Origin of the sequence: Dactylosporangium darangshiense, assembly GCF_039537565.1 — a bacterium.
GTDB lineage: Bacteria > Actinomycetota > Actinomycetes > Mycobacteriales > Micromonosporaceae > Dactylosporangium > Dactylosporangium darangshiense.
Map to the genome: position 1 here is coordinate 219,420 of NZ_BAABAT010000010.1, position 55,570 is coordinate 274,989.

Sequence of the window (55,570 nt, forward strand, 5' to 3'; positions counted from 1 at the left end):
GGTACCTACGCCGGCGTCGGCAACGGCATCACCGCCGGCCGAGGTCCGGTCCTGGTCACCTCCCTCGACCGGCTCCCCGCTGCGGATGGTGGTGCTACGGCACGGCGAGACGCCGTACACGGCCGAGAAGCGGTACTCGGGCCGCGGCGACATCTCGCTCTCTGAGCTCGGCCAAGAGCAGGCCGCCCGCGCCGCCGCCCGGGCCCGCCAGGTGGCGCCGAAGCTGGCGGCCGTCGTCAGCTCCCCGCTGAAGCGCTGCCTGGAGACCGCCGCCGCGCTCGGCGACCTGCCCATCCACGTCGAGGACGACCTGATCGAGTGCGACTTCGGCGAGTGGGAGGGCCTCACCTACGCCGAGGTCCGCGCCCGCTACGCCGCCGAGCAGGATCGCTGGCTCGCCTCCACTGCCGTGGCCCCGCCCGGCGGCGAGTCCTTCCAGCAGGTCGCGATGCGGGTGCGCCGGGCGGTGCGCCGGCTGCAGGAGCGCTACGAGGGCCAGGAGATCGCGGTCGTGAGCCACGTGACCCCGATCAAGCTCCTGCTGCGCGACGCGCTGGCCGCGAGCGACTCGTTCCTCTTCCGCCTCTACCTCGACCCCGCCGGCCTGTCGGTGATCGACTCCTGGCCCGACGGCGGCGTAGCGGTGCGCTCGGTCAACGAGACGGCCCATCTCTCCTAGAGGAACGCCCGGTAGAACAGCACCAGCCCCACGGCGGTGCCGAACACGACGATGAGGGCCTTGAGGACGGCGCTCGGCAGCCTTCGGGCGAGCCGGGCGCCCACGTACCCGCCCACGAGCGCCGCCGGCGCCACGACCGCCACATCGGCCCAGTCGACCGGCCCGAACAGCGCGAACGCGAGCACCGTGACGAGCCCGCCGAGCGCCGAAACGACGTTCTTCAGCGCGCTGATGCGGGCCATGGACTGGTCCAGCACCAGCCCGATCGCCGCGACGAGCATCACGCCGAGCGCGGCGCCGAAGTACCCGCCGTAGAGCGACCCGAGGAACACCATCCCGTGCAGCCCGAACGCCTGCCGGCGCCCGGACATCTCCCGCGGATGCCCGACGAGCCGCCGCAGCCGGTCCTGGAACGCGAGCACCGCCGTCGCCCCCAGCACCAGGAACGGCACCACCACGTCGAACGCCTTGGCGGGTGTGAGCAGCAGCAGCGCGCACCCGAGCCCCGCCGCCACCACCGCGGTCGGCGCAAGGCTCACCAGCAGCCGCCGCGACCCGTCCCGCGCCAGGTCGGCCAGGTCGGTCCGGCTGCCGTACACGGAGGCGGCGTACCCCGGGAACACCGAGGTCGAGTTGGTGACGTTGGCCGCCACCGGCGGCAGCCCGGTCGCGATCAGCGCCGGAAACGTGATGAGCGAGCCACCCCCCGCGATCGCGTTGACGGTCCCTGCCGCCAGCCCGGCGACGGAGAGCAGTGCGATGTCGGCGAGGTTCATGGTCTGACTACCATAGTCAGCGCGACGGACGAGTCGACCGGGCGGCCGCGTCGGCACTCCCTACCGGGGGTTGCCGCCGAGGAACGTCCGGGCTCCACAGGGCAGGGTGGTTGTTAACGGCAACCCGGGGCGACCCGCGGGACAGTGCCACAGAAAGCAGACCGCCCAGGCCGGACCGGGAAACCGGCCCGGCCGGGTAAGGGTGAAACGGTGGGGTAAGAGCCCACCAGCGCTCCGGGTGACCGGGGCGGCTAGGTAAACCCCACCCGGAGCAAGGTCAAAAAGGGCCGGCGCCCACGGGCCCGGCCTGCGCAGGCGTTCGAGGGCGGCCCGCCCGAGCCTGCGGGTAGACCGCTAGAGCCTGCCGGCAACGTCAGGCCGAGATGGATGGCCGCCCCTCACCACGGTGAGGACAGAACCCGGCGTACAGGTCGACTCGTCCGTCTGTACTTCCGCGCCTGGCGGCGCAGGCGGGGGTTCCCACCCCCACCCCCATGCGCCGCTGCCGCGCCGGACGCGCCCGATCGACCCGCGTCTGTCTGCCTGCTCAAAGCTGCGCCTGCGGGATGCGTTCCAGGCTGCCCGTGCGCGTTATGTTTCCGCGTTGATGAAAACCGGCCTCCAGCAGTGCTAAAACGCATGGCACCTGGCCGCCGCCGGCGTGGAGGAAGACGTGACGGGCGGGCTTCGGGATTGGCGGGGTTCGCTCTGCCGTAGACGTGTGTGACGTTTGGGCTCGGGTGGGCGTGTGAGTGGTGTGACAACGATTCCTGTAGTCGGGGGCGTGGCCCCGCCGAGCGCGGTCGGGGGAGCGATGCCGGACTTTGCCGAGTGCTACGGCGCGCAGTTTCCGGTCATCGCCCGGCAGCTCGCCGTGTACCTCGGCAGCGTCGAAGAGGCGCAGGAGGCGACCCAGGAGGCGTTCACGCGGGCGTGGACGCGATGGGGGCGGATCGCCCGCTACGACGAACCCGGCGCCTGGGTGCGCCGCGTCGCGTGGAACCTGGCGACCAGCCGGATCCGGCGGATGCGGACCGCGCTGCGGTACCGGCAGAGCCAGCGGATCGAGCTCGTCGACGGGCCGGGGCCGGAGTGGGTGGCCTTGGAGCGGGCGCTCAAGACGCTGCCCGACAGGCAGCGGCAGGCGGTGGTGCTCTATTACCTCGCCGGGCTGCCCGTCGCCGAGATTGCCGAGCTGTGCCGGGCGCGGGACGGTGCCGTGCGCAACTGGCTGTACCGCGGGCGGATCGCGCTGGCCAAGCACCTGAGCGAGGAGGAGGACGGACATGTCTGAGCTCGACGACGACCGGCTCCGCGGGGCACTGTCAAACCTCGGCGACCGTGCCGGGCGGCAGATCCGGCCGCCGGGGGAGGCGGCCGCGGCGGCCGCCGGGCGGCGGCGCAGACGGCGGCAGGTGGGCATCGCCGGTATGGGTGCGCTCGCGCTCGTGCTGGCCACGGGCTGGGTGGCGTGGGGAGCGCCGCCGGGCCGCGAGGTGGCGGCTCCGTCCTGTGCGCCGGCCGAAGCGTCGGCGTTCCTGCCGATAAATGCGGACGACGCGCTGCGGGCGCACATCGGCGACGTGCTGCAGCGCTCGGCCGAGGTCGAGTCGTTCCGGTTCGCGAGCCGCGAGGAGCAGTGGGAGCGGTTCAAGGTGGGGTTCAGCGACGCGCCCGATCTCGTCGCGTCGACCCGGGCCGACGACCTGGCGGAGGCGTGGAAATTCACGCTGCGGTGCGCCTCGGACTTCCCGGCGGTGCGGGAGCGGCTCCAGGGGGTGCCGCCGGTGCCGGGGCTCGACGTGTACTGCACCTGCGACCCGAGCTGGCACGCCACACCGACTCCGACCGGCGGCGCGAGCTCGACACCGCCGCGCTGAGGGATACGGGACGCGCGCGGGCAGCCGTTCCCGGGCGTGCAACGGGGGCGGCGATCGGGCCGGGCGCCATCTACGGCCGCGCGGCCCGATCGCCGTGAAGCGGATGCAGGGCTCAAGCGCGCTTTAATTGCGGCTTTGGCGCCTTGACCGGTCTCGATGCGTGGCCGCAGCATTTCGCCCGTGCGCAGGAGTCTCGTCGTCATGCTCGCCGCGGTGGTCGCGGCCGTCGTCGTCGCGCCGTTCGCGGCGGCCGGGGCCTCGGAGCTGGATGTGGTACGCGCCGTCGCCGGCGACGGGCAGCCGCAGCCCGGCCACATCGACATGACGGGTGCGACGCCCGCGCCGCCGCCGGGCGGTGCGCTCGCGCTCGGCTCCTCGCAGGTCCCGGGGCTGTACTACTGCCACAACTACCGCATCTGGAGCTACGCCTCCGGCCGGTACGTGGCCGAGGAGCAGGACTACGGCGGCGACCAGCACAACATGCTGCGCGCCCGGACGGCGGCGGACCAGGCCGGCAGCTGGGAGGTGTTCTCGCTGTGCTCCGGCGACGGCGGGCACACGGTGTACCTCACCGCGCCGTCGGGCTACCTCGTCACCGCCGAGTACAACTACGCCGGCGGCGCGCGCGGCATGCTGCGCGGGCGCGGCGAGTGGGTCGACGTGTGGGAGACCTTCGACGTGTGGACCGACAGCGGAAGGTACTTCCTGCGCAACCCCTCCAAGGGCGCCTACGTCACCTGCCGCGTGGACTACAAGGGCGCCTCCTACCGCATGATGAAGGCGACCGGTACCGCCGCCGGCAGCTGGGAGGCGCTGCGGTTCGACCCGGTGTGAAGGCTCAGAGCGTGATGTCGCGGCCGGCCAGCTCGTCCACCTCCCGCCACGCCTGCACACGCGTCGGGCGGACCCGGAAGTACAGGTAGTCGCGCAGCGTCCGCGGGTCGAAGCCGGTCTTCTCGGCGAAGGCGTCGCCCTCGGCGGCGGTCAGGTCGTCCGGCTCCAGTACCGTCACCGCGCCGTGGATGAGCACCACGTCGCGGGTCGGTCCGACGCCGATGCGCGCCTCCCGCGAGGCGACGAGGTTGCGCGCGGTCGGCGTGCGGGCCGCCGTCGAGAACAGCAGCGTGTCGCCGTCCCACAGGAACGACAGCGGCACCAGGTAGGGCCTGCCGTCCGGCGTGGCGGTCGCGACCCACGCGTCCACGTCGTCGGACAGGCGGCGCAGCGTGTCGGTGACGCGCTGGTCGTGCGGGCGGGGTGCCATGGGTGTCGCATCCTCCTCGGTGGGTTCATGCTGGCTCGGTCGGGTTCATGCTGGATGGCGTACGGCTGTCAGCCTCGCAGGACGGAGATCGGGCGATGATCGTGGGAGTCAACGTCGGCACGACGAGCGACCCGGTGGGCGACGCCCAGCGGGCGGAACGGCTGGGGTTCGACTTCGTGTCGGCGTCGGATCATCCCAGCGGTACCGCATCCAGCTTCGAGGTCTGGACGATGCTGGCCTGGATCGCGGCGAGCACGAGCACCATCCGGGTCGCCACGCGCGTGCTCGGCGTGCCCTACCGCTCGCCCGCGATGGTCGCCAAGATGGCCGAGACCTTCGACCGGCTCAGCGGCGGCCGGCTCATCCTGGGCCTCGGCGGCGGGTACTCCGACGAAGAGTTCCGCGCCTTCGGCCTCGGCGTGCCCACCGCCCGCGAGAAGGTCGACGGCCTGCGCGAGGCGATCCAAATCATCCGCGGGCTGTGGAGCGAGCCGGCGCTGACCTTCGACGGGCGCATCCACCGCACCGAGGCCGCACCGATGGAGCCCAAGCCCGCGCACCGCATCCCGATCTGGCTCGGCACCTACGGGCCGCGGGCGCTGCGGGTCACCGGGGAGCTGGCCGACGGCTGGATTCCTTCGCTGGGGTACGCCCCGCCGGACGAGCTGCAGCGGATGCGCGCCGTCGTCACCGGGATCAACCCCGCCGTCACCTGCGCGCTGAACGTGCACCGGGCGGGCCTGGTGGACGGCCCGCCCGAGGCGGTCGCCGAGCAGCTGCTGGGGTTTGCGGGCTTCACGGCGTACAACCTGATGCTGAACGACCCGGAGGACGTCGAGTGGTTCGGGACCTCCGTGCTACCCCTGCTGCGCCAGGCGGGCTAGGTCGGCGAAGTACGCCGGGTAGGTCTTCGCCACGCAACGCGGGTTGCGGATCTGCACGCCCGGCGCACGCAGGCCCAGCAGCGCCATGCTCATCGCCATGCGGTGGTCGTCGTACGTCTCGAAGACCGTCGGCGCCGGGGTGCCGGGGTTGACGGTGAAGCCGTCCTCGTCCTCGACGGCGTCGATGCCGGCGCGGCGCAGCTCGGTCACGACCGCGGCGACGCGGTCGGTCTCCTTGCGCCGGATGAAGCCGATGCCCGTGACCCGGGTCGGGGAGTCGGCGAAGACGGCCACCGCGGCGAGGGTCTGCGCGGTGTCGGAGATGTCGGCCATGTCGACGTCGATGCCGTGCAGGGCGCCGGTGCCCGTCACCGTGATGCGCTCGGCGGTCCGCTCGACCCGCGCGCCCATCCGCTCGAGCAGGTCGGCGAAGCGCACGTCGCCCTGCAGGCTGCGGGTGCCGAGCCCCTCGACGGTGACCCGGCCGCCGGTGATGGCGGCCGCGGCGAGCGGGTAGGAGGCGGCGCTCGCGTCGGGCTCGATGTCGTAGGCGGTCGGGCGGTAGGCGCCCGGCGGCACCGTCAGCCCCTCGACCGTCGCGCCGAACGCGGCCATGACCGCCGCCGTCGCCTCGACGTAGGGCACCGACACGAGCGGGGAGGTGAGCTCCACCGTCAGCCCCTCGGCCATCAGCGGCCCGGCCATGAGCAGGCCCGAGAGGAACTGGCTGGAGATGTGCCCCGGCAGCGCCACCTTGCCGCCGGCCACGGGGCCGGTGACGGCGACCGGCAGGAACCCGGGCTGGTCCAGGTCCTCCACCGTCGCGCCGAGGTCGCGCAGCGCGTCCACGAGCGGCGCGAACGGCCGGGCGCGCAGCTGCGTGCTGCCGTCCACGATGCCGCGGGCCGGGCGCAGCGCCGCCGCCGGCAGCACGAAGCGGCCCGTGGTGCCCGACTGGCGCGCGTCGACGTGCACCTCGCCGGTCGCGGCGAGCGGGTCGATGCCGTCGACGAGGACCGTGAGCGCCGCCTCGTCCGCGGTGACGGTCGCGCCCAGCGCCGCCACCGCGCCGAGCATCGCGCGGGTGTCGTCGGCGAACAGCATCCCCGTCAGCGTGCTGCGCCCGGGCGCGAGCGCGGCGCAGATGAGCGCGCGGTTGGTGATGCTCTTCGAGCCGGGCGGGCGCAACGAAACGTCGGGCGGCGAGGCCAGCGGCGTGACGGCGAGGACGTCCGGCAGGTCATCGGCAAGTAGGCTCACCGGCCGATTGTCCCGCAGGCCGTCAGGGTTTCATTTGGTACCCCAGGTCGACCGCCTCCAGCGCGCCCGCGACGCCCGTCAGGCGCTCGTGTGCGGCCGCCGACAGCCACAGCGTGCGGGGTGCGGCGGCCTCGGCGAGGCGTTGCGCGACGTCCGCGTCGGGCTCCTCGCCGACGTGCAGGCCGAACTTCACGAAGGTCAGCGCGCGCGGGCGCAGGTACGCCGAGGCGTCCCGGATCGCCGCCTCCGCGGTGTCGTACACCAGCACGATGCGCCGGTCGGGGGTGTGCGCGACCCGCCCGCCGGACAGGTGCCGGGCCACGTCGGCGGGGTCGGCGGAGCCGGCGATGCACAGCAGGGCGGCCGGAGAACTCATGACGCCTCCACGAGGGGTGAGGGTTTCATGTTCGCTTAAAGGTTCCGGACCCCGCCGCGGCGGGGTTGTCCACCGTGGACGATGCCTTGTTCGCCCCCGAACGAGGGCCGGAGGGTCGACCGGACGACTCGAATCTGTTTCCTCCGTTCGGCTCACCCTCGGGTGATACCGACCACAGCAGCGGAGGTGAACTCCCGGTTCGATGTGGGAATTGCCGGCCTCGTCATGATCGGCAATCCGTTGTACCGCAACGGATTCACGCCCGGCTTGCCCGGGCCCGCGGCGGCGTATTGCCCGCCCGAGCGTGTCGGCGACCGGTGTCGGCCGGTTGCGTCTACTGTGGAATCTCAACCAGCTATTTGCCGGTTTCGGTGGCGCGTGTTTCATTTGCGGTGCACAGTGATGTCATGAGCAGCAGCGGTGCTGAGCGGTACTACTGGTGCCTTTCTCACCACAGGGTCGAGTCCGAGGCAGACATGTGCCCGGGAAAGGATCGCCTCGGCCCCTATGATTCGGCGTCAGAAGCCGAACAGGCCCTCGCCAAAGTCCAGGAACGCAACGAGGCGTGGGACGCAGAAGACGAACGGTGGGAAGGCAAGCACTAGCAAGACGCCGGCGCACGGGGCGACCGCGAACCGCCCGGGCCATCCGGCCACAGAACCCGTCCAACCGCACAACCCAACCGCGAACATCCCGCAGGATGCGGGAGAACTCCTCCAGGAGGACCACGATGGCCGCAGCTAAGAAGGCCACCACGAGATCGGCCGCAGCGCGCGCGGCCGCGACGACTGCGGCGGCCACGGCCCCCGCGACGACCGACCCGGCCCCCGCCAGGGCCCGGAAGACGGTCGCGGCAGGCTCCCCCCGCCGCACGACGACCGCGGCGGTGACCCCCGCCGCGACGTCCACCGAGACCAAGGCCGCCACCCCCGCCAAGAAGGCGGCGACCAGGACGGCTTCGAAGACGGCTGCCAAGTCCGCCACCCCGGCGGCTTCGCGGACGGCTTCCAAGACCGCGACGCCCGCCGCTGCGCGGACGGCCGCCAAGACGGCGACGCCCGCGGCTTCGCGGACGGCCGCCAAGACGGCGACGCCGGCCGCGAAGAAGACGGCCGCGGCCACCAAGGCGGCGGCACCGGCGGCCAAGAAGACCGCGGCGGCGTCCAAGGCGGCCACCCCGGCCGCCAAGAGCACCGCGGCTTCGAAGGCGGCCGCCCCGGCCGCGAAGAGCACCGCGGCGAAGAAGACCACCGCCACGGCGGCCAAGAAGGCCGCGGTCACCAAGGCGGCGACTCCGGCGAAGAAGACCGCGGTCAAGAAGACGACGGCTGCGGCGGCCTCGAAGGCGGCGACCCCGGCGAAGAGGACCGCGGTCACCAAGGCGGCACCCGCCGCCAAGAAGACGGCGGCTTCGAAGGCGACGGCGCCGGCCAAGGCGGCGGCCGCGAAGAAGACGGCGGCGGCCAAGGCGGCACCGGCCAAGACGGCGGCGAAGGCGGCCCCGGCCAAGACGGCCGCGAAGGCCACCCCGGCCAAGTCGGCGGCGACCAAGGCCACCGCGGCGAAGACCACGGCGGCCAAGTCGACGGCGGCGAAGGCCACCGCGACGAAGGCGACCGCGACCAAGGCGGCCGCGAAGTCGACGGCGAAGGCGGCCCCGGCGAAGACCGCCGCCAAGGCCACCGCCGCCAAGTCCACCGCGGCGAAGTCGGCGGCGGCCAAGGCGACGCCTGCCACCAAGGCGACGGCGACGAAGGCCACCGCCACGAAGGCCACCGCCACGAAGGCCGCAGCTACGAAAGCCACAGCGACGAAGGCCGCGGCCGCGAAGTCGGCGGCGAAGGCGGCTCCCGCGAAGTCGGCGGCGAAGGCCACCCCGGCCAAGACGGCCAAGGCCACCCCTGCCAAGACGGCCAAGGCGACCGCGACCAAGGCGACCGCCGCGAAGTCGACGGCGGCCAAGGCGGCGGCGAAGTCCACCGCGACGAAGGCCACGGCCACCAAGGCGACCGCCACCAAGGCGGCGGCGAAGGCCACCCCGGCCAAGACGGCCAAGGCGACGCCGGCCAAGGCGGGCGCGGCCAAGGCGACGGCGGCGAAGTCCACGGCGACCAAGGCGGCGGCGAAGTCGGCCCCGGCCAAGGCGGCGGCGACCAAGTCGACGGCGACCAAGGCGGCGGCGAAGTCGGCCCCGGCCAAGTCCACCGCGACCAAGGCCACCGCGACCAAGGCGGCGGCGACCAAGGCCACCGCGACCAAGGCCACCGCGACCAAGGCGGCGGCGAAGTCCACCGCGGCGAAGGCGACCGCGACCAAGGCGACGGCGAAGGCCACCCCGGCGAAGACCGCGGCGGCCACCAAGCCGACCGCGACCAAGGCGGCGGCGGCCCAGAAGGCGGCGACCCCGGCGAAGACGGCGGCCAAGACGACCACCGCGCGCAAGGCACCCGCCCGCAAGGCCACCACGGCCCCCGCCGCGCCGGCGGAGTCCTCCGAGTCGCTGAACCCGGCCGCCGAGCCGGTGACGCCCCCTGCGGTCGTCGCCGAGGGCGGTCTGGACGCCGGCGGCGCTGTGGAGAACACCCCGCAGTCCGCCGAGTCTGGTGAGTCGGCGGAGGCGATCCCGGGCCGCGAGAACGGCAATTACCCGGAGGAGGCGGCCAGCATGACCGTCGAGGACTGGGCGAGCCTCGCCCGCCCGTGACGCCCCACCCGTAACAACGGCACGCACGACGGCCGGTTCGCCCCCTCGCAGGGCGGACCGGCCGTTCGCATGTGTGGCAGCGCAGCCGAGCGCCCCGCTGGCCGGCCGGCCGTTCGCGCGCCGGGAGGGCCGACCGGCCGTCCGCGCGCCGCGAGGCGGGGTGGGGCCCGCTATCCGCGCATCGCGGAGAGCAGACCGGCTGTCCGCGCGCTGTGAGGCGGGGCGGGGTGGGGCCCGCCGTCCGCACGCTGCGAGGCGGGGCGGGGGCCGCCGTCCGTGCATCGCGAGGGCGGACCGGCCGTCCGCGCGGTGCGACGGCGGACGGGGCGTTCGCGTGCGGCGCGGACGGGGCTTCGCGCGTGTAGGAGGCGAGGGATGGCCGTTCGCCGGAGGGCGAGGGTGAGGCGGGCTGGTAAGACTGAGCCGTGACCGCACGCCGTGTACTCGCCCCGCGCATCGACTTCAGTGCCCTCCGGCGCGAGCTCGACCTGCCCGAAGGGTTCTCCGCCGAGGCCGAGCGGGAGGCCGGGCAGGCCGCCGCGCTCCGGTTCGACGGGCGGCCGGACCGGACCGACCTCGAGTTCGTCACCATCGACCCGCCCACCTCCAAGGATCTCGACCAGGCGCTGCTGCTGGTGCGGCGCGACGGCGGGTACCGCGTGCATTACGCCATCGCCGACGTCGCCGCGTTCGTCGAGCCGGGCGGTGCGCTCGAGCGCGAAACGTGGCAGCGCGGGCAGACCGTGTACCTGCCGGACGGGAAGGTGCCGCTGCACCCGCCGGTGCTGAGCGAGGGCGCGGCCAGCCTGCTGCCGGACCAGGTGCGCCCGGCGGTGCTGTGGACGATCGACCTCGACGCGGACGGCTCGACCGTCGCCGTGGACGTCGCGCGGGCGCTGGTGCGCAGCCGGGCGAAGCTCAACTACGAGGGCGTGCAGGCCGACGCCGACGGCGGGAAGCTGCACCCGTCCGTGGCGCTGCTGCCCGAGATCGGAAAGCTGCTCGTCGGGCTCGGGCTCGCGCGCGGGGCGGTGAACCTGCCGATGCCGGAGCAGGAGATCGAGCCGGACGGGGACGGGTGGCGGCTGACGCTGCGCGCGCCGGTCGCCGTCGAGGAGTACAACGCGCAGATCTCGCTGCTCACCGGGATGGCGGCGGCGCGCATCATGCTCGACGGCGGTGTCGGGCTGCTGCGCACGATGCCCCCGGCGCCGCGCGAGACCGTCGAGGCGCTGCGCGTGGCTGCGGGGGCTCTGGGGGTACCGTGGCCGGAAAATGCCACTCCCGGGCAGGTCATTGCCGCGATCGACCCCGGGCAGCCACGGGCCGCGGCCTTCCTCGACCAGGCGGCCGAGATGATGCGCGGTGCCGGCTACACGGCCTTCGACGGCGCGCCGCCCGAGCAGCCGCTGCACGCCGCCGTCGCCGCGCCCTACGCGCACGTGACGGCCCCGCTGCGCCGCTTGGCCGACCGTTACGTCACCGAGGTGTGCCTGGCCCTGCACGGCGGCGCTGAGGTGCCCCGGTGGGCTCGTGACGCGCTGCCGAAGCTGCCCGAGGTGATGTCCCGCACCGACCGCGTCGCCGGCTCGGCCGACCGGGCCGCGGTGGACCTCGTCGAGGCGGTGCTGCTGCAGGGGCGCGTCGGCGAGACGTTCGAGGCCGCCGTGCTCGACGTCGACCCGGCACGCCACCGCGCGGACATCGCGATCGACGACCCGCCCGTGCGGGCCCGCTGCGAGGGATCCGACCTGCCGCTGGGGGAGCGGACCACGGTGCGGCTCACCGAAGCTGACCCGGCCAAGCGAAAGGTGGTCTTCCAAGGGGTACAACAGAAGGCATGACCTACGACCAGAGCGCCCTGCCCGACGTGTCGGGCCTGTCCGTCGGCATCATCGGCGGCACCGGGCCCCAGGGCCGCGGCCTCGCGTACCGTTTCGCCCGCGCCGGCCAGCGGGTCCTCGTCGGATCCCGCTCGACCGAGCGCGGCGAGCACGCGGCGCAGGAGCTGCGCGAGATGCCCGGCGTCGGGCCGGACGTCGTCGCCGGCGGGGACAACGCGTTCGCCGCCGGGGCCGACATCGTCATCGTCGCGGTGCCGTGGGAGGGCCACGCGGCGATCGTCTCGGAGCTGGCGCCGCTGCTGAACGACGGCAAGATCGTGGTGGACTGCGTCAACCCGCTCGGGTTCGACAAGCAGGGGCCGTATCCGCTGCGCGTCGAGGACGGCAGCGCCGCCGAGCAGGCCGCGACCCTGCTGCCCGAGGCCCGGGTGTGCGCGGCGTTCCACCACGTCAGCGCCGTGCTGCTCGCCGACCCGGCGGTCGACGCCGTCGACCTGGACGTGCTCGTGCTCGGCGACGACCGCGACGCCTGCCTGCAGGTGCAGGCCCTCGCCGCGCGGATCAGCGGCATGCGGGGCGTCTTCGCCGGGCGGCTGCGCAACGCGGGGCAGATCGAGGCGTTCACGGCCAACCTGATCGCCATCAACAAGCGGTACAAGGCGCACGCCGGCATCCGGGTGACCGACCTGTGAGCCACGCCTTCGACCCCTGGTCGCCCGAGTTCGTGGCGGCGCCCTACCCGACCTACGCGCGGCTGCGCGAGGAGTCGCCGGTGCTGTGGTTCGAGCCCAGCCGGCAGTACCTCATCAGCCGCCACGAGGACGTCAACGCGCTGCTGCGGGACCGCCGGCTCGGCCGCAGCTACCTGCACGTGGCCACGCACGAGGAGATGGGACGCTCGGCCCCGCCCGACTACCAGGAGCCGTTCTGGACCCTCAACGACAACGGCATGCTCGACCGCGAGCCGCCCGACCACACGCGGCTGCGGCGGCTCGTGTCGCAGGCGTTCACACCGCGGCGGGTCGAGGCGCTGCGCCCGGTCGTGCAGCGCCTCGCCGACGAGCTCGTCGACGCGTTCGTAGCCGAGGGCGGCGGCGACCTGATCGCAAACGTCGCCGAGCCGCTGCCGGTGACCGTCATCGCCGAGCTGCTGGGCATCCCCGAGGCCGACCGGCACGCGTTGCGGCCCTGGTCGGCGGCGATCTGCGGGATGTACGAGCTGAACCCGTCCCGCGAGACGGCCGAGGCTGCGGTGCGGGCGTCGGAGGAGTTCTCGGAGTACCTGCGTGCCCTCGCCCGCCGCCGCAAGGACGACCCGCGCGACGACCTCGTCAGCGCGCTCGCCGCGGTCGAGGGGCTCAGCGAGGACGAGCTCATCGGCACCTGCGTGCTGCTGCTCAACGCCGGCCACGAGGCGACGGTCAACGTCACCGGCAACGGGTGGCGCGCCCTGCTGCTGCACCCCGAGCAGCATCTCGCGTTACAAGAAAAGCCCGAGCTCATCGGTACCGCGGTGGAGGAGCTCATGCGCTTCGACACCCCGCTGCAGATGTTCGAGCGGTGGGTCCTCGAAGACATCGAGGTCCGCGGGGTGACGATCCCGCGGGGCAGCGAGGTGGCCCTGCTGTTCGGCTCGGCCAACCACGACCCGGCCGCGTTCGCCGACCCGGAGCGCTTCGACGTGACCCGCCGGGACAACCCGCACATCTCCTTCGGCGCCGGCATCCATTACTGCCTCGGCGCACCGCTCGCCCGCATCGAGCTGGCGGCATCCTTCGGTGCGCTGCTGGCCAAGGCGCCCGGGCTGCGGTTGTCGAGCGAGCCGGTGTACAAGCCCGGGTACGTCATCCGCGGCCTCAAGAGCCTGGATGTGTCCGTCGCGTAACTAACGGGCGCCGCCTTCCCGCGCTGACGGCCGGCGTTTTCTCTCCACGATCATAAAAACCGGCCCTTGGGAGGGTCGAAAACGCATGATCGTGGAAAGAAAACGCCGGTCGGCGGCCTGGAATGCGCCCTGCAGGTGCTACCGCTCTCCGCAGGTGCGCAGCAGGCTCCGCAGTGTCGCTATGGGCTGCTTGCGTGGATTTATCGCCTGTCAGGTATAAATCCGACAAGTCGTGGCGCGCCAGCGCCCGACTTGTCGCAAAAGCCCGACGATAAGGGCCGACCAGCCCCGCCGGCCAGCCCCGACGAGTCTGCGTGGAAGGGCCGAGAAGTTCTGCGTGGAAGGGCCGGGGAGGTTGGCGGGCCCGGCTCCGGCGGGCAGAGCGCGTCGGAGCCGGGGGAGAGCGGCGAGTGTCAGTCGAAGGTGTGTTCCTGGGCCGGGAAGACGCCCGAGCGGACCTCGTCCGCGTACGCGCGCGTCGCCTCGGACAGGGCGCCGGCCAGGTCCGCGTAGCGCTTCACGAAGCGCGGCGTCCGGCCCGTGCGCAGGCCGGCCATGTCCTGCCAGACCAGCACCTGGGCGTCGGTGTCGGCGCCCGCGCCGATGCCGATCGTCGGGATGTGCAGCTCGTGCGTGATGCGCTTGGCCACCTCGCCGGGGACCATCTCCAGGACGACCGCGAAGGCGCCGGCCTCGGCGACCGCGTGTGCGTCCTCGACCACGTCCTCGGCGGCGTCGCCGCGGCCCTGGACGCGGTAGCCGCCCAGGGCGTGCTCGCTCTGCGGTGTGAAGCCGATGTGCGCCATGACGGGGATGCCGGCGCTGGTCAGGGCCGCGATCTGCGGGGCCACGCGGCGGCCGCCCTCGAGCTTGACGGCGTGGCAGCCGCCCTCCTTCATGAAGCGGACCGCGGTGCGCAGCGCCTGCGCGGGGCCCTCCTCGTAGGAGCCGAACGGCAGGTCGCCGACGACCAGGGCGCGGCGCGTCGAGCGGACCACGGCGCGCACGAGGGGCAGGAGCTCGTCCTCGCTGACGGAGACCGTGGACTCGTAGCCGTAGACGTTGTTCGCGGCCGAGTCGCCCACCAGCAGGACAGGGATGCCGGCCTCGTCGAAGATGCCGGCGGTGTACTGGTCGTACGAGGTGAGCATCGGCCACCGCTCGCCGCGTTCCTTGGCGGCGATGAGGTCCCTGGTGCGAACCCGGCGGTTGACGGCGCCGCCGTACAGGGACGGGATCTCGGACATCAGCGTCCTCCTGTTCACTCCTCGAGGCCCCATGCGGGGTCCCCGGGCTATCCCCCGATGGTCGCACCGGCGGCGCCGGATGCGCCCGGTCGGATGCGGTTTTTCACAGTGCTGAACCAACGCGCGTGCGGAAGCGGTTGGTGATGGGCACACGGCCGGCGCGGCGAGCGGAGATGCGCGTGCCGGGCGGGCTCTGGCGGCGTTTGTACTCCGCCGCGTCCACCATCCGCAGCGTGCGCTCGACGACCTCGGGGTCGTGCCCGGCCGCGACGAGCTCGTCGCGGCCCAGCCCGCCGTCGACGTAGCCGGCGATGATGTCGTCGAGGACCTCGTAGTCGGGCAGGGCGTCGGTGTCGAGCTGGCCGGGGTGCAGGTCGGCGCTGGGCGGCTTGGTGATCGAGCGCTCGGGGATCGGCGCCGGGTCGCCGCGGCGGTCGGCCTCCTCGTTGCGCCAGCGGGCGAGGCGGCGCACCAGGGTCTTCGGCACGTCCTTGAGCGGGTTGAAGCCGCCGGCCGAGTCGCCGTACAGCGTCGAGTACCCCACCGCCAGCTCGCTCTTGTTGCCGGTCGTGAGCACCAGGTGCCGCTCCTGGTTGGACAGCGCCATGAGGACCACACTGCGCACCCGCGCCTGCAGGTTCTCCACCGCCGCGCCGCCGAGCGCCAGGTTGGCCAGGAACCCGTCCACCATGGGCTGGATGGGCTCGACCCGGAAGTCCAGGCCGGTGCGCCGGGCCAGCTCGCGCGCGTCCTCGCGGGAGTCGTCGGAGGAGTACTGACCGGGCATCGACACGCCGACGACCGACGCCGGGCCGAGCGCGTCGCAGGCGATCGCGGCGGCGACCGACGAGTCGATGCCGCCCGACAGGCCCAGGGCCACGCTGTGGAAGCCGTTCTTGCGCGCGTAGTCGCGCAGGCCCAGCACCAGCGCCTGCCACACCTCGGCCTCGACGGCGACCCGCGCGGCGATCTCCGGCGCCGGGACCGGCCGCGCGGGCTCGGCCAGGGGGACGGCCAGGACCAGGTGCCCGGCCGGCGGCTCGGCCGCGGCCGGGGGCAGGTCCAGGTCGAGGACCAGCAGCTTCTCCACGAACTGGGGCGCTCGGGCGACCAGGGCGCCGTCGGGGCGTACCACCAGGGAATCGCCGTCGAAGACCAGCTCGTCCTGGCCGCCGACCAGGTTCACGCAGGCCACGACCGCGCCGGCCGCCGCCGCCCGTGCGGCCAGCCGGGCCAGCCGCGAGTCGTCCGCGTCCTGCTCGTAGGCGAGCCCGCCCGCGTGCACCACCAGCCCGGCGGGCCGGGGCGCGGCCTCGTCGCCGGTGGTGAGCGCGATGTCGATGCCGCCGACGCGGACCACGCCGCCCTCGGGCTCGGCGTGGCACTCGCCGCGGTGCAGCACGGCCACCGCCGGGCGCGGGCCGCGGTCGTCGGCGTCGAGGTACCCCGTGAGCACCACCACCTCGCCGAGCCCATGCGCCGCCAGACGGGCGGCCAGGTCCTCGGCCGCGCGCCGCGACGCGGCGACGAAGGACCCCCGTAATGCGAGGTCCTCGACGGGGTGGCCGGTGAGCATGAGCTCCGGGAACGCCACCACGTGGGCGCCCTCGCCGGCCGCGCGATCCGTCCAGGCGATGACCAGGGACGCGTTGCCGTCCAGGTCCCCGACCGTCGGGTCGGCCTGGGCGAGCGCGAGTCGCAGCCTCGGCATGCCTTCAGTGTCTCCCAGCTGGGAGGGAGGCGCCCGATGACCGTTCACTCCCGTGCGGGTGGAGATACCTCGGTCCGGTAACTTGTGTGTAACACCATCGGGCGAGACTTGCCCGAATTGGCCGTAGACACTGCAGCTCGTGGGGGCATAACCGTGGACCGTCAGCAGGAGTTCGTGCTCCGGACGCTCGAAGAGCGCGACATCCGCTTTGTGCGGCTGTGGTTTACCGACGTGCTGGGCACGCTCAAGAGCGTCTCGGTCGCGCCGGCCGAGCTCGAGGCGGCGTTCGAGGAGGGCATCGGCTTCGACGGCTCCGCCATCGAGGGCTTCGCCCGGGTCTACGAGTCGGACATGGTGGCCATGCCCGACCCGACGACCTTCCAGGTGTTCCCGTTCGAGGGCGGCATGTCCGGCGAGAGCGCCCGCATGTTCTGCGACATCACCCTGCCCGACGGCTCGCCGTCCTGGGCCGACCCGCGCCACGTGCTGCGCCGGGCCCTGTCGAAGGCGGCCGAGAAGGGCTTCACCTTCTACACCCACCCCGAGATCGAGTTCTTCCTGCTCGAGAGCCTCGGCGAGAACGGCTCCGCCCCGTTGCCGGTGGACACCGGCGGTTACTTCGACCACACCACGCACGCCGTCGCCCGCGACTTCCGCCGCCAGGCGGTCCTCGCCCTGGAGCGGATCGGCATCTCGGTCGAGTTCAGTCACCACGAGGTCGCGCCCGGGCAGCAGGAGATCGACCTGCGCTACGCCGACGCGCTCACCACGGCCGACAACATCATGACGTTCCGGCACGTCATCAAGGAGGTCGCGCTGTCGCACGGCGTGCACGCGACCTTCATGCCGAAGCCGTTCACCGAGCAGCCGGGCAGCGGCATGCACACGCACCTGTCGCTGTTCGAGGGCGAGCGCAACGCGTTCCACGACGCGAGCGACCCGATGAAGCTGTCGAAGGTCGGCCAGGCGTTCATCGCCGGCCTGCTGGTGCACGCCCGGGAGTACACCGCGATCACCAACCAGTGGGTGAACTCCTACAAGCGGCTCTTCCCGCAGACGCTGCCCAACCGGATCACCGAGTCCCCGGCGTACGTGTGCTGGGGCCACCGCAACCGCTCCGCCCTGGTGCGCGTGCCGGCCTATGGCAAGCCCAACTCGGCGCGCGTCGAGGTCCGCTCGCTCGACTCGGCCAGCAACCCTTACCTCGCCTACGCGGTCATGCTCGGCGCCGGCCTGCGCGGCATCGAGCAGGGCTACGAGCTGCCGCCGGGCGCCGAGGACGACGTGTGGGCGCTGACCGACGGCGAGCGCCGCGCGGCCGGCTACGAGTCGCTGCCGGAGAACCTCGCCGAGGCGATCGACGTCATGTCGGGCTCCGAGCTCGTCGCCGAGGTCCTCGGCGAGCACGTCTTCGACTTCTTCCTGAAGAACAAGCGGACGGAGTGGGAGGAGTACCGCCGGGTGGTGACCCCGTTCGAGCGGGAGCGCTACCTCGGCATGATGTGACGGCTCACCCGTAGCGCTCGGTCTTGATGCTCCTGGCGTCATGGCCGAGCGCCACCATGATGTCCGCCACGGTCTCCACGAAGCCGGTCGGCCCGCAGATGTACACGCTGGGCTCGAAGTCCTTCGACCACGCGTGCGTGTTGACGTCCGCGACGCCGACCCGGCTGCCGCGCACGCGGGTGTAGACGTACTGCACGTCGAGCCCGCCGTCGTCGCGCGCCCTCCGGCGCAGCTCATCCGCATAGATCACGTCTTCGGGCGTTCTGACCGAATAGATCAGCTTGAACGGCGTCTTCGCGCCGCTCTCCGCCCGCGCCCGGATCATGGCCATCAGCGGCACCACGCCGGACCCGCCGGCGATCAGCTGCACGGGCGCCGGGTCGGTGTCCCGCCACACGAACCAGCCGCCGATCGGCCCGCGAACCTCGATGGATTGCGAAATGTCGTAAACATCGGTCAGATACGGCGAAACCTCACCGTCGTCGACGCGCTGCACGGTGATCTCGACGCCCGACGCGGACGCGATCGAGTAGCTGCGCTGCGCCGTGTAGCCGTCGGGTGCTGTCAACCGCAGGTCGACGTGCTGGCCGGGCAGATGCCCCGGCCAGTCGGGAACGTCGAGCACCAGCGTCCGCGCGCTGGCGGTTTCCTGTCGTGCCGAGACGAGCGTGGCCTTACGCCAGCTCAGTCGCCCTCCGCTTCGCTCCGGGCGCCCGAGCCTAGAAGCTGTGTTCATTGCTGATCGGCCCCTCCGCTTCGCTCCGGACCGCTCAGTCGCCCTGGTACCGCTGCTCGCGCCATGGGTCTCCGTAGTTGTGGTAGCCGGCCTCCTCCCAGAAGCCCGGCTCGTCCTCGAGCATCATCCGCAGGCCGTGGATCCACTTCGCGGACTTCCAGAGGTACAGGTGCGGGACCAGCAGGCGCGCCGGTCCGCCGTGCTCGGCCTCGAGCGCCTCGCCCTCGTACCGGTACGCCACCCACGCCTGTCCGTCGAGCAGGTCCTCGAGGGGGAGGTTGGTGGTGTAGCCGTCGTAGGAGTGTGCCATGACATAGTCGGCGGCCGTCTCGACGTCCTCCATGAGCGTGTCGATCGGCACCCCCCGCCAGCCGGTGTGCAGTTTCGACCACTTCGTCACGCAGTGGATGTCGACGGTGACGTCCTCGTACGGCAGGGCGGTGAACTCGCCCCACGTCCACTTCTTCTCCTCGCCCGTCTCGGTGGTGATGACGAACTCCCACCGTTCGGTGCGCACCCGCGGCGTCGGGCCGGCCGACAGCACCGGGAAGTCGTGCGCGAGGTACTGGCCGGGCGGAAGGTCCGGCTGCTGCTTGCGGCGAAGACCGCCGAATCCCGGCGTCAGAGTGCTCATGCGCCCATCCTGCACCGTGCCGGCCGCCCGTGGCTTCGCTCAGTCGACTGGTGAGACGCGGCTTACCAGCGTCCCGGCGCCGGCGTCGAGCACCGCGGGCGCGCCGACCACCACCGTCTCCTGCCCCTCGCCGTGCCCGATCGGCAGCCCGGCCAGCACCGGCACGCCCAGCCCGCCGAGCCGCTCGGCCAGCACGTCCTCGGCGGAGCCCGTGCCGTCGCACTCGGTGAACTGCCCGAGCGCGATGCCGCGCACGCCGGCCAGCGCACCCGCGCGCAGCAGCTGCGTCAGCATCCGATCGATGCGGTACGGCGCCTCGCCCACGTCCTCCAGCAGCAGCACGGCGCCGTCGAGGCCGGGCATGTCCGCGGTGCCGATCGTGCTCACCAGCATCGCCAGGTTGCCGCCCAGCAGCACGCCCTCGGCCCGCCCGCCGCCCGGCGCCGGGGTGCCGTGCACGGTCAGCGGGCCGCCGGTCATCAGCGCGCGGCGCAACGACTCCGCCGAGGCCGCCGGCGTGCGCGCGTCCAGCCAGGCGCCGCCCGGGCCGTGCACCGAGGGCCAGCGCCCGTGCCGCCACGCCGCCAGCTGCAGCGCGGTGATGTCGGAGAAGCCCACGATCGGCTTCGGCTCGCCGAATCGCACGCCGTCCACGATCCGCTGCACGCCGTAGCCGCCGCGCGTGCAGATCACCGCGCGGACCCGCGGATCGGCGAGGGCCGCGTTCAGGTCGTCGAGGCGGGCATCATCGGTACCCCCGAAATATCCGCGGCGGTCCAGGACGTGCGGCGCCGGTTCGGCGCGCAGGCCCCAGCTCTCGAGCAGCTCCACGCCGCGGGCGACGCGCTCCGGCGCGGCGGGGCCGGACGGGGACACGAGCCGGACGACGTCGCCGGGTTCCAGAGCGCGCACGGTCGTTATTGTCGGTGCGTGACGATCGAAGGCCCCGGCCGGGGCAACCTGGCGCTCGTGGTGGAGAACGACCCGTCGGACGGGCCGGGCCGGCTGGGGGACTGGCTCATCGCCGGCGGGCTGCGGCTTGAGGTGTGCCGACCGCACGCCGGCGACGCGCTGCCGGCCGACCTCGACGCCTACGCGGCGGTGGTCGTGCTCGGCGGCGAGCAGGACGCCTTCGCCGACGCCGAGGGCCGGCGGGGCGCGCCCTGGTTCGACGAGCTCGACGGGCTGCTGCGCAAGGCGACCCGGCACAAGGTGCCGACCCTGGCGATCTGCCTCGGCGCGCAGCTGCTCGCGCAGGCGCACGGCGGCACCGTCGAGCGCAGCGCCGCCGGGCCCGAGATCGGCGTGCGGCTCGTCGCCCGCCGCGACGCCGCTGACAACGACCCCATCTTCGCCGCGGTGCCGTTCGCGCCCGACGTGTTCCAGTGGCACCTCGACGAGATCGTCGAGCTGCCCGTGAACACCACGCTGCTGGCGGCCTCGACGAACTACCCCGTCCAGGCGTACCGCATCGGCGGTTCCGCGTGGGGCCTGCAGTTCCACATCGAGTGCGACCTCGAGATGCTCGCGCAGTGGGCGATGGACGGCGTCGACACGCTGGGCGACCTCGGCATCGACGCCGTCGAGATGCTCGAGCGCGCCGACGCGGTGATGGGCGACGTCGAGGAGATCTGGAAGCCCTTCGCCGAGCGGTTCGCGGCCGTGGCGCTGCGCGGGCTACCGCAGGGCGGCGAGGGCGGGCTGCGCTCCCTGCCGCTGATCAGGCCGAGTTGATGGCCGCAGGTCACCTCGCTCGTTTCGGCTTCACCGACAACGAGCGCACCGAGGCGGTCGCCGGCCCCGACGGGCTCGGCCTGTGGGACCCCGTCAACCGCCGTCCCGCCGACGACGAGGCCGCGGCCGTGCTCGACACGCTGTACTTCGCCGCCGACCCCGACCTGGCCCTGTTCGAGCTGCACCGGCTCGTCGAGGCGGCGGGGCCGGAGGTGGCCGCGGCCGTGCGCGAGGACAAGGCCCTGCGCCGCCGCCTCATCGGCGTCCTCGGCGTCTCGGCGACCCTCGGCGACCTGCTCGTGGCCAACCCCGACGAGTGGCGCGAGCTGGTCGGCGAGCAGAACAGCCGCCCGGCGGGCTACACCACGCGCGAGGTGTCCTCGGTGCCTTCCCTGCGCAGTGGGTACCGCAGGGAGCTGCTGCGCATCGTGGCCGCCGACCTCACCGGCGCCGCCGACGTCGAGGTCACCATGCGCCGGCTGACCGAACTGGCCGACGCGACCCTGCAGGCGGCCCTCGCGATCGCCATCGCCGAGCAGGGCTCCGACACGTGCCGGCTCGCCGTGATCGCCATGGGCAAGTGCGGCGGCCGCGAGCTCAACTACGTCAGCGACGTCGACGTCGTCTTCGTCGCCGAGCCCGACGGCGGCGCCGACGTCGAGACCGCCATGCGCGCGGGCAGCGCGCTGGCCGCCCGCATGATGGAGATCTGCGGCTTCGTCGCCTGGCCCGTCGACGCGCAGCTGCGCCCCGAGGGCAGCCGCGGCGCGCTGGTGCGCACCGTCGCGTCGCACCTGGCGTACTACCGGAAGTGGGCCAAGACCTGGGAGTTCCAGGCGCTGCTCAAGGCCCGCCCGGCCGCCGGCGACCTCGAGCTCGGCCGGGAGTGGCTCGCCGAGCTGCAGCCGCTGATCTGGTCCGCCGCCGAGCGCCCCGAGGCCGTCGACGAGGTCCGCGGCATGCGCCGGCGCATCATCGAGGCCATCCCGCGCGCCGAGGTCGACCGCGAGATCAAGCGGGGACCGGGCGGCCTGCGGGACATCGAGTTCGCGGTACAGCTGCTGCAGCTCGTGCACGGCCGCGCCGACGAGTCGCTGCGCACCCCGACCACCCTCGCCGGCCTGCGCGCGCTCATCGAGGGCGGCTACGTCGGCCTGGCCGACGGCGAGGCGCTGCTGCGCGCCTACCGGTTCCTGCGCGTCGTCGAGCACCGTCTGCAGCTGCAGCGCCTGCGCCGCACCCACACGGTGCCGGACGACCCGACCGGCCTGCGCTGGCTCGCGCACGCCCTCGGCTACCGCCCCAACGCCGCACGGGACGCCGTCGAGTCGTTCCGAGCCGAATGGGTACGCCACGCCGGCGAGGTCCGCCGCCTGCACGCGAAGCTGTTCTACCGCCCGCTGCTGGAGGCCGTCGCCCGGGTGCCCACCGAGCAGCTGCGCCTCACCCCCGACGCCGCCCGCGCCCGCCTCGACCTGCTCGGCTTCGCCGACCCCGCCGGCGCGCTGCGGCACATCGAGGCCCTCACTGGCGGCGTGTCGCGCACCGCGGCGATCCAGCGCCAGCTGCTGCCGGCCCTGCTCAGCGAGTTCGCGGACGCGCCGGAGCCCGACCGCGGCCTGCTGGCCTACCGGCAGGTGTCGGAGAAGGTCGGCAACACCCCGTGGTACCTGCGCCTGCTGCGCGACGAGGGTCCGGTCGCCCTGCGCCTGGCACGGCTGCTCGCCCTGTCGCGGTACGTCACCGAGCTGCTCGTACACGACCCGGAGGCCCTGCGCCTGCTCGCCGACGACGCCGAGCTCGTCCCGCGCAGCGCCGAGGTGCTCACCGAGGGCTTCGCCGCCGCCGCCGCCCGCCACGACGACCCCGAGACCGCCATCAACGCGGTCCGCGCCCTGCGCCGCCGCGAGCTCTTCCGCATCGCCTGCGCCGACCTGCTCGGCCTGCTCGACGTCACCACGGTCGGCGACGCCCTCTCCGCCGTCATCGACGCCACCCTGCGCGCCACCCTGGGCGTGACGGCCGGCGCGGAACCCCCGCTGGAGTTCGCCATCATCGGCATGGGCCGCCTGGGCGGCGCCGAGACCAGCTACCCGTCCGACGCCGACGTCCTGTTCGTCTACGAGGCCGCGCCCGGCATGGCCGACGACGCCGCGAGCGGCGTCGCCCTGACCATCGCCGAGGAGCTGCGCCGCCTGCTCGCCCGCCCCGCACACGACCCGCCCCTGGGCGTCGACGCCGACCTGCGCCCGGAGGGCCGCCAGGGCCCGCTCGTGCGCAGCCTGGGCGCCTACCAGCAGTACTACGCCCGCTGGTCGAAGGTCTGGGAGGCGCAGGCGCTGCTGCGCGCCCGCGTCGTGGCCGGCTCCGAGTCCCTCGGCGCCCGCTTTCTCGCCCTGGCCGACAGCACCCGCTACCCGGTGGGCGGCCTCACCCGCGAGCAGATCCACGAGATCCGCCGCCTGAAGGCCCGCGTGGACAGCGAGCGCCTCCCGCGCGGCGCCGACCCCGCCACCCACACCAAGCTCGGCCGCGGCGGCCTCGCGGACGTCGAGTGGACCGTCCAGCTGCTCCAGCTGCAGCACGGCCACGCCGTCCCTTCGCTGCGCACCCCGCGCACGCTGGAGGCACTGGCCGCCGCCACCGCCGCCGGCCTGCTCGACCCGGCCGACGCCGTGGCCCTGGAGGCCGGTTGGCGCCAGGCTTCGCGCGTGCGCAACCTGCTCACCCTGGTCCGCGGCCGCGCCAGCGACCAGCTCCCACGCCAGGGCCCCGATCTGGCCGCGCTGGCCACCATCCTGCGCGAGGACGCCGAGCCCCAGGAGTACCTGGACGAGTACCTACGCGTGGCCCGCCGCACCCGCACCACGGTGGAGCGTATCTTCCACGACGCTTGACCTACTTCCTTCTCCTGGGGGGCGAGCATGCGGAGCGGCCCGCCCCCGAAAGGGGACGGGCCGCTGCGGTGGAGCCAGACGTGCGATCGATCACACGTCGTAGTACATGGCGAACTCGTGCGGGGTCGGGCGCAGGCGGACCGGGTCGACCTCGTTGGCGCGCTTGTACGAGATCCAGGTGTCCACCAGGTCCTGGGTGAACACGCCGCCCTCGAGCAGGAAGCCGTGGTCGCCCTCGAGGGTGTTGAGCACCTCGTCGAGCGAGCCGGGGACCTGCTTGACGTTGGCGACCTCCTCCGGCGGAAGGTCGTAGAGGTCCTTGTCGATCGGGGCCGGCGGCTCGATCTTGTTCTTGATGCCGTCCAGGCCGGCCATGAGCATGGCCGAGAACGCCAGGTAGACGTTCGCCGACGGGTCCGGGACGCGGAACTCGACGCGCTTGGCCTTGGCGTTGGTGCCCGTCACCGGGATGCGGGTGCAGGCGGAGCGGTTGCGCTGCGAGTACACCAGGTTGACCGGCGCCTCGTAGCCCGGCACCAGGCGGCGGTACGAGTTGACCGTCGGGTTGGTGAAGGCGAGCAGCGACGGGGCGTGGTGCAGCAGGCCGCCGATGTACCAGCGGGCCGTGTCCGACAGGCCGCCGTAGCCGGCCTCGTCGTAGAACAGGGGCTCGCCGCCCAGCCAGAGCGACTGGTGGGTGTGCATGCCCGAGCCGTTGTCGCCGAAGAGCGGCTTCGGCATGAACGTCGCGGTCTTGCCCGCGGCCCACGCGGTGTTCTTCACGATGTACTTGAACAGCTGGAGCTGGTCGCCCGCGTGCAGCAGCGTCGAGAACTTGTAGTTGATCTCGGCCTGGCCGGCGGTGCCCACCTCGTGGTGCGAGCGCTCGACCACGAAGCCGGCGCCCAGCAGCCGCTGCACGATCTGGTCACGCAGGTCGGCGTAGTGGTCGACCGGCGGGACGGGGAAGTAGCCGCCCTTGTAGGCGGTCTTGTAGCCCCGGTTGCCGCCCGGCTCGTCCTTGCCGGAGTTCCACCAGCCCTCGATCGAGTCGATGTAGTAGTACGCCTGGTTCGCCGACGTCTCGTGGCGGATCGAGTCGAAGATGTAGAACTCCGCCTCGGGGCCGAAGTACGCCGTGTCGGCGATCCCGCTCGACTTGAGGTACGCCTCCGCCTTCTTCGCCACGTTGCGCGGGTCACGCGAGTAGGCCTCGCGGGTGAACGGGTCGTGGATGAAGAAGTTCAGGGCGAGGGTCTTCTCGACGCGGAACGGGTCGATGAAGGCCGACGTCGCGTCGGGGAGCAGCAGCATGTCCGACTCGTGGATCGCCTGGAAGCCACGGATGGAGGAGCCGTCGAAGGCCAGACCCTCGCTGAACACCTTCTCGTCGAACGACTCGACCGGCACGTTGAAGTGCTGCATGACCCCCGGCAGGTCGCAGAAGCGAACGTCGACGAAGCGGACGCCCTCATCCTTTACGTAACGCAACAGCTCTTCAGAATTGGCGAACACTCGTCCTCCAGGTCTCAGGCATGACCAGTCTGGTGATCACTTCAGTGTGAAGGTGTCTGGTTGGTCGCGACCGTAGAACCATGCGATTGCCCCGGCGTGTCTCGATTGTTTCCGCTATGTTTCGCAGGCCTTAGCTCGGCCGATCAGCCGGGTCGGGTCGTTCGATAGTCTGACCCGTCGTGGAACCCGCACCGGCCTCGCTGGCCCGCCGATTCGGCGCGCTCTTGATCGACTGGATATCGTGCCTGCTCATCGCGGGTGTCTTCGCCAAACCTACCGATGAGCCGTGGCTTGCGCCGGGGATCTTCGTCGTGGTGTACACCCTGTTCCTGGGCTTCTTCGGCCAGACGCTCGGCATGCGGCTCATGCGGATCCGCTGTGTGTCTCTGCACACAGGGGGTCCGCTGGGTGTACCGCGGGCACTGCTGCGGTCCCTGATCATGCTTCCGCTGATCACCACGCTGATCATGGACCAGAACCAGCGCGGCCTGCACGATCGAGCGGTCGGCTCGGTCGTGCAGGCCGTGTAAGCGCTGCTCAGCGGCCGCGCATCGCCTTGAACTGCCCCTTCGGGGGCTTCATGTTCTTGGGCAGGGCGCCCTTGGGCATCTGCGGGCGCGCCGAGAGCGCGGTCAGCCGCTTGTCCAGGGAGTTGACGTCCTTGGCCGTGATCGAGCGGGGCAGCCGGATCAGCGTGTTGCGCAGCTTGGCGAGGGGGATCTGCCCCTCCTCGTTGCCGACGATGAAGTCGCGCAGCTCCGCGTTGCCGATCACCTTCACCAGGCGGCGCCGCTCCTGGCCGATGAGCCCCTTGACCCGGCTCAGGTTGCCCTCGCCGATCAGGATCACGCCGGGGCGGCCGATGACCAGGTGAACCATGTCGAACTGCGTCGTGGACGCGATCGCCGGGCTCACCCGCCAGTCGCCGCGCATGTTCTCGATGATCGACGCCGCGGCGCCGGGCTGCCCCTCGGCCTCCTTCATCATGGCCTTCTGCGAGCGCAGGTTGAGCACGATGACGGTGCCGAGCAGGGCGAGCAGGACGCCGACCGGCGCGAAGATCCACGATAGGCCCAGCGCGATAGCGACGCCCACCGCGATCAGCGGAACGAGGACGACCGTCACCACGAGCGGGACGAACACCTTGTCGCGCTTCGCGGTGAACGAGAACACCATGCCGATCTGCTTGAGCCGTGTGAAGAAGGAGACCTTCTCCGGCTCCTGGGCCTTTGCCATACCCCCGAGTCTAGAGGGATGACATCAAGCGTTGAGAGCCCGGCCGTCCAGGGCTTGGCGGTACAGTCGGCCGGCCCGGTACGAGGAGCGCACCAGCGGCCCGCTCAGCACGCCTGCGAAGCCGATCTGCTCTGCCTCCTCGCGCAGCTCGACGAACTCCTCCGGCTTCACCCAGCGCTCCACGGGGTGGTGGCGCGGGGTCGGGCGCAGGTACTGCGTGATCGTCACCAGCTCGCAGCCGGCCTCGTAGAGGTCCCGCAGCGCCTGTGACACCTCGGCCCGCTCCTCGCCCATGCCGAGGATCAGGTTGGACTTCGTGACCAGGCCCGCCTCGCGCGCCTTGGTCAGCACGCCGAGCGAGCGGTCGTAGCGGAACGCCGGGCGGATGCGCTTGAAGATCCGCGGCACGGTCTCGACGTTGTGCGCGAGCACCTCGGGCTGCGCCTCGAAGACCTCGGCCAGCAGCTGCGGCTCGCCGTTGAAGTCCGGGATGAGCAGCTCGACGCCGCACCCCTCGACCAGGGCGTGGATCTGCCGGACGGTCTCGGCGTAGAGCCACGCGCCGCCGTCGGGCAGGTCGTCGCGCGCCACACCGGTCACGGTGGCGTACTTCAGCCCCATCGTCGCCACCGACTCGGCCACCCGGCGCGGCTCGTCCGCGTCGAACTCGGCCGGCTTGCCGGTGTCGATCTGGCAGAAGTCGCATCGGCGGGTGCACTGATCGCCGCCGATGAGGAAGGTCGCCTCGCGATCCTCCCAGCATTCATAGATGTTGGGACAGCCGGCTTCCTGGCACACCGTGTGGAGGCCCTCGCGCTGGACGAGCCCCCGAAGATGCGTGTATTCGGGACCCATCTTGGCCGAGACCTTGATCCACGACGGTTTGCGCTCAATCGGCGTCTCCGCGTTTCGCGCTTCGATGCGCAGCAGACGACGGCCTTCGGGAACAACGGCGGTCACAGTCCGAAGACTACGCCCGGGGCATGCCCAAGCGCTGGGAACGCGATTGACGTCACGTTCGCGAGGTTTCTCTACTGGGTGGTACGGCAATGACTGAGTCGTGGCGCTCAACGACACGCTCGTGGTCTTCTCCGACGGCAACCCGATCGACGTCCTGCGGTCCTATCCCGTGCTGGACAAGCCGGCCACCCGCGTGCTCGCCGAGCGCCTCTTTCCCGGCTCCGCGCTCGAGGAGATCGGCGACGAGTTGCTCGTCGACGCGCTCGACCCGCCGGACGGCGTCCTCGTCGTCGGCTCGTTCCCCGGCCTCGACATCGTGTGCAGCTGGCGGCTCACCCCGCGCCGCCCGTCGGAGCTCGACCCGGCGGTGCTGGCCGCCACCGAGCGCCGCAACGTCTACCTGCACGCCGCGCACGGCGACGCCGAGTGGTGCAGCTACGGCGTCTGGCGCGACGGCGCCCGGGTGCGCGCGCTCAGCGTCTGCGTCGACCCGGCCGTGACCGAGGACGAGGGCGACCCGCTGCCGTTCGAGGCCCGCGAGCGCCCCGCCGATCTCACCTGGGCCTCGATGCAGGCGCTCTTCGGCTTCGCGTGCGACGACCACGAGCGCCTCGACGAGGTCGACCCGGAGCTGATCCCGGTCGTGGCCTACCGGGTCAGTACAGCGTCTTGAGGTGCCGCTCCACGATCGGGGTGACCTCCTCGACGGTCACGTCCCGGCCGAGCTCCGCCGACAGCGACGTGACACCCGCGTCGCGGATGCCGCAGGGCACGAAGATGTCGTACCGCGAAAGGTCGCAGTCCGCGTTCAACGCGAACCCGTGCAGCGTCACGCCGCGGGCGACCCGGATACCGATGGCCGCGATCTTGCGCTCGGGCCCGCGCTCGTCGGCCGCCACCCACACGCCGCTGCGCCCCTCGACCCGGATCGTGTCCAGCCCCAGCTCCGCGCAGACGTCGATGAGCATCTGCTCCATGCGCCGCACGTAGGCGACCACGTCCGCCGGGTCGGGCAGCCGGATGATCGGGTAGCCGACGAGCTGGCCCGGGCCGTGCCAGGTGATCTTGCCGCCGCGGTCCACGTCGATCACCGGCGTGCCGTCGAAGGGCCGGTCGGCAGGCTCGGTGCGCTTGCCGGCCGTGTAGACGCTCGGGTGCTCCAGCAGCAGCACCGTGTCCGGCGCCGCGCCGTCGGCGACCTCGGCGTGCACGCGCCGCTGCTCAGCGAGCGCCGCCTCGTACTCGACCACTCCGGCCTGGACGATTCGCATACTGCAGCCTAACCCTCGCCTCCGGGACACTGGCCGAGCCGCGGAATGTGTGGCATCGGGACATAGTGGTGCGTCGAACCTCACACCTAGCGTGGTGCTCCCCACACGAGGAAGGGCACCGCCATGCCCCGCATATTGCGACTCATCCTGCCCGCCTTCGCGGCGCTCGCCGCCGCCGTAGCGATCACCACCGTTTCCACGCCGGCCTACGCAGCCACGCTGACGACCGTGTCGAGCTTCGGTTCCAACCCCGGAAACCTGACGATGTACTCGTACCGCCCCGACGGCCTGCCTTCCGGCGCGCCCCTGGTCGTGGCGATGCACGGGTGCACCCAGAACGCGAACGACTACTTCACCAACTCGGGCTGGCGCAAGTACGCCGACCTGTGGCACTTCGCCCTGGTCCTGCCCGAGCAGAAGTCGGCGAACAACAGCACGAGCTGCTTCAACTGGTTCGAGACCGGCGACACCGCGCGCGGCGGGGGCGAGGCGCTGTCGATCAAGCAGATGGTCGACTACGCCGTCGCGAACTACGGCACGGACGCGTCCCGCGTCTACGTCACCGGGCTGTCGGCCGGCGGCGCGATGACCGCCGTGATGCTTGCCACCTACCCGGACGTGTTCGCCGGCGGCGCGATCATGGCCGGCCTGCCGTACCGGTGCGCGACCTCGACGACGAGCGCCTACAGCTGCATGAACCCGGGCGTCGACAAGACCCCGGCGGCCTGGGGCGACCTGGTGCGGGCGGCCTACTCCGGCTACGGCGGCGCCCGGCCGCGCGTCGCGATCTGGCACGGCACCTCCGACACCACGGTCGCGCCGGCCAACGCCACCGAGCTGCGCGACCAGTGGACGAACGTGCTCGGCGTGTCGCAGACGCCGACCTCGACCGCGTCGCTGCCCGGCGGCACGTCGCTGTCCAACTACGCCGACAAGGTGAAGGTGTACCTCGTGTCGGGCATGACGCACGCCACGCCCGTCGACCCGGGCTCCGCGACGGAGCAGTGCGGCACCGCCGGGACCTACTACAAGGACACCATCTGCTCGTCGTACTACCAGGCCGTGGACTGGGGCCTGGACAACGGCGCCGGCCCGAGCACCAGCCCGACCGCGAGCGCCAGCGCGTCGGCCAGCCCCACGGTCAGCCCGAGCACCAGCCCGACGCCCACCCAGAGCGCCGGGCCGTGCGTGCGCGCCACCAACTACGCCCACGTCACGGCGGGCCGGGCGCACCAGAGCCTCGGGTACGTGTACGCCAACGGCTCCAACCAGAACATGGGCCTCTACAACGTGTTCACCACCCACGGGCTGCGCCAGACCGGCGCGAACTACTGGGTGATCGACGACACGGCCTGCTGAAGGGCCTCGTCGACGGTGCGGTGCGCGAAGGTGAACCCCTCGCGCACCAGCACCGCCGGCAGCACCCGCTGGCTGGCGAGGGCCTCGCGGCCGAACTCGCCGGCCGCCACCCGCAGCGCGAGGCCCGGCACCGGCAGCAGGTTGGGCCGGTGCATCGCGCGGGCCAGCGCGGCGGAGAAGTCGGCGTTGGTGACCGGTTCGGGACCGGTGAGGTTGACCGGCCCGCTGATCTGCCGCTCGAGGACGAACGTGACGGCGTCGAGCCAGTCGGGGACCGAGATCCACGGCAGGTACTGCCGGCCGCTGCCCATGCGCCCGCCCGCGAACAGCCGGAACTGCAGGTACAGCGGCTTGAGCAGCCCGCCCTCGCGGTCCAGCGGAAACCCCGTGCGCAGCAGCGCGACCCGCGTGCCGGCGTCCTCGGCCGGGTGGGTCGCCGCCTCCCACACCTTGCACAGGTCGGCCAGGAAGCCCTCACCCGCGGGCGAGGACTCGTCGACCTCCCGGTCGCCGGTGTCGCCGTAGTAGCCGACGGCGGAGGCGTTGAGCAGCACCCGCGGCCTGGTCGCGGCGCCGGCGATCGCCCGGGCGATCGTGTGGGTGGTGTCGACCCGGCTGTCGAGCAGCACCTTCTTGTACTGCGCGGTCCACCGCTTGTCGCCGACGCCCGCGCCGGAGAGGTTGATCACGGCGTCGGCCTTGGCCACGACGCTCGCGTCCAGCACCCCGGCGGTCGGGTCCCAGCGCACCTCGCCCGGCCGCGGTGGCCGCCGCACGAGCGGCGTCACCCCGTGCCCGGCCTCGCGCAGGTGGCGCACGAGGTGCCGGCCGAGGAACCCGGACGCCCCCGAGATCAGGATCTGCATACGGTCATATTGCCTGTGCGGGGCACCCACGGAACAATTCTATATAGATAGACTTGTGGCGGGTCGCGCGCCCGCCGCGGCGCTGGCGCCGGTCACGCTTCGGTTCACCGGACGGCGAAGGGGCGCCCCGCGAGCGGGACGCCCCTGACGAACGCTTGGGCCGCAGGCCCGATTCTTTGACTCAGAGGCCGAGGTCGGCCTCGAAGTGGCCGGCCTCCAGGCGCTCCTTCACGGTGGTGAGGAAGCGCGCGGCGTCGGCGCCGTCGACGATGCGGTGGTCGTAGGACAGGGCCAGGTAGACCATCGAGCGCGGCGCGATGATCTCCCCGAGGTCGGGGTCGCTGACCACGACGGCCCGCTTGACGACCGCGCCGGTGCCGAGGATCGCGACCTGCGGCTGGTTGATGATCGGCGTGTCGAACAGCGCGCCGCGGCTGCCGGTGTTGGTCAGCGTGAACGTGCCGCCCGCGATGTCGTCCGGGCTGAGCTTGTTGCTGCGGGTCCGGTCGGCCACGTCCGCGATGCGCTTGGCCAGGCCGGCCAGGTTGAGGTCGCCCGCGTTCTTGATGACCGGGACGATCAGGCCCTTGTCGCTGTCCACGGCCATGCCGAGGTGCTCGACGTCGTGGTAGGTGACGGTGCCCGCCTCGACGTCGATCGAGGAGTTCACCACGGGGTGCACCCGCAGCGCCTCGACCGCCGCCAGGGCGAAGAACGGCAGGAACGACAGCTTCACGCCGTGCGTGGCCAGGAACTGCGCCTTGGCCTTGTCCCGCAGCTTCGCCACCCTGGTGACGTCGACCTCGACGACCGTGGTGAGCTGGGCCGAGATCTGCAGCGACTCGACCATGCGCCGCGCGATGAGCGCCCGCATGCGGGTCAGCTTCTGGGTCTGGCCGCGCAGCGGGCTCGGCGCCGCCTTCGGGGCGGCCGCGGTCGTGCCGGCCGGTGCGGGCGCCGCGGCGGCCGGTGCCGGCGCGGCCTTGGCCGCCTCGGCGGCCGCCTTCGCCTTGGCCGCAGCGTCGAGCACGTCCTGCTTGCGAATCCGCCCGCCGACGCCGGTGCCGGCGAGGCTCGACAGGCTCACGCCGTGCTCGGCGGCGAGCTTGCGCACCAGCGGCGTGACGTAGCCGGCGTCCTCGGCCTCGACCTTGCCGTTGCCGCCCGCCGCGGTGACGTTGGTCGCCGGGCCGGCCGAAACCGGCGCGGCGGCCGCGGGCTGCGGCTCCGGCTCGGCCTTCGGCTGCGGTGCGGGCGCCGGGGCAGGCGCCGGCGCGGCGGCCTTGGGCTGCGGCTGCGGCTGCGGCTCGGCCTTGGGCTGCGGTGCCGGTGCGGGCGCGGCCTTCGGGGCGCCGCCCGCGACGCCGATGACGGCCAGGTCGGCGCCGACCTGGGCGATCTCGTCCTCGGCGACCTTGATCTCCAGCAGCGTGCCGGAGACCGGCGACGGGATCTCGGTGTCGACCTTGTCGGTGGAGACCTCGAGCAGCGGCTCGTCGGCCTCGATGCTGTCGCCGACCTGCTTGAGCCAGCGGGTGACGGTGCCCTCGGTGACGCTCTCGCCCAGGGCGGGCATCTTCACGGCGGTGCCCTCGGCCGCACCGGCGGGCGCCTCCTGCTGTGCCTGCGCCGCGGGCTCCTCGGCGGGCTGGACCGCCTCGGGCTCGGCGGCGGGCTCCTCCTCGGGCTCGGCGGCCGGCTCGGCCGCCGGTGCGCTCTCGGCCGCGGGCGCGGCCCCGCCCTCCGAGCCGTCGCCGATGACGGCCAGCTCGGCGCCGACCTCGGCGGTCTCGTCCTCCTGCACGACGATGCGCGTCAGCACGCCGGCCGCCGGGGACGGGATCTCGGTGTCGACCTTGTCGGTGGAGACCTCGAGCAGCGGCTCGTCCGCCTCGACGTGGTCGCCCTCCTGCTTCAACCAGCGGGTGACGGTGCCCTCGGTGACGCTCTCGCCCAGCCGGGGCATGGTGACCGATACCGGCATGTGAAACGACTCCTCGTTCTTGCTGTGGTGGCCTTACTGTGGCGGCGGTCGGTTGCCAGTTGACTCAGTGGACGTGCAGCGGCTTGCCGGCCAGCGCCATGTGCGCCTCGCCGAGAGCCTCGTTCTGCGTGGGGTGCATGTGCACCAGCGGGGCGACATCGCCCGGGAACGCTTCCCAGTTGTAAATCAGCTGGGCCTCGCCGATGAGCTCGCTCACGCGGGCTCCCACCATGTGGACGCCGACGACAGGGCCGTCCTTGACGCGGACGAGCTTCACGAAGCCCGCGGTCCTGAGGATCTGGCTCTTGCCGTTGCCGGTGAGGTCGTACTGCAGGGTCTCGATCTTGTCCTCGCCGTGGATCTCGCGGGCCTTGGACTCGTTGAGCCCGACCGAGGCGACCTCCGGCTCGGAGTAGGTCACGCGCGGGATGCCGGACTCCTCGAACACCTGCGGGTGCTGGCCGGCGATCTCCTCGGCCACGAAGATGCCCTGCTGGAAGCCTCGGTGCGCCAGCTGTACACCGGGGACGATGTCGCCGACGGCGTAGACGCCGGGCACGGAGGTGCGCAGCCGCTCGTCGGTGAGGACGAACCCGCGCTCCATCTTCACGCCCTGCTCCTCGTAGCCGAGGTTGGCGGTGGTCGGCCCGCGCCCGACGGCCACGAGCAGCAGCTCGGCCTCGATCGTCTCGCCGCCCTGGATCGTCACCTTCACGCCGGAGTCGGTGCGCTCGACGCCCTCGAACGGCTTGCCGACCTTGAACTTGATGCCCCGCTTGCGGAAGGCGCGCTCGAGCGCCTTGGAGCTCGCCTCGTCCTCGACCGCGAGCAGCCGGGGCAGCGCCTCGACGATGGTCACGTCGACGCCGAAGGACTTCCAGGCGCTGGCGAACTCGCAGCCGATCACGCCGCCGCCGAGGACGATCGCCGAGGCCGGCACGTGGTCGAGGCCCAGCGCGTGCTCGCTGGTGATGACCCACTCGCCGTCGACGACCAGCCCGGGCAGGGTCTTGGAGTAGGAGCCGGTGGCCAGCACGACGTTCTTCGCGGTGTACCGCGTGCCGGCGACCTCGACGGCGTCCGGCGCGACCAGGCGCCCCTCGCCCTCGATGAGCTGCACCTTGCGCGCCTTGGCCAGGCCCTGCAGGCCCTTGTACAGCTTGGTGACCACGCCGTCCTTGTAGGCGTTGACGGCCTTCATGTCGACGCCGTTGAACGACGCCTGGATGCCGAACTGGTCGGCCTCGCGGGCGGCGTCGGCCACCTCACCAGCGTGCAGCAGCGCCTTGGTCGGGATGCAGCCACGGTGCAGGCACGTGCCGCCGAGCTTGTCCTTCTCGACCAGCGCGACGGACAGGCCGAGCTGCGCCGCGCGGAACGCGGCCGCGTAGCCGCCGCTGCCGCCCCCCAGGATCAGGACGTCGAAGGAGTTGGCGTGTGGGTCGCTCACGAATTCTCCCAGGTGATGCACGGGCCTGTCGGCTCGTGACGGTGCGAATGCGGGGTTCGCCCTTCGCATGACCGGGGAGGCCGGACCCCACAGGTCGACCTTCCGATCCTTGGCCATCTTGTCACTTGCGCTGCTCGCCTGCGACGGTAGGTGCCCAGTCGCGGGCTCCTGCGGGGAGCTTCGACGACGTACCCTGTCCACGGACCCCGATGGCTGCGCCCCCGTCGAGCCGCGGGACCGTGGTCAGCTCGATCGGGAGGGAGCGGATCGTGGCGTGGTTCCGCCGACGCAAGCCGGCAGCCGGTGGACGCACCGCGAGCCGCGAGGACCTGGCCTACCTCGAGGAGTTCGTGCGCTCGCGCCGTGGCGTCGAGGGCTTCATCGAGCCCCGCACGACCGTGACGGAGACGACATTGCTGCTCATCGCGCACGACGGTGAGTGGACCCGCCGCCGCATGCACAGCCCTCAGGCGGCGCGCCAGTTCGCGCACCGCCTGAGCATGCCCATCTACGACATCGCGCTGGTCGGCTATCCGCAGCGCTGGCGCGACTACAACGCGCGGAACAAGAAGAGCTGAGCCGATCTCCTATTCGGCGGCGATCTCCTCGATCAGCGCGTTCTTCTGGGCGACCTCTCGATCAGCGCGATTTCACTCGGCGGCGATCTCCTCGATCAGCTCCACGAGAGTGCGCACCGGCACGCCCGTGCCGCCCTTGGCCCAGTAGCCGAAGGGCTCGCCGGAGTGGTAGCTCGGGCCCGCGATGTCGATGTGTGCCCACTGCACGCCCTCGGTCACGAACTCCGACAGGAACACGCCGCCCTGCAGCATGTGCCCGGCCCGGTCCATGCCCGAGTTGACCTGTGAGATGTCCGCTACGTCGGAGTCCATCCCCTTGCGCACGTCCTCGGGCAGCGGCATCGGCCACGCCGGCTCGCCGGCCCGCTCGCCCGCGTCGCGGACCCGTTCGCACAGCTCCGGGGTGCCCATCACGCCGGAGATGCGCTTGCCCAGCGCGATGACCTGCCCGCCGGTGAGCGTGGACACCTCGAACAGGTAGTCGGGCTCGTCCTCGCACGCCCGGGCGATCGCGTCGCCGAGGATCATCCGGCCCTCGGCGTCGGTGTTGAGCACCTCGACCTGCTCGCCGCTGTACATCTTCACGACGTCGCCCGGCCGGTACGCGCTGCCGGAGACCATGTTCTCGGCCATCGGCGCGTACGCCACCACGGCCACCTTCGGCTTGAGCTGCGCGACCGCGAGCATGGTCGCGGCCACGGCCGCCGCACCGGACATGTCGGACTTCATCTCCCACATGCCCGCGGTCGGCTTGATGGACACGCCGCCGGTGTCGAACGTGATGCCCTTGCCGACGAGGGCGATGCGCCGGGTGGCGCCGGCCGGCTCGTACGCGATGCGCACCAGGCGCGGCGCGGCCGCCGAGCCCAGGCCGACGGCCAGGATGCCGCCGTACCCCTGCCGGGCGAGCGCCTTCTCGTCGAGCACGGTCACGTCCAGCGACGCCTCGCGCGCGGCCGCGGCGACCTCGTCGGCGAACTGCGGCGGGCGCAGCTCGTTCGGCGCCGCGTTGATCCAGTCGCGGGTGCGCCCGACCACCGAGCCGAGGACACCGGAGCGCTTGAGCGCCTGCTTGGCGGCCTTCGCGCCCGAGTCGGGGACGTGCACCAGCACCTTGCGCACCGGGTCGCGGCGCCCGGCCGCGGGCTTGGACTTGTACCCCGCGAAACGGTAGGCGCCCAGCAGCGCACCTTCGGCGACGGCGCGCACGCCGGTGGTGATCTCGGCGTCGGCCGGCTCGTCGCGGTCGGCCAGCGGCAGCACCAGCGCCACCGACGCCGACCCGGCCAGCGACCGCGCCGCCGCGCCGGCCGCCCGGCGCAGCGACTCCGCCGTGGGCACCCGGCCCTGGTCGCCGTCGACCGGCGCGCCGAGCCCGACCGCGGCCACGATCGGGGCGGCCACCGCGCCGAACGCGGCGAGCTTGGTCACCTCGCCGAGCGCGCCGGTCGCGCCGAGCGCCCGCAGCGTCTCGGCGAGCCCGCCGCCCGGCCGGTCGCCGAATGCCGCCGCCACGCTCTCGGCGCCCGGGGCGAGCAGCAGCTTCGCGTCACCCCCCTCGTGCGCGTAGACGCCGATGACGAGAGCGTCGGCGGCAAGTGCGGCTGGGTCGGTGTCGACCAGGGTCAGGGAGGTCACTTCGGCTCCACATCACTCGTGGTTCGTGAGCATCGTCGTGGTGGTCTGATGTGCTGCGGGCGGCCGCGGATTCACTGCGGCTTCTCCGCAGATTCAGCATGCCGCCCAATCGGGTGCAGGACACGATAACCAACGCGATAGGTTGCGGGCATGACGCAACCCTTGCGGCACCCCGCGTTGTATCACCGTCATGCAGCGCTCGGTGCCAAGTTCGCGGCGTTCGGCGGCTGGGAGATGCCCCTGGAGTACGCCGGCGGCGGCGTGCTCAAGGAGCACACGGCCGTCCGCGAGGACGTCGGCGTGTTCGACGTGTCCCACCTGGGCAAGGCCCGGGTCCGCGGCCGGGGCGCGGCCGCCTTCGTCAACGCATGCCTCAGCAACGATCTCGACCGCATCGGCGCAGGCCAAGCCCAGTACACCCTGTGCCTGGCGGAGGACGGCGGCGTGGTGGACGACCTCATCGCGTACCGGTTCGGCGACGACGATGTCTTCCTGATCCCCAACGCCGCCAACACCGCGGAGGTGGTCCGCCGGCTCGTCGCCGAGGCCCCGACCGGCATCAGCGTGGTCGACCAGCACGAGCTCTTCGCGGTGCTGGCCGTGCAGGGCCCGCGCTCCACCGAACTGCTGTCGGAGCTCGGCCTGCCCACCGACCACGACTACATGAGCTTCACCGTCTCCGCCTACAACGGCACCGACGTGGTGGTGTGCCGCACGGGGTACACCGGGGAGCACGGCTACGAGCTCGTGATCCCGTCCCACGACGCGCACACGCTGTGGGACGCCATCGTCGAGGCCGGCGCCCGCCCGTGCGGCCTGGCCGCGCGCGACACCCTGCGCACCGAGATGGGCTACCCGCTGCACGGCCAGGATCTCTCGCTCGAGATCTCGCCGGTGCAGGCGCGCTCGGGCTGGGCCGTGGGCTGGAACAAGCCGGCGTTCTGGGGCCGCGAAGCGCTGCTGGCCGAGAAGGCGGCGGGCCCGCGGCGGCTGCTGTGGGGGATCGAGGCGCTGGACCGGGGCATCCCGCGGGCGCACATGACGGTTCTCGAGCGCTCCGGCGACGCCCCGATCGGCGAGGTGACGAGCGGCACGTTCTCGCCGACCCGCAAGGTGGGCATCGGCCTGGCCCTGATCGACACCGCCGCGGGCGTGTCCGAGGGCGACGAGGTGGCCCTGGACGTGCGCGGGCGCCGCTCGGCCGTCCGTGTGGTCAAGCCCCCGTTCGTGAAGTCCTCGGTCCGCTGACCCCGTCGGCGCGGCCACTGTGGCGCGCGTCACGAACGTAACCGACATCCCGGATATGTCCGTCACCAAGCGACGGGCATATCCGGTCAGGCCGTCGCCAGGACGATCAGCGCGGCCGCCGTCGACAGCTCGATCGCGGCGCCGATCACATCGCCCGTCAGGCCGCCCAGGCGCCGGCGCGCGTGTGCCGTCAGCGCCCACGAGACCGCCACCGCGGCCAGCACCGCCGCGGGGCCTCGCCACGGGTCGGCCAGCGCCGCCAGGCCCGCCACGACCAGCACGGCCGCGGCCAGCAGCGAGCGCGGCACCGTCTCGGCGACCATCACGCCCAGGCCCTCCGGACGGGCCGCGGGCAGGCCGCGGCGGCACGAGACGGTGGCGCCGAGCCGGCCCGCCGCGTAGGCCGCGGTGAGGGTGGCCAGGGCCGAGGGCCACGACGCGGACAGGAGCGCGGTCGCGGCGGCGGCGTTGATCAGCAGTACCGAGGCGATGGCCGCCACCCCGAACGGCCCGATGTCCGACTTTTTCATGATTTCCAGGGCGCGCTCCGGCGGGGCGTACGAGCCCAGGCCGTCCGCCGTGTCCGCCAGGCCGTCGGCGTGCAGGCCGCGGGTGAGCAGCAGGGAGAGCGCGACCAGCACCGCCGCGGCCAGCAGGGGAGCCGCGCCCGCGAACACCAGGGCGCGGGCGGCGGCGGCCAAGGTGAGGCCCAGCAGCGCGCCGGCCAGCGGGGCCAGGAGCATGGCCAGGCGTACCGTCGGCCGGTCCAGGCGATCGGCGCGGACCGGCGCGACGGTGAACAGGCTCAGTGCGAGCCTCAGTCCTCCCACGACGGTTTCACGTACGGCATCTCGGCGGTGGGGGAGTCCGCCACGACCCGCTGGATCTCGTCCTCGATGCGCTCCTGCTCGCTGCGCCCGTCGTCGGCCTCGTCGGCCGGGGCGGCGGTGCGCGGCGGGGTGGCCGCGGCGATCGTCAGCGCGGTGTTGATCAGCGGCAGCGCCGTCAGCGCCGTGCAGCCCTCGCCCAGGTCCAGGCGCAGCTGCAGGAACGGGTTGGCGCCCAGCACGTCGGCGGCGAGCTTGACCGTCGGGTTCTCGCCGTGGTCGGGCATCAGCAGCCAGTGGCGGGTCTGCGCGCCGTAGTCGCGGGCGACCAGGGCGGCTGCGATGGCGACCGGGCCGTCGATCATGAGCGGCAGGCGGCGGGACGCGGCGCCGAGCACGATGCCGGTGGCCACGGCGATGTCGCCGCCGCCGAGCATCGAGAGCATCACGTGCGGGTCGCGGCTGCGGTTGCGGATGCGGTGGCGCGCGTCGCGGATGGCGCCGACCTTGCGCACCCAGGCGGCGTCGTCGACGAAGCCGGAGGCGTCCACGACCCGGCCCAGCAGCGCGGCCGGCTCGGCGCCGGTGAGCACCGCCACGATCGCGGCCGCCGCGGCGTCGGAGCCCGAGCCGCAGGAGCCGAGGACCAGCAGGTCGACGCCCTCGTTGGCGGCCGCGTCGGCGAGGCGCCAGCCCAGCGTCAGCGAGGCGTCCACCGTGGAGTCGTCGAGGGTGTCGTGCAGCTCGGCCGGGCCGGCGTCGGGGCAGTCGATGGCCTGGACCGTCGCGCCGGCGGTGGCGGCGAGCATGGCGATCGTCGCGGTGCCCTCGACGACGTCGTCGAGGCGGCGGTCGGCGGCCTCGGCGCTGTCGCCGGCCGCGAAGCCGCCGGTGCGGTCGCCGCGCAGGACCAGCACGCGGGGCTGCTGGAACGGGCGCGGGTCGGGGCGGCCCTGCACGCCGCCGGCGAAGCGCACGACGGGCGTCAGCCCGCCCAGGCCGGCGCCGCTCAGCCGCAGGGTCAGCAGGCGCTCGGCGGCCTCGTGCGCGGTCGACTCGTCCGGCAGCGGCAGCTCCATGCCCGGCGAGAACGACAGGGCGTCGCCGCCGTCCGCGGTGGACAGCACCGAGCCGGCGCCGGCCGCCTCGAAGACGAACGGCTCGGCGACGGGCGCCGGGGCGGCCGCCGGGGCCTGCGCGGCCCGGGCGATCGGGCCGGCGCCGACCGGCAGCGAGGCCTCGCGCCGGCCGGCCTGCCCGACCAGCTCGCCGCCGCGCAGCCAGCTGACCTCGCCGGCCACGACCATGGCCACGCCGTCGCAGGCGGCCGCGATCCGCTGGTTGAGCAGCCCGTTGGCGTCGGCGAACGTCCGGCCGGCCTCGGTCGCCGGCAGCACGCCCAGGCCCACCTCGGGCCCCACCAGCACCAGCAGCCCCGCGGCGCACGAGCGCACCGCGTCGGCGAGGACGCCGATGCGATCGTCGGCGGCGGACGGGTTCGACCAGGCGCCGATGGTGTCGTACACCGAGCCGAGCCAACCCCCGAGGTCGTCCACGAGGATCGTCTCCTCGGGCTTGGCCGCGCTCAGCAGCTCCGCCAGCCGCTCGGACGAGCCGCCCAGCTCCTCCGTGACCCACGTGTCGGGCCGGCGCGCCCGATGCGCGGCGATGCGCGCCGCCCAGCCGTCGTCCGAGGAGCTTTCCTGGGCGGTTGCGAAGTACCGCACCGCGCCGGCTCCGGCGACGAGCGCCTCAGCCACTTCCGACTTCCCGGACCGGATTCCTCCGAGCACCAGCAACCGCATGCCCCGTACTTTAGAGGGACACCGGTGGCCGGAGTCGGCTCAGGGCCACGCAGCCGATACGCTCGAAGTCTTCAACTGGGACAGGAGTGTGACCATGGCGTGGACATGGCAGTTCGAAGACGCCGAGAGCAGGCCCGTCGATGGCCCGAACGAGGCGTTTTCCAGCCAGTCCGACGCGGAGTCGTGGCTCGGCCAGACCTGGCGTGAGCTGGTCGCCAAGGGCGCGTCTACGGCGATCCTCACCGAGGACGACCGCACGGAGTACAAGATGAGCCTGTTGCCGGCCGGGGGCTGAGCATGTCGTACGGGCGCTACGGAAGCCGGGTCGGCGGGCTGCCCCGCGAAGCGTTCCGCCCCAGCGCACTCTTCCTGGGGCTCGTCGCGCTGCTGGCCGTCAGCGGCGCGATGGCCTATCTCGGGTTGGGCAGCGATCGGGTCAATGTGTTCCTGTTCGTCGCCTCGGGCTGGACCGTCTCGCTGTGCCTGCACGAGTACTCGCACGCCCTGACCGCCTACAAGGGCGGCGACGACGACGTCGCGCACCGCGGGTACCTGACGCTCAACCCGCTCAAGTACACGCACCCGCTGCTGTCGATCGTGCTCCCGCTCCTGTTCGTCCTCATCGGCGGCATCGGCCTGCCCGGCGGCGCCGTCTGGGTCAACCACGGCGCGATCCGCAGCCGGTTCCTGGACAGCCTGGTGAGCTTCGCGGGCCCGGCGGCCAACCTGGTGCTGGCGATTCTGCTGGTGCTGCCGTTCTCCTTCGGCGTGGACGTCACCGGCCACTACCCGTTCTGGGCGGGTTTGGCGTTCCTGGCGTTTCTGCAGCTCACGGCCAGTGTGCTCAACTTCGTGCCGATGCCGGGGGTCGACGGGGGCAACCTCGTCTACCCGTGGCTGTCGCCGGAGTGGAAGCGCGGCTTCAACCATGTCGCGCCCTTCGGCATGCTGATCCTCATCGCGCTGCTGTTCTCGCCGCGGATCAACGGCTGGTTCTTCAGCTTGGTGTACGCCATCGGAGACCTGATCGGGCTGCCGAGCTTCCTGGCCTCCGATGGCGCCGCCTACTTCAGATTCTGGTAGCCCCTACTAGCCGCTTCGCCGGCGGTCACGGACGGTTGGCGGGGCTCTGCGTGAGCGCAGGGTCCCGCTGGATCACCGCGTCGAGGGCCTCGTCGATCCGCTTGAGCAGCTCCGCGTCGAGCTTGACCCCCGACGCCTTGACGTTGTCCTCGAGCTGCTCGGGCCGGGTCGCGCCGACGATCGCCGACGAGACGTTCGGGTTCTGCAGCACCCAGGCCACCCCGAGCTGTGCCATCGTCAGGCCGGCCTGCTCGGCCAGCGGACGCAGCTGTTGTACCGCCTCCAGCACGTCCTCGCCCATGAGCCGGGAGATGAAGTTGGCCCCCGACTTCTGGTCCGTCGCCCGGGAGCCCGCCGGCGGCGGCTGACCCGGCTTGTACTTGCCGGTGAGCACGCCCTGGGCCAGCGGCGACCACACGATCTGGCCGATGCCGAGCTCCTCGCACGCCGGCACGACCTCGGCCTCGATCACGCGGTACAGCGCCGAGTACTGCGGCTGGTTGGAGATCAGCTGGATGTGCAGCTCCTTGGCGAGCTTCGCGGCGGCGCGGATCTCTTCGGCCCGCCACTCCGAGACGCCGATGTACAGCGCCTTGCCGCTGCGCACCACGTCGGCGAAGGCCTCCATGGTCTCCTCGAGCGGTGTGTTGTGGTCGTAGCGGTGGGCCTGGTACAGGTCGACGTAGTCGGTCTGCAGCCGGCGCAGCGACCCGTCGATCGACTTCATGATGTGCTTGCGCGACAGCCCGCTGTCGTTGCGGCCGGTGCCGGTGCGCCAGAAGACCTTCGTGAAGATCTCCAGACCGTCGCGGTTCTGGCCCTTCAGCGCATCGCCGAGCACCACCTCGGCGCGCGTGCCCGCGTAGACGTCGGCGGTGTCGAACGTGGTGATGCCGAGGTCGAGCGCGGCGTGCACACAAGCGGTGGCCTGATCCGCCTCGACCTGCGAGCCGTGAGTGATCCAGTTGCCGTACGAGATCTCGCTGACGAGCAAACCGGAACGGCCGAGGTGTCGAAACTCCATGCACAAACCCTATGCGAAGCCGTTCACGCGTGTGTTACATCACCGGGCGGGTGTCGGCCAGCAACCGGTCGATCTCACCGGTGACGGCGGTCCGGCTGGCGAAGGTCGGCTGGATGATGGTCCGCCCGCGCCGGTCGAGCGCGCCCCACCGCTGTGAGTCGTCGACGAACAGGAACGCCACCGGGTGGATCATGAGCGTGTGGTGCACCGGCGGCACCAGCACCCGCCCGGAGCGGTCCACGATGCCCTTGCGCCCGTCCAGCGACACGACGGCGAGGCCCTCGTCGCTGAAGCCGTCGATGTACCGGCCGTCCAGCAGCGCCGTGGCGAAGCCGTCGTACTGGAACTGCACCACGACCCGGCCGACGCTGTCGACCGCGCCCCAGTGCCGCCCGCGGCGCACCGCGGCCACGCCCCGGCGGAACGGCCGCACGTCGTCGTAGCCGGTCGAGATGAGCACGGTGTTGTTCTTGTCGATCGCGATCCAGTGGGTGGTGCCGTCGCGCGAGACCCACGCCACGCCGTCGGAGAAGCTGCCCACGCCGATGTACCCAACCGCGGGCTCGATGAGCACCCGGCCGGTGTCGTCGATCAGCTCCCAGTTCTGGGCTCCCTGCCGGTGCACCCAGGCGACGCCGTCGCGGAACGGCTGCACGTCGAGGTACCCGGGCCCGATGACGAAGTTGCCGTCGGACTCTATGTACCCCCAGCGCTGCGTCTGCTCGTCGAACGCCGGCGCCGGCGCCTTGCGGATCTTCAGGATCTCGTCCCGCGTGCGCGGGTAGGGCCCCCACCCCTTCTCGGCGACCCGCCGGAACACCGCGTCGAGCGCGAGCTCGGTCTGCGCGATGAGCTCCGGGTCTTCCTCCTTGCGCAGGTCCAGGGCCCGCTCGAAGTGGTTGCAGGCCTCCATGTAGCGGCCCTGGTCGTAGGCGCAACGGCCCGCGTGCTGGTGCATCGTCGCCCGCAGCCGGTCCGGCAGCTCGGAGGAGTTGGCCAGCGTGAACAGCCGGTCGGCCTCCTCGAACTCCTCCCGCCACTGCAGCACGTGCGCCAGGCGGGCCTGCGCGATCGCGATGCGCCGCAGCTCGCCGGTGGCCTCGGCGTGCGCGAGCGCGAGCTTGCCGTCCGCGAACGCCTTCGGCAGGTCGCCGAGGATGCGCGACACGACGGCGCGCAGGCTGAGCAGCCGGGCCCGGGTCGGGTTGTCGGCGACCCCGTTGAGCTTCGAGGTCAGCTGGTCGCGGATGTCGGTGAGCTGCGTGACCTCGTCGCCCTCGATCTGCTCGCGCAGCGTGTCAGGGTCGAAGCGCCACACGAACGTGGCCAGCACCTGCTCCGGGTCGGGCCCCTGCGCCGGTTCGGCGCGCGGCCCGGGCGGCGAGGTCGGTGCGATGGCCGCGAGCTCGGGCGGGAAGCCTTCGGCGCCCGGGCGCACTATCGGCAGGTATCCGGTCGCCTGCAGCCCGTCGACCCCGGCCCCGGTCAGCTGCGCCGACCGGTAGGACCCCATCGAAGTATTCGACGCAACGGCCGGCGAGGGCGCGTCGGCGACGTCCACGAACTCGACCCGGATGCCGGATCCCGAGGCACCGCCCGGCGGCGCGCTCGCGGGCGCCGCGCTGACGGGGGCCTCCGCGGGCCGCTCACCGGCCGCGTCGCTCAGGGGCGCGCCGCTCAGGGGCCCACTGCTCACGGGCGCGTTGTCGGGCGCCGCGTGGCCGACGGGTGCGCTGCTGATGATTTCTCCGCTCAGGGGGTCGCCGAGGGGCCCGCCGCTGATCGGCGCCCCGCTGACCGGGACGCCGCTCACCGGGACGCTGCTGACGGGGGCGCTGCTCACCGGGGCCGCGCTGACGGGCGCCGCGGAGACCGGGGCCGCGCTGACCGGTGCGTTGCGGGGCGGCTCGGGCGCGATCGGCGCGGAGTCGAGCGGCCCGTGGCCGAGCGGTCCGCTGCCGACCGGTGCATTGGAGAGCGGCCCGCTGCTCACGGGCGCGTTGCTCAGTGGCCCGCCACTGACCGGGGCGTTGCTGAGCGGTCCGCTGCTCACGGGCGCGTTGGGGAGCGGTCCGCTGCTGACCGGGGCGCTGCTCACCGGGACACCGCTCACCGGGGCGTCGCTCACCGGGGCGTCGCTGACTGGCTCGTTGCGGGGAGCGCCGTAGACGCCGCCGGACGAGCGGCCGCCGGGGCCGTTCTTTCCGGATTGTCCCGGACGCCCGGGCTGGTCGACGGGCGCGCCGACGGTGGCGCGGCCCGCGGAGCGCGGCGGCGGCGTGGGCGGCCCGGCGTGCGGGTTGGCGCGCGGATGCCCGGGGTTGCTGCGCCGCACGCGCGGCACCTCGTCGGTCGGCTCGTCGAGCGCGCGGCTGCGCGGGCGGCCGTACGCGTTGCCCTGCGGACGGGGGTGCCCGGCCGGGTCGGGGCCGCGGCGCTCGCCGTAGGCGCGGGGGTCGCGCGGGTCGCCGCCGCGCCCGCGGGGCTCGTCGTAGCCGCGGCGGTCGTCGTACCCCGGCCGGTCGTCGCGCCCGCGGCGCTCGTCGTAGCCCTGCCGGTCGTCGTAGCCCCGGCGGTCGTCGTACCCGCGCGGGTCGTCATAGCCGCGGCGCTCGTCGTACCCGCGCCGGTCGTCGTGCCCGCGACGCTCGTCGTAGCCGCGCGGTTCGTCGTAGCCCCGGCGGTCGTCGTGCCCGCGCCGGTCGTCGTGCCCGCGGGGCCCGTCGTGGCCGCGGCGGTCGTCGTACCCGCGCGGGTCGTCGTAGCCGCGGCGGTCGGGCTGCTCGGGGTAGTCGCGGCCGCGCGCCTGCGGGCCGGGCCGGCCCTGGTGCTGCGGGTGGCCGCCCTGGTCAGGGCCCTGGTCGTAATAGCGCTGGTCGTACCCGCCCTGGTCGGGGCCCTGGCCGCGGTGCTGCTGCCGGCCACGCCGTTCGGCGTCGTCGCGTCGCTGTTCCGGTACTCGTCCCCACGGCACGGTAGGCACGGCCGCCCAGGAGGGCGCGGCGGTTCCCGGCTCTTCCCCCGGGTACTCGTCGCTCACAGCTTCGCTCTCCTCGCCACACTCCGGCACCAATATGCACCGGCGCCCGCCACGCGCCTACCCGGTGAAAAATCGTGGTCCGGTCGCGAAGGGAGGGTAAGGCTTGGAGCCCCTCCACCGCCACCGCCGCAGCCGAAACGTGTCCGGAAGGCCCGTCTCGCCCGGCCGGCCGCCTGTCGCGGAGGCGAGGGTGGATCAGATGCTCTGACCCACCTTGACCTGCGGCTTCGGGTTGCGGATGAAGCGGAACGAGATCGAGCGCATGATCGCGTACAGGTAGAGCGAGCCCATCCGCTCCTTGGCGTCGGGGAACCGCTCCTGCACCAGCTTCTTCACCTTGCGCGAGATCATGAAGCCATCGATGGCGGTCGCGAGCAGCATGAGGAAGAACAGGGCGTTGGCCGCTGTGTAGATGGACTGGTTGAGGCTGCGGTTGAACCCGACGATCATGACCAGGAACGTGGTGCCGAAGAAGAAGGTGCCGATCGTCCGGCGGGAGTCGACGATGTCGCGCACCAGCCGCCGCACGGGCCCCTTGTCCCGAGCGAGCAGGAAGCGCTCCTCGCCGTTGGCCATGCCTTCGCGCGCCTCGACGCGCTCCTGCCGCTGTTTCTCACGCAGCCGCTTGGCGGCCTCCCGCCGGTTGGCCGCGGGCGGCTCGGCCACGCGACGGCCGGCGACGACCCGCTTGGGCGTCTTCTGCCCGAGGTCACGCTTGCTCGGCGTGACGCCCTTGGCGCCCAGCGACGAATCCGCCTCGGCGTCGCTCACGGCGACGGAGGCGGCGGGCTCTTCTGACTTGCGACGAAACAGCGACGGCACGCCACGAAGGGTAGCCGACGCACCGCGAGATCAGCACCGTCGGTTCGGGTCCCTGTGGCGCTTCGCGCGACGCGTGCGGTTTCTTGTGGGCGCTTCGCGCGGTGGTTGCGGGTTTTGTTCTTGCCTGGCGCTCGCTTCGCTCGGGGCGCGGGCGGGGGGCTTCGCCACCCCGCACCCCCCATGGCCGCTGCGCGGCCACTTCTTGTCGCGCTTCGCGCGGTGGCTGGTGTGTTCTGCGGGCGCTTCGCGCGGTGGGCGCGGTGGGTTGTGGGCGCTTCGCGCGACGCGTGCGCTTTCCTGTGGCGGGCTTGCGTGGTCCTGCGGGTGTGCGGCGGGGCGGGCGAAATGTTTCGCCCGCCCCGATTTTGCTGGGTTTGTCCTGGGTGGTTAGCCGAGTTCTACGTGGGCGCCGAGGGCGTTGAGCTTGCCCTCGAAGTCCTCGTAGCCGCGCTGGATGAGCTTCACGCCGTAGACGCGGGAGGTGCCCTCGGCGGCCAAGGCGGCGATCAGGTGGCTGAAGCCGGCGCGCAGGTCGGGGATGACCAGGTCGGCGGCGTGCAGCTTCGACGGGCCGGCGATCACGGCGGAGTGCATGAAGTTGCGGCGGCCGAAGCGGCAGGGGGTGCCGCCCAGGCACTCGCGGTACGTCTGGATGGTGGCGCCCATCTGGTTCAGCGCGGCGGTGTAGCCGAGCCGGCGCTCGTACACCGTCTCGTGCACGATCGACAGGCCCCGCGCCTGGGTCAGCGCCACGACCATCGGCTGCTGCCAGTCGGTCATGAAGCCGGGGTGCACGTCGGTCTCCATGGCCACGGCCTTGAGCTCGCCGCCCGGGTGCCAGAAGCGGATGCCGCCGGTGCCGGGGGCGTCGTCGATCTCGAAGGCGCCGCCGACCGAGGTGAACAGGTTGAGGAAGGTCATCATGTCGGCCTGGCGCGCGCCACGCACGAACACGTCGCCGCGGGTGGCCAGGGCCGCGGCGCCCCAGCTGGCGGCCTCGATGCGGTCCGGGATCGGGCGGTGGTTGTAGCCGGTCAGGCGCGGCACGCCCTGGATCTCGATCACGCGGTCGGTGTGGACCTTGATGATCGCGCCCATCTTCTGCAGCACGCAGATGAGGTCGATGATCTCGGGCTCGACGGCGGCGTTGCGCAGCTCGGTGACGCCCTCGGCGCGCACCGCGGTGAGCAGGATCTGCTCGGTGGCGCCGACCGACGGGTACGGCAGCTCCAGCTTGGCGCCGCGCAGGCCGTCGGGCGCGGTGATGTCCATGCCCTTCTCGGACTTGTCGACGACCGCCCCGAACTCGCGCAGGGCCTGGATGTGGAAGTCGATCGGGCGGCCGCCGATGTTGCAGCCGCCGAGGTCCGGGATGAACGCGTGGCCCAGGCGGTGCAGCAGCGGGCCGCAGAACAGGATCGGGATGCGGCTCGAGCCCGCGTGGACGTTGATCTCATCGACGTTGGCCGACTCGACGTTGGACGGGTCGAAGATGAGCTCGCCGTCCAGCTCGCCCCGCGTGACCTTCACGCCGTGCAGCTCCAGCAGGCCGGTGACCACCTCGACGTCGCGGATGGCGGGGACGTCGTAGAGCCGGCTCGGAGTCTCACCGAGCACCGCGGCCACCATCGCCTTGGAGACGAGGTTCTTGGCACCGCGCACACGGAGCTCGCCGTTGAGCGGCGTGCCGCCGTGCACGGTGAGGACGTCACCGGCGTCGTAGTTGGTCACGGAACCCCTCCTGCAGGCAGGATCAAAAGAAGCAAGGCGCTGACACAGCGTGACGGAAATGCGTAAAGCCGCACCGCGTCGCCCGCGCAGCATATCCACATCTACTGCATGCAGAAGTCGGCCGCACGTCACCCCTGGCACGAAGACGTGACTCGGGCACGGATCACCACAGAGGGTGATGGGTTCCTATGCGCAGCGCAGATGCAGAAGGCCGATGCAGAAGCACGTGCAGAAACAAAGCAGGGACCCGCAGTCGTGCGGGCCCCTGCGGAAAAAGCGAGGGCCCGCCGAGGGCGGGCCCCTGCGGAAACGCGAGCGGGCTACGGCAGGGCGAGCATCCGGTCGAGCGCGACGCGCGCGTAGTGCGCCGTCTCCGGGTCGACCGTGATCTGGTTGGGCACGCGGCCGGCGACGAGCTCCTCCAGCGCCCACACCAGGTGGGGCAGGTCGATGCGGTTCATCGTCGAGCAGTAGCAGACGTTGCGCTCCAGGAACATGATCTGCTTGTCGGGGTGGGCGATGGCCAACCGCCGGACCAGGTTGAGCTCCGTGCCGACCGCCCAGGCCGAGCCGGCGGGCGCCGCATCGATCACGCGGATGATGTACTCCGTGGAGCCCACGTAGTCGGCCGACGTCACCACCTCGTGGCGGCACTCCGGGTGGACCAGCACGTTGACCCCGGGCACCCGGGCGCGCACGTCCTCCACCGCGTCGAGCGAGAAGCGGCCGTGCACCGAGCAGTGCCCGCGCCAGAGGATCATCCTGGCGTCGCGCAGCTGCTCGTCGGTCAGCCCGCCGCCGGGCTTGTGGGGGTCGTAGAGCACGCAGTCGGACAGCTGCATGCCGAGCTTGAGCACGGCCGTGTTGCGCCCGAGGTGCTGGTCGGGCAGGAAGAACACCTTGGAGCCCTGCTCGTACGACCAGCGCAGCGCCGTCTCGGCGTTGGACGAGGTGCACACGACGCCCTCGTTGCGCCCGACGAACCCCTTGATGTCGGCGGAGGAGTTCATGTACGTGACGGGCACCACATCTTGGGCGATGCCGAGCTCGGCGAAACGCTCCCAGGCCTTCTCGACCTGCGAGAGCACGGCCATGTCGGCCATGGAGCAGCCGGCCGCGAGGTCGGGCAGCACGACCCGCTGCGCGTCGGAGGTCAGGATGTCGGCGCTCTCGGCCATGAAGTGCACGCCGCAGAAGACGATGAACTCGGCCTCGGGCCTGGCGGCGGCCTCGCGGGCGAGCTTGAAGGAGTCGCCGGTCACGTCGGCGAACTGGATCACCTCGTCGCGCTGGTAGTGGTGTCCCAGCACGAACACGCGGTCGCCGAGGGCGGCCTTGGCGGCGCGGGCGCGCTCGACCAGGCCGGGGTCGCTCGGTGCGGGCAGATCGCCGGGGCACTCGACGCCCTTTTCGGTGTCGGGGTCGGTGCCGCGGCCCAGCAGCAGTAGCGCGGTGGCGGTTGACGAAGGTTCAGCCCAGGTCACACTTCGATCGTCCCACGCTGCGTCACTCAGAGGACTGTGACGTGCACAATGACCGGATGCGTGTGCTCGTGTGCCCGGACAAGTTCGCCGGCACGATCTCCGCGGTCGCCGCGGCCGAGGCGTTCGCCGCCGGCTGGCTGGCCGAGAAGCCGGGCGACGAGCTCGTCCGGCTCCCGCTGTCCGACGGCGGGCCCGGGTTCGGCGAGGTCCTCGCCGCGGCGCTGCCCGAGGCCAAGCGCTTCGCGGTGCCGACGACGGACCCGCTGGGCCGCCCGGCCGAGGGCCATGTGCTGCTCGACGGCGAGACCGCGTACGTCGAGAGCGCCGAGGCCTGCGGGCTGCACCTGCTCGCCGAGGCCGAACGTGATCCGAAGCACACCACGACCTTCGGCCTCGGGTCGCTGGTCCTCGCCGCGCTCGAGGTCGGCGCCCGCGAGGTCGTCGTCGGCCTCGGCGGCAGTGCCACCAACGACGGCGGGGCCGGGCTGCTCGCCGCGCTCGGCGCCGCGCCGCTGGACGCGGCCGGGTTCGCGCTGCCCTACGGGGGAGCGGCCCTGTCCGCCTGCGCCTCCCTCGGCGGCGCGCCGCGCCTGCGCGAGGCGACGCTGGTGGCGGCCACCGACGTCGACAGCCCGCTGCTCGGCCTGCACGGCGCCAGCGCCGTCTACGGCCCGCAGAAGGGCGCGACCAGGGAGGACGTGTTCCTGCTCGACGGCGCCCTGACCACGTTCGCCCAGGTGCTGGAAACGCTCCCGGGCGCGCCGGCGAACCTGGCCGCGCTGCCGGGTGCGGGCGCGGCGGGCGGCCTCGGCGCGGCGATCCTGGCCCTCGGCGGCCGGGTCGAGCCGGGCATCGGCCTGGTCCGGCGGCTGGCCCGCCTCGACGACGAGCTCGACCGGGCCGGCCTGGTCGTGACCGGCGAGGGCTCCTTCGACGAGCAGTCGCTGCGCGGGAAGGTCGTGGCGGGTGTGGCGAACGCCGCACGAGATCTCGGAGTGCCCTGTGTGGTGCTCGCCGGCCGGGTCGACGCGGGCCGCCGCGAGGCCGCCTCGATCGGCGTGACCGAGGCACACTCCCTGGTGGAGCACTTCGGCAGCGTGGCGACGGCCATGGCACGACCGGCCGACGGCCTGCGCGAACTGGGACAACGGCTGGCCCGGCAGTGGAGCCGCTAGCGAAAACCGTGTCACTATGAGAGGGAATGCCTCCGGACGCCGTGGCGTTTGACCTCGGAGGAACTGTAGACATCACCGCAGGGAGCTTGATCGTGACCGCTTCGCAGCTTGCCGAGCCCAAGCAGACGGACAACCCGGCCGGCATCGGCCTCACCGCTGATGCCGCTCTCAAGGTGCAGGCACTGCTCGAGCAGGAGGGCCGGGACGACCTGCGGCTGCGCGTCGCGGTGCAGCCCGGCGGCTGTTCGGGCCTGCGCTACCAGCTCTTCTTCGACGAGCGTGCGCTCGACGGGGACAAGGTCAGCAGCTACGACGGCTTCGAGGTCGTGGTCGACCGCATGAGCGTGCCTTACCTCACCGGTGCGACGATCGACTTCGCCGACCGCATCGACGCCCAGGGCTTCACCATCGACAACCCCAACGCCCAGGGCTCGTGCGCCTGCGGCGACTCGTTCCACTGATCTTCACGACCCGTGGCAACGGGTCGAAAGAACAACACAACATCGCGAACCGGCCGCCCAGAGATGCACGTGGGCGGCCGGTTGGCGTCTGAGCAGCGCCGAGGCGCGGGGGGTAGTCTGTCCAGGCTCGTTTCCACCAGTCGCCCGACCCAACGAGGTTCTCCATGAAGATCGCCGTCACCGGCTCGATCGCGACCGACCACCTGATGCACTTCCCGGGGCGCTTCGCGGAGCAGCTCCTGGCCGACCAGTTGCACAAGGTGTCGCTGTCGTTCCTCGTCGACGACCTCACGGTCCGGCGCGGTGGTATTGCGGCCAACATCGCCTTCGGCATGGGCCTGCTCGGCCTGCGCCCGATCCTGGTCGGCGCCGTCGGCGCCGACTTCGAGGACTACCGCAGCTGGCTGACCCGCCACGGCGTGGACTGCGACTCGATCTACGTCAGCGAGGTCGCGCACACCGCCCGGTTCGTGTGCACCACCGACGACGACATGAACCAGATCGCCTCGTTCTACGCCGGCGCGATGTCCGAGGCGCGCAACATCGAGCTCTCGCCGGTCGGCAAGCGCGTGGACGGCCTCGACCTGGTCATCATCGGCGCCAACGACCCGGTCGGCATGCTCCGCCACACCGAGGAGTGCCGCGAGCTGGGCATCCCGTTCGCCGCCGACATCTCGCAGCAGCTCGCGATCATGCCGGGCTCGGAGATCCGCAAGCTGGTGGACGAGGCGGCCTACCTGCTCACCAACGAGTACGAGAAGGAGCTTCTCGAGTCCAAGACGGGCCTCACGACCGAGGACCTGCTGGACAGGGTCGGCATCCTCATCACCACGCTGGGCAAGGACGGCGTGCTCATCCGCAGCCGCAGCCTCGACGCGGAGATCCGGGTCCCGGCGATCCGCGGTGTGCAGACGGTCGACCCGACCGGCGTCGGCGACGGCTTCCGCTCGGGCTTCTTCGCCGCCCTGTCGTGGGGGCTGGACCTGGAGCGGGCCGCGCAGACCGGCTCGATGGTCGCGGCGCTGGTCCTCGAGACCGTCGGGCCGCAGGAGTACGCGATCCAGCGCGACGAGTTCACCAAGCGTCTGGCCGACACCTACGGTGACGCGCCGGCCGACGAGATCCGGGCGCATCTGCCCGCCTGACGTCCGGCTCACTATCCCTATCGAGTTAATAGGGGTTGAGAGTATCGTTGCCGCCGTGATGTACGTGGTCCTGGCGGTGCTCGCCGCGGCGACCGTGGCCGGCCTGGTCTACCGGGCCCGCTACGGTCGCCTTCGCGCTTCCGGGGGAGATCTGCCACCCGGCCTGCTGCCGTCCGGCGGTCCCGGCGGCGTGGTGCTGCTGCACTTCACCTCGGCCACGTGCGCGCCCTGCCGGCAGGTCCGGGCCGTCTGCGCCGGGCTGGTCGAGGACGTGCCGGGCGTGCGCCACGTCGAGGTCGACGCCGACGCGCATCTCGACGCCGTGCGGCACCTCGACATCTGGCGCCTGCCCACCCTGCTCGTCGTCGACCGCCGCGGCCGCGTCGCGCGCCGCACCGTCGGCGTGCCCGATCGCGCGGACCTGCGCCGCACCGTCACGGAGGTCCTGGCGTCATGACCAGTGCAAACGTTCCCGTCCCGGGCCTGGACCCGCGCGGACCCCGCTTCGCCGCGGTCATCACCACGGTGGTGTTCGTGGTGGTACTGCTGACCGGCAGCGGCTGGCTCGCCCTCGCCCAGGCAGTGATCTTCGCCATCGGCGCCTATGACCCGCGCCGCACCCCGTACGCACTGCTCTACCGCTACCTCGTCGCGCCGCGCCTGGCCCCGCCGGCCGAGCGCGAGGACCCGGCCCCGGTCCGGTTCGCACAGGCGGTCGGGCTGGTCTTCGCCGCCGTCGCCGTCGTCGGATACCTGTCGGGCGCGACCGTGCTGGGCGTCGTCTTCGCCGCGTTCGCCCTGGTGGCGGCGTTCCTCAACGGCTTCTTCGGGCTCTGCCTGGGCTGCGAGGCCTACCTGCTGATCCGCCGCCTGCGCACCACCAGCAACGCCTAGAGACGCACCGTGTGCCGGTCGCCCTCGGTGGCGACGAACGTGTGCCCCTTCATCCGGCACCAGGCGGGGATGTCCACGGCCGCCGCCGGGTCGTCGGCGAGCACCGCGATTTCGGTGCCCGGTGGCTGATCGGCGGCCAGCTTGGCAAGCATGATGACCGGCAGCGGGCAGCGCTTGCCCAGCGCGTCGATGACCATCGTCACAGTCCCGCCTCCGCCCGCGCGTCGGCGACCACGCCCGGCAGCACGTCCAGGAACCGGCGCACGTCTTCGGTGGACACTCCACTATGGAGCGAGACGCGCACGTTGCCGTGCGTGAGCACCCCCATGGCGGCCAGCACGTGCGACGGGCGCAGGGTGTCCGAGGTGCACGCCGAGCCGGAGGAGACCGCGAAGCCGGCCCGGTCCAGCGCCTGCAGCAGCACCTCACCGTCGACATAAAGGCAACTGAACGTGACGATGTGCGGCAGCCGCTCGTCCGGCTCGCCGACCACCTCCACGTCGGGCACGGTCGCCGCCACCGTGCGGCGGATCTCGTCGACGAGCGCGTCCTGGCGTACCGACTCCGAATCGGCCTGCTCGGCCACGGCCCGCAGCGCCGCCGCGGCCGCGACCACGGCGGGCACGTCCGGTGTGCCCTCGTCCCAGGGCGACTCCCACCGGGTGCCCTTGCGGACCACCAGCAGCCCGACGCCCGCCGGGCCGCCCCACTTGCGGGCGCTGCCGGCCAGCAGCGACCACCCCGCGGGCACGCTCGCGCGGCCGAGCGACTGGGCGGCGTCGACCAGCAGCGGCACCCCGGCGTCGGCGCAGATCCGCGCCGCCGCCGCGACCGGCTGCACCGTTCCCACCTCATGATTCGCGCTCTGCACCGCGGCCAGGGCCACTTCCGGAGAACTCAGCGCCTTTTCCAGGGCATCCAGGTCCACGACCCCGGTCCGCGACACGGGCACGGAGACCGCGTCGGCGCCCGAGTCCCCGCCGGCGGCCTTGATGACGCTGGAGTGCTCGACCGCGCTGTGCACCACCAGGCGGCGGCCGCGGGAGCGCCGCACGCCGGCCACCGCGCGGCGCACCGCATCGGTGCCGCCGCGGGTGAACTGCAGCTCATCCGGGCGGACGCCGAGGACCGCGGCGGCCGTCTCGCGGGCGGCATCGAGCAGGTGACGGGCCCTGCGGGCGGGTGTGTAGAGCCGGCCGGGATCGGCCCAGCCGTCCTCGACGGCGGCCAGAAACGCTTGCCGGGCAACGGGATGCGGGGGAGCGGCGGTGGCCGAGTCCAAGTAGACGCCCACCTGGGCAACGGTATCGCGACCCGGACACGGCGACCCCAAGCCGGGCGGACCGCACATGGTCGAGTACGCTCGCCAGCGTTGGTGAGGCTTGCCGTGCGAAGCTCCTTCAAGATTGCTTCCGCGGCGCTGCTAAGGAGGCAGGAGCAGGTGGTCTCAAGAGGTTTGAGCCCCGCGCGCGCCATCGGGCTCGCCGTCTCGGCCGTCGGGGCGACGACCCTGCTCGCCGGTTGCTCCGTCGAGGACACGTTCAACGGCTTCGGCTGGCCCAAGGGCATCACCGAGCAGGGTGACCGGATGTACGACCTGTGGATCGGGTCGGTCGTCGCGGCGCTCGCCGTCGGTGTCTTCGTGTGGGGTCTGATCTTCTGGTGCGTGGTGCGCTACCGCAAGCGGGGCGAGGAGCTGCCGCCGCAGACGCGCTACAACATGCCCTTCGAGATCCTCTACACGGTGGCCCCGTTCGTGGTCATCGCCGTGCTGTTCTTCTATACCGCGGTCATCCAGACCGACGTCGACCGGCTGTCGAAGAACCCCGACGTCAACGTCGAGGTCGTCGCCTCCAAGTGGAACTGGCAGTTCGTCTACAGCGACTCCAAGGGCCCGGACGGCAAGCCGATCACGACGGTCGGCTCCGACGACTACATCCCGGTCCTGGTGCTGCCG

Annotated in this window: 53 protein-coding genes and 1 other RNA gene (2 of these 54 only partly in view); 28 read left to right on the forward strand and 26 right to left on the reverse strand. The window is 72.4% G+C overall.

The features are described 5' to 3' along the window. Positions 1-679: the 3' portion of a bifunctional RNase H/acid phosphatase gene (locus ABD901_RS20920; RefSeq protein WP_345128783.1), read on the forward strand. The gene continues 416 nt to the left of window position 1, outside the view; only the last 679 of its 1,095 coding nucleotides appear in the window; the start codon falls outside the window, past its left edge; its stop codon occupies positions 677-679. Here the strand turns inward: ABD901_RS20920 and ABD901_RS20925 are convergent. Next, entirely contained in the window at positions 676-1,455 is a 780-nt protein-coding gene (locus ABD901_RS20925; protein WP_345128784.1) for a sulfite exporter TauE/SafE family protein, read from the reverse strand. The two genes, ABD901_RS20920 and ABD901_RS20925, sit on opposite strands and share 4 nt — an antisense overlap. A gap of 29 nt (positions 1,456-1,484) precedes the next feature. On the opposite strand from ABD901_RS20925, the gene rnpB reads away from it, so the two are divergent. The 4 genes from rnpB to ABD901_RS20945 all read left to right on the forward strand — a co-directional run bounded on the left by rnpB (position 1,485) and on the right by ABD901_RS20945 (position 4,169). Further along, positions 1,485-1,898, forward strand: an RNA gene (rnpB, locus tag ABD901_RS20930) — RNase P RNA component class A. 341 nt (positions 1,899-2,239) lie between these two features. Then, positions 2,240-2,749, forward strand: coding sequence for an RNA polymerase sigma factor (locus tag ABD901_RS20935; protein ID WP_345128785.1), 510 nt, complete (start codon positions 2,240-2,242; stop codon positions 2,747-2,749). Then, a complete protein-coding gene (locus ABD901_RS20940) occupies positions 2,742-3,335 on the forward strand; it encodes a permease-like cell division protein FtsX (RefSeq protein WP_345128786.1) in 594 nt (197 codons plus the stop codon). The genes ABD901_RS20935 and ABD901_RS20940 overlap by 8 nt, the downstream gene beginning before the upstream one ends. A gap of 180 nt (positions 3,336-3,515) precedes the next feature. Then, positions 3,516-4,169 carry a fascin domain-containing protein gene (locus tag ABD901_RS20945; RefSeq protein ID WP_345128787.1) on the forward strand — a complete coding sequence of 218 codons (654 nt, stop codon included), beginning with the start codon at positions 3,516-3,518 and terminating at the stop codon, positions 4,167-4,169. A gap of 4 nt (positions 4,170-4,173) precedes the next feature. Here ABD901_RS20945 and ABD901_RS20950 read toward each other — a convergent pair whose 3' ends face one another. After that, positions 4,174-4,599 carry a pyridoxamine 5'-phosphate oxidase family protein gene (locus ABD901_RS20950; protein WP_345128788.1) on the reverse strand — a complete coding sequence of 142 codons (426 nt, stop codon included), beginning with the start codon at positions 4,597-4,599 and terminating at the stop codon, positions 4,174-4,176. Positions 4,600-4,694: 95 nt separating this feature from the next. Here ABD901_RS20950 and ABD901_RS20955 point away from each other — a divergent pair, with 95 nt between their 5' ends. Further along, the gene (locus ABD901_RS20955) at positions 4,695-5,483 is read left to right on the forward strand and encodes an LLM class flavin-dependent oxidoreductase (RefSeq protein WP_345128789.1); all 789 of its coding nucleotides are present in this window, start codon (positions 4,695-4,697) and stop codon (positions 5,481-5,483) included. Here the strand turns inward: ABD901_RS20955 and aroA are convergent. Beyond that, positions 5,457-6,743, reverse strand: a complete 1,287-nt coding sequence (aroA, locus tag ABD901_RS20960) for a 3-phosphoshikimate 1-carboxyvinyltransferase (RefSeq protein WP_345128790.1) — start codon at positions 6,741-6,743, stop codon at positions 5,457-5,459. The two genes, ABD901_RS20955 and aroA, sit on opposite strands and share 27 nt — an antisense overlap. Positions 6,744-6,765: 22 nt before the next feature. After that, the gene (locus ABD901_RS20965; protein ID WP_345128791.1) at positions 6,766-7,119 is read right to left on the reverse strand and encodes a hypothetical protein; all 354 of its coding nucleotides are present in this window, start codon (positions 7,117-7,119) and stop codon (positions 6,766-6,768) included. 407 nt (positions 7,120-7,526) lie between these two features. On the opposite strand from ABD901_RS20965, the gene ABD901_RS20970 reads away from it, so the two are divergent. The 5 genes from ABD901_RS20970 to ABD901_RS20990 all read left to right on the forward strand — a co-directional run bounded on the left by ABD901_RS20970 (position 7,527) and on the right by ABD901_RS20990 (position 13,552). Further along, a complete protein-coding gene (locus ABD901_RS20970) occupies positions 7,527-7,724 on the forward strand; it encodes a hypothetical protein (RefSeq protein WP_345128792.1) in 198 nt (65 codons plus the stop codon). Between the two features lie 125 nt (positions 7,725-7,849). After that, positions 7,850-9,823 carry a hypothetical protein gene (locus ABD901_RS20975; RefSeq protein ID WP_345128793.1) on the forward strand — a complete coding sequence of 658 codons (1,974 nt, stop codon included), beginning with the start codon at positions 7,850-7,852 and terminating at the stop codon, positions 9,821-9,823. 425 nt (positions 9,824-10,248) lie between these two features. Continuing rightward, the gene (locus ABD901_RS20980; protein WP_345128794.1) at positions 10,249-11,667 is read left to right on the forward strand and encodes an RNB domain-containing ribonuclease; all 1,419 of its coding nucleotides are present in this window, start codon (positions 10,249-10,251) and stop codon (positions 11,665-11,667) included. Then, positions 11,664-12,359: an NADPH-dependent F420 reductase gene (gene npdG / locus ABD901_RS20985; RefSeq protein WP_345128795.1), complete on the forward strand. Its 696-nt coding sequence runs from the start codon at positions 11,664-11,666 to the stop codon at positions 12,357-12,359. Before ABD901_RS20980 ends, npdG begins: the two co-directional genes overlap by 4 nt. Continuing rightward, positions 12,356-13,552, forward strand: coding sequence for a cytochrome P450 (locus ABD901_RS20990; RefSeq protein WP_345128796.1), 1,197 nt, complete (start codon positions 12,356-12,358; stop codon positions 13,550-13,552). Before npdG ends, ABD901_RS20990 begins: the two co-directional genes overlap by 4 nt. A 413-nt stretch (positions 13,553-13,965) precedes the next feature. On the opposite strand, the gene panB is transcribed toward ABD901_RS20990, so the two are convergent. Together panB and nadE are read right to left on the reverse strand one after the other, a co-directional pair. Continuing rightward, a complete protein-coding gene (panB, locus tag ABD901_RS20995) occupies positions 13,966-14,799 on the reverse strand; it encodes a 3-methyl-2-oxobutanoate hydroxymethyltransferase (protein WP_345128797.1) in 834 nt (277 codons plus the stop codon). 103 nt (positions 14,800-14,902) lie between these two features. After that, positions 14,903-16,510, reverse strand: coding sequence for an NAD(+) synthase (nadE, locus tag ABD901_RS21000; RefSeq protein WP_345128798.1), 1,608 nt, complete (start codon positions 16,508-16,510; stop codon positions 14,903-14,905). Positions 16,511-16,663: 153 nt separating this feature from the next. Here nadE and glnA (ABD901_RS21005) point away from each other — a divergent pair, with 153 nt between their 5' ends. Then, positions 16,664-18,016: a type I glutamate--ammonia ligase gene (gene glnA, locus ABD901_RS21005; protein WP_345128799.1), complete on the forward strand. Its 1,353-nt coding sequence runs from the start codon at positions 16,664-16,666 to the stop codon at positions 18,014-18,016. 4 nt (positions 18,017-18,020) lie between these two features. On the opposite strand, the gene ABD901_RS21010 is transcribed toward glnA (ABD901_RS21005), so the two are convergent. Genes ABD901_RS21010 through ABD901_RS21020 form a run of 3 tightly spaced genes read right to left on the reverse strand, consistent with a single transcriptional unit; the run spans position 18,021 to position 20,298 of the window. Then, positions 18,021-18,752, reverse strand: coding sequence for a ferredoxin reductase (locus tag ABD901_RS21010; protein WP_345128800.1), 732 nt, complete (start codon positions 18,750-18,752; stop codon positions 18,021-18,023). Positions 18,753-18,786: 34 nt separating this feature from the next. Then, positions 18,787-19,386: a sulfite oxidase-like oxidoreductase gene (locus ABD901_RS21015; RefSeq protein WP_345128801.1), complete on the reverse strand. Its 600-nt coding sequence runs from the start codon at positions 19,384-19,386 to the stop codon at positions 18,787-18,789. Between the two features lie 39 nt (positions 19,387-19,425). Then, positions 19,426-20,298: a S66 peptidase family protein gene (locus ABD901_RS21020; protein WP_345128802.1), complete on the reverse strand. Its 873-nt coding sequence runs from the start codon at positions 20,296-20,298 to the stop codon at positions 19,426-19,428. Between the two features lie 18 nt (positions 20,299-20,316). On the opposite strand from ABD901_RS21020, the gene ABD901_RS21025 reads away from it, so the two are divergent. Together ABD901_RS21025 and ABD901_RS21030 are read left to right on the forward strand one after the other, a co-directional pair. Further along, positions 20,317-21,120, forward strand: a complete 804-nt coding sequence (locus tag ABD901_RS21025; RefSeq protein ID WP_345128803.1) for a type 1 glutamine amidotransferase — start codon at positions 20,317-20,319, stop codon at positions 21,118-21,120. After that, on the forward strand, positions 21,120-24,017 hold the full coding sequence (locus tag ABD901_RS21030) for a bifunctional [glutamine synthetase] adenylyltransferase/[glutamine synthetase]-adenylyl-L-tyrosine phosphorylase (protein ID WP_345128804.1): 2,898 nt from the start codon (positions 21,120-21,122) through the stop codon (positions 24,015-24,017). The genes ABD901_RS21025 and ABD901_RS21030 overlap by 1 nt, the downstream gene beginning before the upstream one ends. A 90-nt stretch (positions 24,018-24,107) precedes the next feature. On the opposite strand, the gene glnA (ABD901_RS21035) is transcribed toward ABD901_RS21030, so the two are convergent. Then, positions 24,108-25,532 carry a type I glutamate--ammonia ligase gene (gene glnA, locus ABD901_RS21035; RefSeq protein ID WP_345128805.1) on the reverse strand — a complete coding sequence of 475 codons (1,425 nt, stop codon included), beginning with the start codon at positions 25,530-25,532 and terminating at the stop codon, positions 24,108-24,110. Between the two features lie 179 nt (positions 25,533-25,711). On the opposite strand from glnA (ABD901_RS21035), the gene ABD901_RS21040 reads away from it, so the two are divergent. Next, positions 25,712-26,062 carry an RDD family protein gene (locus ABD901_RS21040; protein ID WP_345128806.1) on the forward strand — a complete coding sequence of 117 codons (351 nt, stop codon included), beginning with the start codon at positions 25,712-25,714 and terminating at the stop codon, positions 26,060-26,062. Between the two features lie 7 nt (positions 26,063-26,069). Here ABD901_RS21040 and ABD901_RS21045 read toward each other — a convergent pair whose 3' ends face one another. Then, positions 26,070-26,768, reverse strand: a complete 699-nt coding sequence (locus tag ABD901_RS21045) for a DUF4191 domain-containing protein (protein ID WP_345128807.1) — start codon at positions 26,766-26,768, stop codon at positions 26,070-26,072. A 24-nt stretch (positions 26,769-26,792) separates the two neighbouring features. Beyond that, on the reverse strand, positions 26,793-27,728 hold the full coding sequence (gene lipA, locus ABD901_RS21050; RefSeq protein ID WP_345128808.1) for a lipoyl synthase: 936 nt from the start codon (positions 27,726-27,728) through the stop codon (positions 26,793-26,795). Between the two features lie 100 nt (positions 27,729-27,828). Between lipA and ABD901_RS21055 the strand changes: the two genes are divergently transcribed. Then, a complete protein-coding gene (locus ABD901_RS21055) occupies positions 27,829-28,401 on the forward strand; it encodes a DUF6928 family protein (RefSeq protein WP_345128809.1) in 573 nt (190 codons plus the stop codon). On the opposite strand, the gene lipB is transcribed toward ABD901_RS21055, so the two are convergent. Beyond that, a complete protein-coding gene (lipB, locus tag ABD901_RS21060; RefSeq protein WP_345128810.1) occupies positions 28,385-28,999 on the reverse strand; it encodes a lipoyl(octanoyl) transferase LipB in 615 nt (204 codons plus the stop codon). The genes ABD901_RS21055 and lipB overlap by 17 nt on opposite strands. Positions 29,000-29,122: 123 nt before the next feature. On the opposite strand from lipB, the gene ABD901_RS21065 reads away from it, so the two are divergent. Then, positions 29,123-30,358, forward strand: a complete 1,236-nt coding sequence (locus ABD901_RS21065) for an extracellular catalytic domain type 1 short-chain-length polyhydroxyalkanoate depolymerase (protein WP_345128811.1) — start codon at positions 29,123-29,125, stop codon at positions 30,356-30,358. Here ABD901_RS21065 and ABD901_RS21070 read toward each other — a convergent pair. The 3 genes from ABD901_RS21070 to lpdA form a co-directional block, all read right to left on the reverse strand. Beyond that, positions 30,328-31,224, reverse strand: a complete 897-nt coding sequence (locus ABD901_RS21070) for a TIGR01777 family oxidoreductase (protein ID WP_345128812.1) — start codon at positions 31,222-31,224, stop codon at positions 30,328-30,330. The genes ABD901_RS21065 and ABD901_RS21070 overlap by 31 nt on opposite strands. Positions 31,225-31,405: 181 nt before the next feature. Next, entirely contained in the window at positions 31,406-33,208 is a 1,803-nt protein-coding gene (gene sucB / locus ABD901_RS21075) for a 2-oxoglutarate dehydrogenase, E2 component, dihydrolipoamide succinyltransferase (RefSeq protein ID WP_345128813.1), read from the reverse strand. Between the two features lie 64 nt (positions 33,209-33,272). Further along, positions 33,273-34,658, reverse strand: a complete 1,386-nt coding sequence (gene lpdA, locus ABD901_RS21080; RefSeq protein ID WP_345128814.1) for a dihydrolipoyl dehydrogenase — start codon at positions 34,656-34,658, stop codon at positions 33,273-33,275. A 269-nt stretch (positions 34,659-34,927) separates the two neighbouring features. Here lpdA and ABD901_RS21085 point away from each other — a divergent pair, with 269 nt between their 5' ends. Beyond that, positions 34,928-35,236 (forward strand): hypothetical protein, encoded by a 309-nt coding sequence (locus ABD901_RS21085; RefSeq protein ID WP_345128815.1) that lies wholly within the window; start codon positions 34,928-34,930, stop codon positions 35,234-35,236. Positions 35,237-35,308: 72 nt separating this feature from the next. Here ABD901_RS21085 and ABD901_RS21090 read toward each other — a convergent pair whose 3' ends face one another. Then, the gene (locus tag ABD901_RS21090; protein ID WP_345128816.1) at positions 35,309-36,874 is read right to left on the reverse strand and encodes a leucyl aminopeptidase; all 1,566 of its coding nucleotides are present in this window, start codon (positions 36,872-36,874) and stop codon (positions 35,309-35,311) included. 150 nt (positions 36,875-37,024) lie between these two features. Between ABD901_RS21090 and gcvT the strand changes: the two genes are divergently transcribed. Further along, entirely contained in the window at positions 37,025-38,122 is a 1,098-nt protein-coding gene (gene gcvT / locus ABD901_RS21095; RefSeq protein ID WP_345128817.1) for a glycine cleavage system aminomethyltransferase GcvT, read from the forward strand. 86 nt (positions 38,123-38,208) lie between these two features. Here gcvT and cobS read toward each other — a convergent pair whose 3' ends face one another. After that, a complete protein-coding gene (cobS, locus tag ABD901_RS21100; RefSeq protein WP_345128818.1) occupies positions 38,209-38,952 on the reverse strand; it encodes an adenosylcobinamide-GDP ribazoletransferase in 744 nt (247 codons plus the stop codon). Continuing rightward, positions 38,940-40,754, reverse strand: a complete 1,815-nt coding sequence (locus ABD901_RS21105) for a bifunctional adenosylcobinamide kinase/adenosylcobinamide-phosphate guanylyltransferase (RefSeq protein WP_345128819.1) — start codon at positions 40,752-40,754, stop codon at positions 38,940-38,942. Before ABD901_RS21105 ends, cobS begins: the two co-directional genes overlap by 13 nt. A 94-nt stretch (positions 40,755-40,848) precedes the next feature. Between ABD901_RS21105 and ABD901_RS21110 the strand changes: the two genes are divergently transcribed. Then, positions 40,849-41,049 carry a hypothetical protein gene (locus ABD901_RS21110; protein ID WP_345128820.1) on the forward strand — a complete coding sequence of 67 codons (201 nt, stop codon included), beginning with the start codon at positions 40,849-40,851 and terminating at the stop codon, positions 41,047-41,049. Between the two features lie 2 nt (positions 41,050-41,051). Beyond that, the gene (locus tag ABD901_RS21115; protein WP_345128821.1) at positions 41,052-41,837 is read left to right on the forward strand and encodes a site-2 protease family protein; all 786 of its coding nucleotides are present in this window, start codon (positions 41,052-41,054) and stop codon (positions 41,835-41,837) included. A 25-nt stretch (positions 41,838-41,862) separates the two neighbouring features. Here ABD901_RS21115 and ABD901_RS21120 read toward each other — a convergent pair whose 3' ends face one another. Together ABD901_RS21120 and ABD901_RS59065 are read right to left on the reverse strand one after the other, a co-directional pair. After that, entirely contained in the window at positions 41,863-42,861 is a 999-nt protein-coding gene (locus ABD901_RS21120; protein ID WP_345128822.1) for an aldo/keto reductase family protein, read from the reverse strand. A 34-nt stretch (positions 42,862-42,895) separates the two neighbouring features. After that, entirely contained in the window at positions 42,896-44,374 is a 1,479-nt protein-coding gene (locus ABD901_RS59065; protein ID WP_425556707.1) for a WG repeat-containing protein, read from the reverse strand. A gap of 226 nt (positions 44,375-44,600) precedes the next feature. Here ABD901_RS59065 and ABD901_RS59070 point away from each other — a divergent pair, with 226 nt between their 5' ends. Continuing rightward, positions 44,601-45,029 (forward strand): pentapeptide repeat-containing protein, encoded by a 429-nt coding sequence (locus ABD901_RS59070; RefSeq protein ID WP_380139986.1) that lies wholly within the window; start codon positions 44,601-44,603, stop codon positions 45,027-45,029. 1,067 nt (positions 45,030-46,096) lie between these two features. On the opposite strand, the gene ABD901_RS21130 is transcribed toward ABD901_RS59070, so the two are convergent. The 3 genes from ABD901_RS21130 to nadA all read right to left on the reverse strand — a co-directional run bounded on the left by ABD901_RS21130 (position 46,097) and on the right by nadA (position 49,938). Continuing rightward, positions 46,097-46,723 (reverse strand): DUF3043 domain-containing protein, encoded by a 627-nt coding sequence (locus ABD901_RS21130; protein WP_345128824.1) that lies wholly within the window; start codon positions 46,721-46,723, stop codon positions 46,097-46,099. Between the two features lie 387 nt (positions 46,724-47,110). Then, positions 47,111-48,454, reverse strand: coding sequence for a UDP-N-acetylglucosamine 1-carboxyvinyltransferase (gene murA, locus ABD901_RS21135; protein WP_345128825.1), 1,344 nt, complete (start codon positions 48,452-48,454; stop codon positions 47,111-47,113). A 320-nt stretch (positions 48,455-48,774) separates the two neighbouring features. Then, a complete protein-coding gene (nadA, locus tag ABD901_RS21140; RefSeq protein ID WP_345128826.1) occupies positions 48,775-49,938 on the reverse strand; it encodes a quinolinate synthase NadA in 1,164 nt (387 codons plus the stop codon). A gap of 56 nt (positions 49,939-49,994) precedes the next feature. Here nadA and ABD901_RS21145 point away from each other — a divergent pair, with 56 nt between their 5' ends. From ABD901_RS21145 to ABD901_RS21165, 5 genes are all read left to right on the forward strand, one after another. Next, positions 49,995-51,113 (forward strand): glycerate kinase family protein, encoded by a 1,119-nt coding sequence (locus ABD901_RS21145; protein ID WP_345128827.1) that lies wholly within the window; start codon positions 49,995-49,997, stop codon positions 51,111-51,113. 92 nt (positions 51,114-51,205) lie between these two features. Then, positions 51,206-51,574, forward strand: a complete 369-nt coding sequence (locus ABD901_RS21150) for a HesB/IscA family protein (protein ID WP_345128828.1) — start codon at positions 51,206-51,208, stop codon at positions 51,572-51,574. Between the two features lie 164 nt (positions 51,575-51,738). Continuing rightward, entirely contained in the window at positions 51,739-52,719 is a 981-nt protein-coding gene (locus ABD901_RS21155) for a carbohydrate kinase family protein (protein ID WP_345128829.1), read from the forward strand. Between the two features lie 58 nt (positions 52,720-52,777). Then, positions 52,778-53,176, forward strand: coding sequence for a TlpA family protein disulfide reductase (locus ABD901_RS21160; protein ID WP_345128859.1), 399 nt, complete (start codon positions 52,778-52,780; stop codon positions 53,174-53,176). Next, the gene (locus tag ABD901_RS21165; RefSeq protein WP_345128830.1) at positions 53,173-53,613 is read left to right on the forward strand and encodes a DUF4395 domain-containing protein; all 441 of its coding nucleotides are present in this window, start codon (positions 53,173-53,175) and stop codon (positions 53,611-53,613) included. Before ABD901_RS21160 ends, ABD901_RS21165 begins: the two co-directional genes overlap by 4 nt. On the opposite strand, the gene ABD901_RS21170 is transcribed toward ABD901_RS21165, so the two are convergent. Both ABD901_RS21170 and ABD901_RS21175 read right to left on the reverse strand, forming a co-directional pair. Then, the gene (locus ABD901_RS21170; RefSeq protein WP_345128860.1) at positions 53,610-53,810 is read right to left on the reverse strand and encodes a sulfurtransferase TusA family protein; all 201 of its coding nucleotides are present in this window, start codon (positions 53,808-53,810) and stop codon (positions 53,610-53,612) included. The genes ABD901_RS21165 and ABD901_RS21170 overlap by 4 nt on opposite strands. A 2-nt stretch (positions 53,811-53,812) precedes the next feature. Then, the gene (locus ABD901_RS21175; protein ID WP_425556703.1) at positions 53,813-54,907 is read right to left on the reverse strand and encodes a cysteine desulfurase family protein; all 1,095 of its coding nucleotides are present in this window, start codon (positions 54,905-54,907) and stop codon (positions 53,813-53,815) included. A gap of 147 nt (positions 54,908-55,054) precedes the next feature. On the opposite strand from ABD901_RS21175, the gene ctaC reads away from it, so the two are divergent. After that, positions 55,055-55,570 carry the 5' portion of an aa3-type cytochrome oxidase subunit II gene (ctaC, locus tag ABD901_RS21180; RefSeq protein ID WP_425556704.1) on the forward strand. The gene runs 363 nt beyond the window's last position, so only the first 516 of its 879 coding nucleotides appear in the window; the start codon lies at positions 55,055-55,057; its stop codon lies beyond the right edge, outside the window.

Coding starts and splice junctions, on each gene's coding strand:
- ABD901_RS21065 (WP_345128811.1), top strand. CDS start 29,123: ATGCCCCGCATATTGCGACTCATCCTGCCCGCCTTCGCGGCGCTCGCC.
- ABD901_RS20970 (WP_345128792.1), top strand. CDS start 7,527: ATGAGCAGCAGCGGTGCTGAGCGGTACTACTGGTGCCTTTCTCACCAC.
- lipB (WP_345128810.1), bottom strand. CDS start 28,999: ATGCGAATCGTCCAGGCCGGAGTGGTCGAGTACGAGGCGGCGCTCGCT.
- ABD901_RS20925 (WP_345128784.1), bottom strand. CDS start 1,455: ATGAACCTCGCCGACATCGCACTGCTCTCCGTCGCCGGGCTGGCGGCA.
- ABD901_RS21170 (WP_345128860.1), bottom strand. CDS start 53,810: ATGGTCATCGACGCGCTGGGCAAGCGCTGCCCGCTGCCGGTCATCATG.
- gcvT (WP_345128817.1), top strand. CDS start 37,025: ATGACGCAACCCTTGCGGCACCCCGCGTTGTATCACCGTCATGCAGCG.
- ABD901_RS21030 (WP_345128804.1), top strand. CDS start 21,120: ATGGCCGCAGGTCACCTCGCTCGTTTCGGCTTCACCGACAACGAGCGC.
- ABD901_RS20950 (WP_345128788.1), bottom strand. CDS start 4,599: ATGGCACCCCGCCCGCACGACCAGCGCGTCACCGACACGCTGCGCCGC.
- ABD901_RS21145 (WP_345128827.1), top strand. CDS start 49,995: ATGCGTGTGCTCGTGTGCCCGGACAAGTTCGCCGGCACGATCTCCGCG.
- ABD901_RS20975 (WP_345128793.1), top strand. CDS start 7,850: ATGGCCGCAGCTAAGAAGGCCACCACGAGATCGGCCGCAGCGCGCGCG.
- ABD901_RS21160 (WP_345128859.1), top strand. CDS start 52,778: ATGTACGTGGTCCTGGCGGTGCTCGCCGCGGCGACCGTGGCCGGCCTG.
- sucB (WP_345128813.1), bottom strand. CDS start 33,208: ATGCCGGTATCGGTCACCATGCCCCGGCTGGGCGAGAGCGTCACCGAG.
- ABD901_RS59065 (WP_425556707.1), bottom strand. CDS start 44,374: ATGGGGTCCTACCGGTCGGCGCAGCTGACCGGGGCCGGGGTCGACGGG.
- ABD901_RS59070 (WP_380139986.1), top strand. CDS start 44,601: ATGATTTCTCCGCTCAGGGGGTCGCCGAGGGGCCCGCCGCTGATCGGC.
- nadE (WP_345128798.1), bottom strand. CDS start 16,510: ATGCCGAGGCTGCGACTCGCGCTCGCCCAGGCCGACCCGACGGTCGGG.
- ABD901_RS21115 (WP_345128821.1), top strand. CDS start 41,052: ATGTCGTACGGGCGCTACGGAAGCCGGGTCGGCGGGCTGCCCCGCGAA.
- ABD901_RS21015 (WP_345128801.1), bottom strand. CDS start 19,386: ATGAGCACTCTGACGCCGGGATTCGGCGGTCTTCGCCGCAAGCAGCAG.
- ABD901_RS21010 (WP_345128800.1), bottom strand. CDS start 18,752: ATGAACACAGCTTCTAGGCTCGGGCGCCCGGAGCGAAGCGGAGGGCGA.
- npdG (WP_345128795.1), top strand. CDS start 11,664: ATGACCTACGACCAGAGCGCCCTGCCCGACGTGTCGGGCCTGTCCGTC.
- ABD901_RS21045 (WP_345128807.1), bottom strand. CDS start 26,768: ATGGCAAAGGCCCAGGAGCCGGAGAAGGTCTCCTTCTTCACACGGCTC.
- ABD901_RS21110 (WP_345128820.1), top strand. CDS start 40,849: ATGGCGTGGACATGGCAGTTCGAAGACGCCGAGAGCAGGCCCGTCGAT.
- ABD901_RS21165 (WP_345128830.1), top strand. CDS start 53,173: ATGACCAGTGCAAACGTTCCCGTCCCGGGCCTGGACCCGCGCGGACCC.
- ABD901_RS21070 (WP_345128812.1), bottom strand. CDS start 31,224: ATGCAGATCCTGATCTCGGGGGCGTCCGGGTTCCTCGGCCGGCACCTC.
- ABD901_RS21120 (WP_345128822.1), bottom strand. CDS start 42,861: ATGGAGTTTCGACACCTCGGCCGTTCCGGTTTGCTCGTCAGCGAGATC.
- panB (WP_345128797.1), bottom strand. CDS start 14,799: ATGTCCGAGATCCCGTCCCTGTACGGCGGCGCCGTCAACCGCCGGGTT.
- ABD901_RS21155 (WP_345128829.1), top strand. CDS start 51,739: ATGAAGATCGCCGTCACCGGCTCGATCGCGACCGACCACCTGATGCAC.
- ABD901_RS21105 (WP_345128819.1), bottom strand. CDS start 40,754: ATGCGGTTGCTGGTGCTCGGAGGAATCCGGTCCGGGAAGTCGGAAGTG.
- ABD901_RS20940 (WP_345128786.1), top strand. CDS start 2,742: ATGTCTGAGCTCGACGACGACCGGCTCCGCGGGGCACTGTCAAACCTC.
- ABD901_RS20965 (WP_345128791.1), bottom strand. CDS start 7,119: ATGAGTTCTCCGGCCGCCCTGCTGTGCATCGCCGGCTCCGCCGACCCC.
- ABD901_RS20955 (WP_345128789.1), top strand. CDS start 4,695: ATGATCGTGGGAGTCAACGTCGGCACGACGAGCGACCCGGTGGGCGAC.